At 47.8% G+C, this 56,855-nt stretch carries 66 protein-coding genes, 1 rRNA gene and 2 other annotated features (1 of these 69 running past the window's edge); all 67 genes read left to right on the plus strand.

Annotated features, from left to right (window positions below):
- A 5S ribosomal RNA gene (gene rrf, locus ACTL32_RS17765) occupies nt 1-76 on the plus strand; the annotation flags it as partial.
- A gap of 134 nt (nt 77-210) precedes the next feature.
- A complete protein-coding gene (locus ACTL32_RS17770) occupies nt 211-459 on the plus strand; it encodes a hypothetical protein (protein ID WP_441342718.1) in 249 nt (82 codons plus the stop codon).
- Between the two features lie 156 nt (nt 460-615).
- Nucleotides 616-1,086: a CtsR family transcriptional regulator gene (locus ACTL32_RS17775; RefSeq protein ID WP_204893676.1), complete on the plus strand. Its 471-nt coding sequence runs from the start codon at nt 616-618 to the stop codon at nt 1,084-1,086.
- A gap of 11 nt (nt 1,087-1,097) precedes the next feature.
- Nucleotides 1,098-1,631: a UvrB/UvrC motif-containing protein gene (locus tag ACTL32_RS17780; RefSeq protein WP_441342719.1), complete on the plus strand. Its 534-nt coding sequence runs from the start codon at nt 1,098-1,100 to the stop codon at nt 1,629-1,631.
- Nucleotides 1,621-2,712, plus strand: a complete 1,092-nt coding sequence (locus tag ACTL32_RS17785) for a protein arginine kinase (RefSeq protein WP_441342720.1) — start codon at nt 1,621-1,623, stop codon at nt 2,710-2,712. The genes ACTL32_RS17780 and ACTL32_RS17785 overlap by 11 nt, the downstream gene beginning before the upstream one ends.
- Nucleotides 2,709-5,165, plus strand: coding sequence for an ATP-dependent Clp protease ATP-binding subunit (locus tag ACTL32_RS17790; RefSeq protein WP_441342721.1), 2,457 nt, complete (start codon nt 2,709-2,711; stop codon nt 5,163-5,165). Before ACTL32_RS17785 ends, ACTL32_RS17790 begins: the two co-directional genes overlap by 4 nt.
- Nucleotides 5,166-5,227: 62 nt before the next feature.
- Entirely contained in the window at nt 5,228-6,607 is a 1,380-nt protein-coding gene (gene radA / locus ACTL32_RS17795) for a DNA repair protein RadA (RefSeq protein ID WP_441342722.1), read from the plus strand.
- A 93-nt stretch (nt 6,608-6,700) separates the two neighbouring features.
- Nucleotides 6,701-7,801: a PIN/TRAM domain-containing protein gene (locus ACTL32_RS17800; RefSeq protein WP_441342723.1), complete on the plus strand. Its 1,101-nt coding sequence runs from the start codon at nt 6,701-6,703 to the stop codon at nt 7,799-7,801.
- 13 nt (nt 7,802-7,814) lie between these two features.
- Complete coding sequence (gene ispD / locus ACTL32_RS17805) at nt 7,815-8,504, plus strand: 2-C-methyl-D-erythritol 4-phosphate cytidylyltransferase (RefSeq protein WP_441342724.1); 690 nt, start codon at nt 7,815-7,817, stop codon at nt 8,502-8,504.
- A 2-nt stretch (nt 8,505-8,506) separates the two neighbouring features.
- On the plus strand, nt 8,507-9,007 hold the full coding sequence (gene ispF, locus ACTL32_RS17810) for a 2-C-methyl-D-erythritol 2,4-cyclodiphosphate synthase (protein ID WP_441342725.1): 501 nt from the start codon (nt 8,507-8,509) through the stop codon (nt 9,005-9,007).
- Between the two features lie 39 nt (nt 9,008-9,046).
- Complete coding sequence (gene gltX, locus ACTL32_RS17815; protein WP_441342726.1) at nt 9,047-10,510, plus strand: glutamate--tRNA ligase; 1,464 nt, start codon at nt 9,047-9,049, stop codon at nt 10,508-10,510.
- A 41-nt stretch (nt 10,511-10,551) separates the two neighbouring features.
- Nucleotides 10,552-10,770: a binding site (T-box leader), on the plus strand.
- A gap of 60 nt (nt 10,771-10,830) precedes the next feature.
- Entirely contained in the window at nt 10,831-11,493 is a 663-nt protein-coding gene (gene cysE / locus ACTL32_RS17820) for a serine O-acetyltransferase (RefSeq protein WP_441342727.1), read from the plus strand.
- On the plus strand, nt 11,490-12,890 hold the full coding sequence (gene cysS / locus ACTL32_RS17825) for a cysteine--tRNA ligase (RefSeq protein ID WP_441342728.1): 1,401 nt from the start codon (nt 11,490-11,492) through the stop codon (nt 12,888-12,890). Before cysE ends, cysS begins: the two co-directional genes overlap by 4 nt.
- Before the next feature lie 4 nt (nt 12,891-12,894).
- Nucleotides 12,895-13,314 (plus strand): Mini-ribonuclease 3, encoded by a 420-nt coding sequence (locus tag ACTL32_RS17830; RefSeq protein WP_441342729.1) that lies wholly within the window; start codon nt 12,895-12,897, stop codon nt 13,312-13,314.
- Nucleotides 13,311-14,063, plus strand: a complete 753-nt coding sequence (gene rlmB, locus ACTL32_RS17835; RefSeq protein WP_441342730.1) for a 23S rRNA (guanosine(2251)-2'-O)-methyltransferase RlmB — start codon at nt 13,311-13,313, stop codon at nt 14,061-14,063. Before ACTL32_RS17830 ends, rlmB begins: the two co-directional genes overlap by 4 nt.
- A 4-nt stretch (nt 14,064-14,067) precedes the next feature.
- A complete protein-coding gene (locus ACTL32_RS17840) occupies nt 14,068-14,577 on the plus strand; it encodes an NYN domain-containing protein (protein WP_204893689.1) in 510 nt (169 codons plus the stop codon).
- Nucleotides 14,578-14,645: 68 nt separating this feature from the next.
- A complete protein-coding gene (gene sigH / locus ACTL32_RS17845) occupies nt 14,646-15,296 on the plus strand; it encodes an RNA polymerase sporulation sigma factor SigH (protein WP_204893690.1) in 651 nt (216 codons plus the stop codon).
- A gap of 70 nt (nt 15,297-15,366) precedes the next feature.
- Nucleotides 15,367-15,513 (plus strand): 50S ribosomal protein L33, encoded by a 147-nt coding sequence (gene rpmG / locus ACTL32_RS17850; RefSeq protein WP_204893691.1) that lies wholly within the window; start codon nt 15,367-15,369, stop codon nt 15,511-15,513.
- A gap of 59 nt (nt 15,514-15,572) precedes the next feature.
- Complete coding sequence (secE, locus tag ACTL32_RS17855; protein WP_204893692.1) at nt 15,573-15,758, plus strand: preprotein translocase subunit SecE; 186 nt, start codon at nt 15,573-15,575, stop codon at nt 15,756-15,758.
- 101 nt (nt 15,759-15,859) lie between these two features.
- Nucleotides 15,860-16,393 carry a transcription termination/antitermination protein NusG gene (gene nusG / locus ACTL32_RS17860; protein WP_204893693.1) on the plus strand — a complete coding sequence of 178 codons (534 nt, stop codon included), beginning with the start codon at nt 15,860-15,862 and terminating at the stop codon, nt 16,391-16,393.
- Nucleotides 16,394-16,556: 163 nt separating this feature from the next.
- Complete coding sequence (gene rplK / locus ACTL32_RS17865; protein WP_033542812.1) at nt 16,557-16,982, plus strand: 50S ribosomal protein L11; 426 nt, start codon at nt 16,557-16,559, stop codon at nt 16,980-16,982.
- 105 nt (nt 16,983-17,087) lie between these two features.
- Nucleotides 17,088-17,783, plus strand: coding sequence for a 50S ribosomal protein L1 (gene rplA, locus ACTL32_RS17870; RefSeq protein WP_441342731.1), 696 nt, complete (start codon nt 17,088-17,090; stop codon nt 17,781-17,783).
- Nucleotides 17,784-17,826: 43 nt separating this feature from the next.
- Nucleotides 17,827-17,974, plus strand: a sequence feature (ribosomal protein L10 leader region).
- A gap of 35 nt (nt 17,975-18,009) precedes the next feature.
- Complete coding sequence (gene rplJ / locus ACTL32_RS17875) at nt 18,010-18,510, plus strand: 50S ribosomal protein L10 (protein ID WP_441342732.1); 501 nt, start codon at nt 18,010-18,012, stop codon at nt 18,508-18,510.
- A gap of 55 nt (nt 18,511-18,565) precedes the next feature.
- Nucleotides 18,566-18,925, plus strand: coding sequence for a 50S ribosomal protein L7/L12 (gene rplL, locus ACTL32_RS17880; protein WP_441342733.1), 360 nt, complete (start codon nt 18,566-18,568; stop codon nt 18,923-18,925).
- Nucleotides 18,926-19,053: 128 nt separating this feature from the next.
- Nucleotides 19,054-19,656: a class I SAM-dependent methyltransferase gene (locus tag ACTL32_RS17885; protein ID WP_441342734.1), complete on the plus strand. Its 603-nt coding sequence runs from the start codon at nt 19,054-19,056 to the stop codon at nt 19,654-19,656.
- Between the two features lie 213 nt (nt 19,657-19,869).
- Entirely contained in the window at nt 19,870-23,424 is a 3,555-nt protein-coding gene (gene rpoB, locus ACTL32_RS17890; protein ID WP_441342735.1) for a DNA-directed RNA polymerase subunit beta, read from the plus strand.
- 107 nt (nt 23,425-23,531) lie between these two features.
- Nucleotides 23,532-27,137, plus strand: coding sequence for a DNA-directed RNA polymerase subunit beta' (rpoC, locus tag ACTL32_RS17895; protein ID WP_441342736.1), 3,606 nt, complete (start codon nt 23,532-23,534; stop codon nt 27,135-27,137).
- Between the two features lie 473 nt (nt 27,138-27,610).
- On the plus strand, nt 27,611-28,030 hold the full coding sequence (gene rpsL / locus ACTL32_RS17900; protein WP_204893701.1) for a 30S ribosomal protein S12: 420 nt from the start codon (nt 27,611-27,613) through the stop codon (nt 28,028-28,030).
- A gap of 44 nt (nt 28,031-28,074) precedes the next feature.
- Nucleotides 28,075-28,545 (plus strand): 30S ribosomal protein S7, encoded by a 471-nt coding sequence (gene rpsG / locus ACTL32_RS17905; protein ID WP_008432480.1) that lies wholly within the window; start codon nt 28,075-28,077, stop codon nt 28,543-28,545.
- A 51-nt stretch (nt 28,546-28,596) separates the two neighbouring features.
- Entirely contained in the window at nt 28,597-30,675 is a 2,079-nt protein-coding gene (gene fusA, locus ACTL32_RS17910; RefSeq protein WP_441342737.1) for an elongation factor G, read from the plus strand.
- Nucleotides 30,676-30,790: 115 nt separating this feature from the next.
- On the plus strand, nt 30,791-31,978 hold the full coding sequence (gene tuf, locus ACTL32_RS17915) for an elongation factor Tu (protein WP_441342738.1): 1,188 nt from the start codon (nt 30,791-30,793) through the stop codon (nt 31,976-31,978).
- Nucleotides 31,979-32,312: 334 nt separating this feature from the next.
- The gene (gene ilvE / locus ACTL32_RS17920; RefSeq protein WP_441342739.1) at nt 32,313-33,212 is read left to right on the plus strand and encodes a branched-chain-amino-acid transaminase; all 900 of its coding nucleotides are present in this window, start codon (nt 32,313-32,315) and stop codon (nt 33,210-33,212) included.
- A gap of 341 nt (nt 33,213-33,553) precedes the next feature.
- The gene (gene ilvB, locus ACTL32_RS17925; protein WP_441342740.1) at nt 33,554-35,278 is read left to right on the plus strand and encodes an acetolactate synthase large subunit; all 1,725 of its coding nucleotides are present in this window, start codon (nt 33,554-33,556) and stop codon (nt 35,276-35,278) included.
- Nucleotides 35,275-35,787, plus strand: a complete 513-nt coding sequence (ilvN, locus tag ACTL32_RS17930; protein ID WP_204893706.1) for an acetolactate synthase small subunit — start codon at nt 35,275-35,277, stop codon at nt 35,785-35,787. Before ilvB ends, ilvN begins: the two co-directional genes overlap by 4 nt.
- A gap of 32 nt (nt 35,788-35,819) precedes the next feature.
- The gene (gene ilvC / locus ACTL32_RS17935; protein WP_441342741.1) at nt 35,820-36,854 is read left to right on the plus strand and encodes a ketol-acid reductoisomerase; all 1,035 of its coding nucleotides are present in this window, start codon (nt 35,820-35,822) and stop codon (nt 36,852-36,854) included.
- Nucleotides 36,841-38,382, plus strand: a complete 1,542-nt coding sequence (locus ACTL32_RS17940; protein ID WP_441342742.1) for a 2-isopropylmalate synthase — start codon at nt 36,841-36,843, stop codon at nt 38,380-38,382. The genes ilvC and ACTL32_RS17940 overlap by 14 nt, the downstream gene beginning before the upstream one ends.
- 30 nt (nt 38,383-38,412) lie before the next feature.
- The gene (gene leuB / locus ACTL32_RS17945; protein ID WP_441342743.1) at nt 38,413-39,513 is read left to right on the plus strand and encodes a 3-isopropylmalate dehydrogenase; all 1,101 of its coding nucleotides are present in this window, start codon (nt 38,413-38,415) and stop codon (nt 39,511-39,513) included.
- A 17-nt stretch (nt 39,514-39,530) separates the two neighbouring features.
- Nucleotides 39,531-40,949 carry a 3-isopropylmalate dehydratase large subunit gene (leuC, locus tag ACTL32_RS17950; protein WP_441342744.1) on the plus strand — a complete coding sequence of 473 codons (1,419 nt, stop codon included), beginning with the start codon at nt 39,531-39,533 and terminating at the stop codon, nt 40,947-40,949.
- A gap of 26 nt (nt 40,950-40,975) precedes the next feature.
- Nucleotides 40,976-41,563, plus strand: coding sequence for a 3-isopropylmalate dehydratase small subunit (gene leuD / locus ACTL32_RS17955; protein ID WP_441342745.1), 588 nt, complete (start codon nt 40,976-40,978; stop codon nt 41,561-41,563).
- 486 nt (nt 41,564-42,049) lie between these two features.
- Nucleotides 42,050-42,994 carry a threonine ammonia-lyase gene (locus ACTL32_RS17960; protein WP_441342746.1) on the plus strand — a complete coding sequence of 315 codons (945 nt, stop codon included), beginning with the start codon at nt 42,050-42,052 and terminating at the stop codon, nt 42,992-42,994.
- A 171-nt stretch (nt 42,995-43,165) separates the two neighbouring features.
- On the plus strand, nt 43,166-44,488 hold the full coding sequence (locus ACTL32_RS17965) for a Na+/H+ antiporter family protein (protein WP_441342747.1): 1,323 nt from the start codon (nt 43,166-43,168) through the stop codon (nt 44,486-44,488).
- A 256-nt stretch (nt 44,489-44,744) separates the two neighbouring features.
- A complete protein-coding gene (gene rpsJ / locus ACTL32_RS17970; protein WP_004233624.1) occupies nt 44,745-45,053 on the plus strand; it encodes a 30S ribosomal protein S10 in 309 nt (102 codons plus the stop codon).
- A gap of 49 nt (nt 45,054-45,102) precedes the next feature.
- Nucleotides 45,103-45,732, plus strand: coding sequence for a 50S ribosomal protein L3 (rplC, locus tag ACTL32_RS17975; RefSeq protein ID WP_441342748.1), 630 nt, complete (start codon nt 45,103-45,105; stop codon nt 45,730-45,732).
- Nucleotides 45,733-45,760: 28 nt separating this feature from the next.
- On the plus strand, nt 45,761-46,384 hold the full coding sequence (gene rplD, locus ACTL32_RS17980) for a 50S ribosomal protein L4 (protein ID WP_441342749.1): 624 nt from the start codon (nt 45,761-45,763) through the stop codon (nt 46,382-46,384).
- The gene (rplW, locus tag ACTL32_RS17985) at nt 46,384-46,668 is read left to right on the plus strand and encodes a 50S ribosomal protein L23 (RefSeq protein WP_204893715.1); all 285 of its coding nucleotides are present in this window, start codon (nt 46,384-46,386) and stop codon (nt 46,666-46,668) included. The genes rplD and rplW overlap by 1 nt, the downstream gene beginning before the upstream one ends.
- A 46-nt stretch (nt 46,669-46,714) precedes the next feature.
- Complete coding sequence (gene rplB / locus ACTL32_RS17990) at nt 46,715-47,545, plus strand: 50S ribosomal protein L2 (RefSeq protein WP_441342750.1); 831 nt, start codon at nt 46,715-46,717, stop codon at nt 47,543-47,545.
- Between the two features lie 60 nt (nt 47,546-47,605).
- Nucleotides 47,606-47,884, plus strand: coding sequence for a 30S ribosomal protein S19 (gene rpsS / locus ACTL32_RS17995; protein ID WP_204893717.1), 279 nt, complete (start codon nt 47,606-47,608; stop codon nt 47,882-47,884).
- Between the two features lie 19 nt (nt 47,885-47,903).
- The gene (rplV, locus tag ACTL32_RS18000) at nt 47,904-48,245 is read left to right on the plus strand and encodes a 50S ribosomal protein L22 (RefSeq protein WP_203334933.1); all 342 of its coding nucleotides are present in this window, start codon (nt 47,904-47,906) and stop codon (nt 48,243-48,245) included.
- Between the two features lie 3 nt (nt 48,246-48,248).
- Entirely contained in the window at nt 48,249-48,905 is a 657-nt protein-coding gene (rpsC, locus tag ACTL32_RS18005; protein ID WP_204893718.1) for a 30S ribosomal protein S3, read from the plus strand.
- 1 nt (nt 48,906) lies between these two features.
- Nucleotides 48,907-49,341 carry a 50S ribosomal protein L16 gene (rplP, locus tag ACTL32_RS18010; protein WP_052654124.1) on the plus strand — a complete coding sequence of 145 codons (435 nt, stop codon included), beginning with the start codon at nt 48,907-48,909 and terminating at the stop codon, nt 49,339-49,341.
- Entirely contained in the window at nt 49,331-49,531 is a 201-nt protein-coding gene (gene rpmC / locus ACTL32_RS18015; protein ID WP_204893719.1) for a 50S ribosomal protein L29, read from the plus strand. The genes rplP and rpmC overlap by 11 nt, the downstream gene beginning before the upstream one ends.
- A 24-nt stretch (nt 49,532-49,555) precedes the next feature.
- On the plus strand, nt 49,556-49,819 hold the full coding sequence (rpsQ, locus tag ACTL32_RS18020; RefSeq protein WP_204893720.1) for a 30S ribosomal protein S17: 264 nt from the start codon (nt 49,556-49,558) through the stop codon (nt 49,817-49,819).
- 48 nt (nt 49,820-49,867) lie between these two features.
- Complete coding sequence (gene rplN / locus ACTL32_RS18025; RefSeq protein WP_441342751.1) at nt 49,868-50,236, plus strand: 50S ribosomal protein L14; 369 nt, start codon at nt 49,868-49,870, stop codon at nt 50,234-50,236.
- A 35-nt stretch (nt 50,237-50,271) separates the two neighbouring features.
- Nucleotides 50,272-50,583, plus strand: coding sequence for a 50S ribosomal protein L24 (gene rplX, locus ACTL32_RS18030; RefSeq protein ID WP_204893722.1), 312 nt, complete (start codon nt 50,272-50,274; stop codon nt 50,581-50,583).
- A gap of 27 nt (nt 50,584-50,610) precedes the next feature.
- A complete protein-coding gene (gene rplE / locus ACTL32_RS18035) occupies nt 50,611-51,150 on the plus strand; it encodes a 50S ribosomal protein L5 (RefSeq protein WP_204893723.1) in 540 nt (179 codons plus the stop codon).
- Nucleotides 51,151-51,169: 19 nt separating this feature from the next.
- A complete protein-coding gene (gene rpsN, locus ACTL32_RS18040; RefSeq protein WP_006828941.1) occupies nt 51,170-51,355 on the plus strand; it encodes a 30S ribosomal protein S14 in 186 nt (61 codons plus the stop codon).
- A 29-nt stretch (nt 51,356-51,384) separates the two neighbouring features.
- Nucleotides 51,385-51,783 carry a 30S ribosomal protein S8 gene (gene rpsH / locus ACTL32_RS18045; protein WP_006828942.1) on the plus strand — a complete coding sequence of 133 codons (399 nt, stop codon included), beginning with the start codon at nt 51,385-51,387 and terminating at the stop codon, nt 51,781-51,783.
- Nucleotides 51,784-51,813: 30 nt separating this feature from the next.
- Nucleotides 51,814-52,353 (plus strand): 50S ribosomal protein L6, encoded by a 540-nt coding sequence (gene rplF, locus ACTL32_RS18050; protein ID WP_441342752.1) that lies wholly within the window; start codon nt 51,814-51,816, stop codon nt 52,351-52,353.
- A gap of 33 nt (nt 52,354-52,386) precedes the next feature.
- The gene (rplR, locus tag ACTL32_RS18055; RefSeq protein ID WP_204893725.1) at nt 52,387-52,749 is read left to right on the plus strand and encodes a 50S ribosomal protein L18; all 363 of its coding nucleotides are present in this window, start codon (nt 52,387-52,389) and stop codon (nt 52,747-52,749) included.
- Nucleotides 52,750-52,769: 20 nt separating this feature from the next.
- A complete protein-coding gene (gene rpsE, locus ACTL32_RS18060) occupies nt 52,770-53,270 on the plus strand; it encodes a 30S ribosomal protein S5 (RefSeq protein WP_135500642.1) in 501 nt (166 codons plus the stop codon).
- Between the two features lie 14 nt (nt 53,271-53,284).
- Complete coding sequence (rpmD, locus tag ACTL32_RS18065; protein WP_204893726.1) at nt 53,285-53,467, plus strand: 50S ribosomal protein L30; 183 nt, start codon at nt 53,285-53,287, stop codon at nt 53,465-53,467.
- Between the two features lie 33 nt (nt 53,468-53,500).
- Nucleotides 53,501-53,941, plus strand: a complete 441-nt coding sequence (gene rplO, locus ACTL32_RS18070; protein ID WP_204893727.1) for a 50S ribosomal protein L15 — start codon at nt 53,501-53,503, stop codon at nt 53,939-53,941.
- On the plus strand, nt 53,941-55,236 hold the full coding sequence (secY, locus tag ACTL32_RS18075) for a preprotein translocase subunit SecY (RefSeq protein ID WP_204893728.1): 1,296 nt from the start codon (nt 53,941-53,943) through the stop codon (nt 55,234-55,236). Before rplO ends, secY begins: the two co-directional genes overlap by 1 nt.
- A gap of 60 nt (nt 55,237-55,296) precedes the next feature.
- Complete coding sequence (locus tag ACTL32_RS18080; RefSeq protein WP_441342753.1) at nt 55,297-55,950, plus strand: adenylate kinase; 654 nt, start codon at nt 55,297-55,299, stop codon at nt 55,948-55,950.
- Between the two features lie 399 nt (nt 55,951-56,349).
- Nucleotides 56,350-56,568: a translation initiation factor IF-1 gene (infA, locus tag ACTL32_RS18085; protein ID WP_006828950.1), complete on the plus strand. Its 219-nt coding sequence runs from the start codon at nt 56,350-56,352 to the stop codon at nt 56,566-56,568.
- Nucleotides 56,569-56,605: 37 nt separating this feature from the next.
- Nucleotides 56,606-56,719, plus strand: a complete 114-nt coding sequence (gene rpmJ / locus ACTL32_RS18090) for a 50S ribosomal protein L36 (RefSeq protein WP_006828951.1) — start codon at nt 56,606-56,608, stop codon at nt 56,717-56,719.
- Between the two features lie 24 nt (nt 56,720-56,743).
- Nucleotides 56,744-56,855: the 5' end (the start) of a 30S ribosomal protein S13 gene (gene rpsM, locus ACTL32_RS18095; protein WP_204893730.1), read on the plus strand. 254 nt of this gene lie beyond the right edge of the window; 112 of the gene's 366 nt are visible here — the first part of the coding sequence; its start codon is at nt 56,744-56,746; its stop codon lies beyond the right edge, outside the window.

Here is a 56,855-nt window from a genome sequence, read left to right on the forward strand (position 1 = left end):
CGAACACGGAAGTTAAGCTCTTTTGCGCCGATGGTAGTTGGGGGTTTCCCCCTGTGAGAGTAGGACGCCGCTGGGCATATTGAAGGCCGTTACCTGAAAAGGTAGCGGCTTTTTTGTGGTTTTTTCAAGAGAATATAAAGGAAGAATATATTAAATGGATTTCTATGGTTAAAGCATGCACCGAATGGGAAAACTTAAAGAGAGGTGATAATGATGAAACCAGGTTTATATAAAGTTGAAACTATTGATAAACGTACGGCACTTTTAACGCCTTTGGAAAGCCATTCAGAACAATTCACATTCCCGGTATCAGACTTTTCACATGATGTAAGCCAAGGTGATGTGGTAGAAATTTGGCGTGAAGGAACCAAGTGGAGAACTAAATATAGAGAAGAAGAAACTAAATCTGCTTCAAGCCATACGAAAGATTTTATTAAAAGAATAATGGATCAAGAATAAATTATAAGAGTCTCGGGAGTCAGAAATCTCGGGGCTCTTTTTTGTCATCCACTATGAATCATAGTATTTGATATCTTAAAAAAGGATGGTGTATAATTAAGTCAAATATAGTCAAAGTCAACCTTTGGCTTATTAAGTACCAAAGAGGTGATGGCGGTGCGCAATATTTCAGACGTAATTGAAGGGTATTTAAAAGAGGTTATAGAATTAAGCGAGAGAGAATATATTGAAATTAAGCGAAATGAAATTGCTGAAAAGTTTCAATGTGTCCCTTCTCAAATAAATTACGTCATCAATACCAGGTTTACCGTTGACCGAGGTTATCTAGTAGAGAGCAAAAGAGGCGGCGGTGGATATATCCGGATTAAACGCATCAGATTGCATCAAAAATCGGATGTCCTGTCAGAAGTTATTAATAGGCTCGAGCATGGTGCTCCTCAAAGCATGGCCGAGGATATAGTTTTCCGGCTGCTCGATGAAGAAATCGTTTCGAAGCGGGAGGCAAAGCTTATACTAAGCGCTATAGACCGGTCTACGCTTATGTTGCCGCTTCCAGTGCGCGATGAAGTAAGGGCTCGCATACTCATAGCTATGCTCTTTACTTTAAAACATCAGTCGAACTCTTGAGAGGTGATAAGATGATCTGCGACCAATGCGGAAAAAGACCCGCATCTGTGATAGTTAAACAAATGGCGCAGGGAAACATGACAGAAAGGCATTTATGCCACATTTGCGCAGCTGAGAACCATAACCTGAATGTTGCTTTTGAACAAGATCCTTTAGCCATTCATCAGTTGTTGTCTCATTGGTTCCCTACCCAGCAAAATTCTATCAATCCTGTGAAAAAGGAAGTAGCAGTGTGTCCCGTCTGCGGTTTTACTTTCTCGAAATTTTTGGAACTCGGAAAGTTCGGGTGTGCATCTTGCTATGAAGCATTTGACTCTCAATTGGATGGTATCTTTAAAAGGTTCCACAATGGAAATTCGGTTCATACCGGAAAAATTCCAGCTTCTTATGGCAGCACTCTAAAGATAAAAAAAGAAATTGAAGAATTAAGGAAACAAATACAAATTTCCATAACAGAAGAGAACTTTGAAGAAGCAGCCCGACTAAGGGATGAAATTAAAGAGTTGAACCTTCAGCTTGAAGGAGGTCTGCCAGATGGAAATTGATCGATTCCTTCAACCGAAAGCAAGCAGCTGGATGGAGAATAATGGAGAAAATGCTGATATTGCATTGAGCACAAGAATCCGTTTGGCACGCAATTTAAATGATTTTAAATTTCCATATGCTTATACTGAAGACGAAGCATTAAAGGTGGACAAAGAGATTTCATCGGTTCTGATTGATCGAGGAAAAGAGCTTTCCCATTCCTTTACTCATATTGCTATTTCGGACATTTCAGAGCTGCAACGCGATGTTCTAGTGGAGAAGCATTTAATCAGCCCATATTTGGCAAATGGAACTCATTCGGGCTCAGTTGTAATATCGGAAAATGAAGAACTTAGCATCATGATCAACGAAGAAGACCATTTGAGAATACAAAGCTTGAAATCAGGTTTTCATTTAAAAGAAGCTTATCAGGTGGCCAATCAATTGGACACTCTGCTGGAGAAGCATCTGTCATTTGCTTTCCATGAGAAATACGGCTATTTAACCAGTTGCCCGACTAATACAGGTACTGGAATGAGAGCTTCTGTGATGCTGCATTTACCTGCTCTCACCATGTCTCAACAAATTGCCCGTATTATTCCGGCGATATCACGTTTAGGAATGGTGGTAAGAGGTATTTACGGGGAAGGCAGCGAAGCACTTGGCAATGTCTATCAAATTTCAAATCAGGTGACTTTAGGAAAATCAGAGTATGAGATATTGCATGATCTGGAGAATATGACCAATCAAATCATCGAACAGGAACGGCGAGCCAGAAAAGCGATTCTAAGCAATTCGCCTTTGGCGCTTGAAGACCGGATATACCGCTCATTGGGCGTGTTGACGAATGCGCGCCTGTTGACGACTGAAGAAGCGGCGACTTGTTTGTCAGATGTCCGGCTGGGGATTGACTTGAAAATGATAAAAGAAATGGATATGTCCATATTGAATGAGCTGATGATATTCATGCAGCCTGCGTTTCTTCAGCAGTATTCAGAAAAGCCGCTTCAGCCAAAGGAACGGGATATTGCCCGCGCCAAGCTGTTCCGCGAGCGATTGACCAAAGCAAGTGTAACTAACAAAGGAGAGGATTTTGTATGATGTTAAATCGATTTACACAACGGGCACAAAAGGTTCTTCAGTTAGCACAAGAAGAAGCTATCCGCATGAAACACGAATCCATTGGAACAGAACACATTCTACTAGGTTTGATCCGCGAAGGCGGCGGGATTGCGGCAAAGGCACTTGAAGCCATTGACGTTAATACACAATTGATCGAAGAAGGCGTCAAAGAGCTTGTAGGCGTCGGTGAAAAAGATGTAGGCCCGATCGTCCACTATACGCCAAGAGCGAAAAAAGTAATTGAACTGTCTGTGGACGAGTCGCGTAAATTAGGCCACTCATATATCGGTACAGAGCATTTGCTTCTTGCACTTATTCGTGAAGGCGAAGGCGTGGCAGCCCGTGTTCTTGGAAATGCAGGCGTCAGCTTGAACAAGGCGCGCCAGCAAGTTCTGCAATTATTGGGCAGCAACGAACAGGCTTCCAGCACAGGCAGCAGCCCGAATGCTTCAGCCAACACCCCGACCTTAGATGGTTTGGCGCGTGATTTGACGCAAGTAGCCCGTGAAGGCAGCTTGGATCCGGTAATCGGCCGAAGCAAGGAAATTACGCGTGTCATTGAAGTGCTCAGCCGTAGAACGAAGAATAACCCTGTCTTAATCGGAGAGCCGGGCGTTGGTAAAACGGCTATCGCTGAAGGCTTGGCACAGCAAGTGGTTAATAATGAAGTGCCGGAAACTTTGCGCGACAAACGCGTAATGGTGCTTGATATGGGGACAGTTGTTGCCGGCACGAAATATCGCGGAGAATTTGAAGATCGCTTGAAAAAAGTGATGGATGAAATCCGCCAGGCCGGAAACGTTATTCTGTTCATTGATGAACTTCACACATTGATTGGCGCAGGCGGAGCAGAAGGTGCAATTGATGCATCGAATATCCTGAAGCCTTCATTGGCGCGCGGGGAATTGCAGTGCATCGGCGCAACAACTTTGGATGAATACCGCAAATATATCGAGAAAGATGCAGCGCTTGAACGCCGCTTCCAGCCGATTCAAGTGGACGAGCCGACAGTTGCTGAATCCATTCTGATCATTAAAGGCCTTCGCGACCGTTATGAAGCCCATCACCGTGTGAAAATTACAGATGAAGCGATTGAAGCGGCTGCGGTTATGTCAGACCGTTACATTTCAGACCGCTTCCTGCCGGATAAAGCGATTGACCTGATTGATGAAGCGGGTTCTAAGGTACGGCTCCGCTCGTATACGACTCCGCCGGATCTAAAAGAGCTGGAGGATAAACTGGAAGTGGCACGCAATGAAAAGAACGCTGCTGTCCAGAGCCAGGCTTTCGAGAAAGCTGCAGCATTGCGCGACGCTGAACAGAAGTTAAAAGAGCAGCTGGATAAAACGAAGAAAGAATGGAAAGAAAAACAAGGCAAAGAAGAGTCTGAAGTGACCGTGGAAGATATTGCAGCTGTAGTATCCATGTGGACTGGCGTACCGGTTTCGAAATTGGCACAGACAGAATCTCAGAAGTTGTTGAATTTGGAAGAACTCTTGCATAACCGGGTAATCGGCCAGGAAGAAGCCGTAACGTCAATATCCAAAGCTATCCGCCGTGCACGTGCCGGTTTGAAAGATCCGAAACGCCCAATCGGTTCCTTCATCTTCCTAGGGCCTACGGGTGTCGGTAAAACAGAATTGGCGCGGGCGCTTGCAGAAGCGATGTTCGGTGATGAAGATGCCATGATCCGCATCGATATGTCCGAGTACATGGAAAGACATTCGACTTCACGCCTTGTCGGTTCGCCTCCAGGTTATGTCGGTTATGAAGAAGGCGGCCAGCTGACTGAAAAAGTCCGCAGAAAACCTTATTCTGTTGTCTTGCTTGATGAAATTGAAAAAGCGCATCCGGATGTCTTCAACATCCTCTTGCAAGTGCTTGAAGATGGACGTTTGACAGATTCCAAAGGGCGCAGAGTCGATTTCCGCAATACCGTGATTATCATGACTTCAAACGTAGGGGCAGAAGAGCTGAAATACAATAAATTTGTCGGATTCAATCTGCAAGACGGAAAAACGGGTTACAAAGATATGAAGACGAAAATGCTGGCTGAATTGAAAAAAGCATTCCGTCCTGAATTCTTGAACCGTATCGATGACATGATTGTATTCCACTCGCTCGAACGCGAAGATCTGCGCAAGATCGTTAATTTGATGTCTCAGCAGTTGATCGATCGCTTGAAAGAGCAGCACATTGATCTTGAACTGACAGAGGCGGCGCTTGAAAAAATCGCAAAAGAAGGGTATGATCCGGAATATGGGGCTCGTCCTCTACGCCGCTCCCTTCAGAAGCATGTGGAAGACCGCTTGTCTGAAGAGCTGTTGAAAGGCACAGCGATTGCCGGACAGCACATCGTGTTTGATGTTGAAGAAGATGAATTCGTCATTCGCGTACAAGAAGAACCTAAAAAACAGGAAATCACGGATTAAAAAATCTCATTCCGCTCGCCGGATTTTCGGCGGGCGTTTTTTATATGAAAAGGGAGGCACTTATGGCTAAGAAAAAATCGAAATTCATATGCCAATCGTGCGGTTATGAATCAGCGAAATGGATGGGGAAATGTCCAGGTTGCGGAGAATGGAACCAAATGGTGGAAGAAGTGGAAGTGGCGGTGCCGAAAGGGACGCGCGGTGCTTTCCAGCATTCTGCATCGGTTTCCCAAAAAGCCACTCCGATCAATGCCATCGCAACGCAGGAAGAACCGCGGGTCGAGACGAAGCTCGGTGAACTGAACCGGGTGCTCGGCGGCGGAATCGTGCCGGGCTCGCTGATCTTGATCGGCGGAGACCCGGGAATCGGGAAGTCGACGTTATTGCTTCAAGTTTCAGCAATGCTTGCCAATAGCGGAAGCCGGGTGCTTTATATTTCAGGTGAGGAATCGATCCGCCAGACAAAGCTCCGGGCAGAACGGCTGGATGCGTCTTCTTCTGAATTGTTCATCTACGCAGAAACCAATCTGGAAATGATCCACAATACCATCGAGGAAGTGGCGCCGGACTTTGTCGTTGTCGATTCGATCCAAACGGTCCACCATCCGGAAGTGACCTCAGCACCGGGAAGCGTGACGCAGGTGCGGGAAAGCACTGCAGAATTGATGCGTATTGCGAAAACGAAGAATATTGCCATCTTCCTGGTGGGGCATGTAACGAAGGAAGGGCAGATTGCCGGACCGCGGATATTGGAGCATATGGTGGATACGGTGCTTTACTTTGAAGGGGAGCGCCACCATACGTATCGGATCTTGCGGAGTGTAAAAAACCGCTTCGGTTCAACCAATGAAATTGCGATTTTCGAAATGCTTCAGGATGGCTTGAAGGAAGTGCTGAACCCTTCCGAATTATTCCTTCAAGAACGCTCAAGCGGGGCAGCCGGCTCAACGGTTGTCGCTTCCATGGAAGGAACGCGGCCGATCCTGGTGGAAATCCAGGCATTGGTGACGCAATCGAGCTTCAATTATCCGAAGCGAATGGCGACGGGTATCGACCAGAACCGGGTATCGCTGTTGATGGCAGTGCTCGAGAAGCGGGTCGGCATGCTGCTCCAGGCACAGGACGCCTATATCAAAGTGGCAGGTGGGGTAAAGCTGGACGAGCCGGCAATCGATTTGGCCGTCCTGGCCAGCATCGTCTCAAGCTACCGCGACATTGCGCCGAACGTTTATGATTGCATCATCGGCGAAGTCGGGCTGACCGGCGAAGTCCGCCGGGTGTCACGGATTGAACAGCGCGTTCAGGAAGCGGCCAAGCTCGGGTTCAAGCGGGCGATTGTGCCGGCTTCCAATTTGGGCGGCTGGGATTATCCGGAAGGCATCCGTGTAGTCGGTGTTGAAAGTGTTAATCAGGCATTGAAAGAGATTTTTCCACAACAATAAGGGGGCGCCTGCCTCCTTTTTATTTACATATAAAGGTCTTAAAAGCGTTTCTAATACAAAAAGTGTATAATTATTAAAAAGGAGGTGGAGTCTATGTTAAAAAGAATTATCCAGATTTTATTTTTGCTTATTGGTGCTACCGTCGGAATCATATTTTTGCCTTACGTGTTTGAACTTATTCCTATTCTCGACAATCCTTGGGCCAATAATGCCATTGTTGCGGCCTTGGTTGGCGCAGCTATTTTCTTCCTGCTTTCCCTGCTGTTCGCGGATGTCATCGTCAAGTTCATGAGATGGATGGAAGAAAAACTTCTTCATGCCCCGACTCCGGATCTGCTGTTTGGGACCGTCGGGCTGATCATCGGTTTGGTTGTGGCTTTCCTTATCGGATTTGCGCTGAATACCATCGACATTCCTCTTGTTGCTACAGCGGCCCCGATTATCTTGTCTGTGGTCCTCGGTTATCTCGGCTTCCAGGTCGGCTTCAAGAAACGGGAAGAGATTGTCGGCATGTTGACGCCGCAAAGGCTGGGCAATAGCCAAAAGAAACCGGAGATCGAAGAGCCGGTGGAGAAATTTTCTTATAAATTATTAGATACGAGCGTGATCATCGATGGACGGATTGCGGATATCTCGGCGACGGGATTCATGGAAGGCACATTTGTGGTGCCGCATTTCGTGCTGTCGGAACTTCAGCATATCGCCGATTCTTCGGATACGCTGAAGCGGACACGCGGGCGCCGCGGATTGGATATATTGAAGCGCCTGCAATCGGAGCGCGAAGGCGCCATCATGATCACTGAAGAAAACTTTGACGAAGTCGCGGAAGTCGATATGAAGCTGATGCGCGCTGCCAAGAAAATGGGCGGGCAAGTGGTGACGAACGATTTTAATTTGAATAAAGTCTGCGAACTGCACAATGTACCGGTGCTCAATATTAATGATTTGGCGAATGCAGTGAAGCCGGTCGTCATTCCCGGCGAAGATATGCACGTGGTGGTCATCAAGGACGGCAAAGAACAGAACCAGGGTGTTGCTTATTTGGATGACGGAACGATGATCGTCATTGAAGACGGCAAAGGCTATATTGGCCAAGCCATCGACGTGACGGTCACAAGCGTCCTGCAGACTTCAGCGGGCCGCATGATTTTCGCGAAGCCGCGCGAAGGGCGCCAAGCCTCAATGAATGGATAAAGGATGTCGCAATATGAACTATACAGTCGTGCTTCCTGCTGCAGGCAGCGGGAAGCGGATGAAAGCAGATAAGAATAAATTGCTGTTGGAGCTGTTCGGAAAACCGATTTTCATTTATACGTTGGAAGTGTTCGAACAGGATCCGCAGTGTGAAGCGATTTGGCTTGCCGTCAAAGCGGACGAGCGGGCAACCATTGAACGGTATGTAAACGACTATGGGATCAGCAAAGTAAAAGGCTATGCACAAGGCGGAATGGAGCGGCAGGACAGTGTAAGAGCTTGTCTTGAAGCGGTTCCGCCTTGTGGCGTTGTGCTGGTGCACGATGCTGCGCGGCCTTTCATCGCGCAGCATGTAATCGACGAGCTTGTGAACGAAGCGGAAGCGACGGGCGCAGCAATTGCTGCCGTACCGGTGAAAGACACCATCAAGAAGGCAGCGGGAGGCGTTATCACGGAAACGGTCGACAGGGCACAGCTGTGGATGATCCAGACGCCCCAGGCCTTCCGCTATGAACTGCTGCTGAACGCGGCGCAGGCGGCGCACGAGGAAGGATTCCTCGGCACAGACGAAGCCATGTTGGTGGAACGTATGGGATTGCCTGTACATATTGTCGAAAGTACGTATGAAAATGTAAAAATGACTACTCCGGAAGATCTGATTTATGGAAAAGCCATCTTGGAGAGCCGGAAACAGGAGGAATAATAATGATACGAATAGGTCAAGGTTATGATGTACACCAATTAGCTGAAGGGCGGCCGTTCATTTTGGGCGGTATTGAAATTCCACATGATAGAGGGCTCCTGGGCCACTCGGACGCAGATGTGCTGCTGCACACCATCACAGATGCTGCGCTTGGTGCCATCTGCGGCGGGGACATCGGCAAGCATTTTCCGGATACCGATCCGGAATTCAAGGATGCGGATTCGAAAAAACTGTTGACGCATATTTGGGAATACGTAAAAGAACAGGGCTATGAACTGGGCAATGTCGATTGCACGGTCATTGCACAGAAACCGAAACTGGCTCCTTATATCGAAGCGATGCGGGAGTCGATTGCCGGCTTGCTCGAGGCCGATGTCTCGCAGGTCAATGTCAAGGCGACAACTTCTGAGCATCTGGGATTCACCGGCCGCGAAGAAGGCATTGCTGCGCTCGCTGTGATTTTATTGGTGCAACGCCCGCTTTCGCTGGACGTTCCTGAGTGATAGAATAGAAATACTGTTATCAATTGAGGAGGAAATCTAATGACACAAGAAGTACGCGTACGCTACGCTCCGAGCCCGACAGGCCACTTGCATATCGGCGGAGCTCGCACAGCGCTTTTCAATTACCTATATGCACGGCATAACAACGGCAAGTTCATCGTCCGCATCGAGGACACCGATATTGCCCGGAACATCGAAACCGGTGAATTGTCCCAGCTCGACAACCTGAAATGGCTTGGCATCGAGTATGACGAATCAGTGGACATCGGCGGGGAATACGGTCCTTACCGCCAAATGGAGCGGTTGGATACGTACAAGGAGCATGCCGGTCAAATGTTGGAAAAAGGCATTGCCTACAAATGCTTCTGTACAGCAGAAGAATTGGAAGCGGAGCGGGAAGCCCAGAAAGCTTCTGGGATTGCTGCGCCTCAATACAGCGGGACTTGCCGCAATTTGACGGCTGAAGAAGTGGCTGAGAAAGAAGCGGCGGGCATGCCGTATACATTGCGCATGAAAGTGCCGGCTGACGTAACGTATGAGTTTGAAGATCTGGTCCGCGGGCCGATCGCATTTGAATCAAAAGACGTAGGCGACTGGGTGCTGGTAAAGACAAACGGCATTCCGACATATAATTTCGCAGTAGTCATCGATGACCACTTGATGAAGATTTCACATGTCTTCCGCGGGGAAGAGCATTTATCGAATACACCGAAACAGATGATGATTTTCGATGCCTTCGGTTGGGAGCACCCGGTCTACGGCCATATGACGTTGATCATCAATGAAGAGCGCAAGAAATTATCGAAGCGCGACGAATCGATCCTTCAGTTTATCTCACAATACAAAGACCTGGGCTATATTCCGGAAGCATTGTTCAATTTCTTCGCGCTGCTCGGCTGGTCTCCGGAAGGCGAAGAAGAGATCTTCTCGAAAGAGGAGCTGATCCGCATCTTCGACGTCAACCGTTTGTCAAAATCGCCATCGATGTTCGACAAGCAGAAATTGACGTGGATGAACAACCAGTACATCAAAGCGATGCCGCTTGAAGACGTGGTGAAACTGGCGCTGCCGCATTTGCAGAAAGACGGCAAATTGCCGCAGGACTTGACGGCAGAGCAGACGGAATGGGCAGAAAAGCTGATTGCCTTGTACCATGACCAGTTGAGCTTCGGTGCCGAAATCACGGAATTGACGGAAGTGTTCTTCACGGGCGAGATCGCATTCAAAGAAGATGAAAAAGCGATCCTTGCGGGAGAGCAGGTGCCGGAAGTGATGGCCTCGTTCAAAGAGCAGCTCCAAAACCTGGAAACATTCGAAGCAGCCGACATCAAAGCGGCGATCAAAGCGGTGCAAAAAGCGACCGGCCATAAAGGGAAAAATCTCTTCATGCCGATCCGCGTCGTGACGACAGGCCAGATGCATGGGCCGGAATTGCCGGATGCGATTTCGCTTCTCGGGAAAGAAAAGACGATTGCCCGCGTTGCCCAATTTGCGAGCGCGTAAATTGACTTCTCCTTCAAAAGAGGTACAATAAATTTACTATCAATAAAACGTTGACGAGAAGAAGTACATGCAGCAAGCTCCGAAGAGAGGGTCCTCACCGGCTGAAAGGGATCCGGGCCGCTGCTGCATCGAAATGCCTCTCTGAGTGCTGAGTCGAATCGAGTAGACCAGACGTGTCGCCTGCGTTAAAGGCTTCGAGAGAGAAAGGGTCCAGCACCCTTTCTAATCAGAGTGGAACCGCGCAGAAAAGCGTCTCTGTCATTTAATTGACAGGGGCGTTTTTTATTTTGCCGAGAATGATAAGAAAGGAGTAGGAAAGTATGTGGAAGCGAATGAAAGAAGATATCGAGGTTATTTTTGAACAGGATCCTGCTGCCCGCAACTATTGGGAAGTGGTTTTGACATATGCGGGCCTGCACGCCATATGGGCACATCGCATCGCGCATTATTTTTTCAAGAAAAAATGGTTTTTCCTTGCCCGGCTCATTTCCCAGATCAGCCGCTTTTTCACGGGCATCGAGATCCATCCGGGCGCAGTGATCGGCCGGCGGTTCTTTATTGACCATGGCATGGGGGTCGTGGTCGGAGAAACCTGCATCATCGGCAACGACGTCACCATCTACCAAGGGGTAACGCTTGGAGGGACCGGGAAGGAACGCGGCAAACGACATCCGACATTGGAAGACGGTGTATTGGTGGCGACAGGAGCGAAAGTTCTCGGGTCCATTGTCATCGGCGAGAATTCTAAAGTAGGCGCCGGCTCTGTCGTGCTGAAAGACGTTCCGGCGAATTCCACAGTTGTGGGGATTCCGGGCAAAGTGGTCATGCAAAACGGCGTGAAAGTGAAGCCGGATCTGAACCACCAAAACATGCCGGATCCGGTCATGGACAAATGCGACAGCATGGAAGCGAAAATTGCTGCATTGCAGCTGGAAATAGAACGATTGAAAAATGAGCAGAAGAAAGCAGGGAGATTGCAATGACGATCCAGATTTTTAATTCATTGAGCCGGCAAAAAGAGGATTTTATCCCGCTCGAAGAGGGAAAAGTGAAAATGTATGTGTGCGGTCCGACCGTCTACAACTATATCCATATCGGCAATGCGCGCCCGGTCATCGTCTATGATACGGTCCGCCGCTATTTGGAGTACCGCGGCTATGACGTAACGTATGTTTCCAATTTCACCGATGTCGACGACAAATTGATCAAAGCGGCCAATGAGCTTGGTGTAGAAGTGACGGAAATCGCGGAGCGGTTTATCCAAGCGTACTTCGAAGACACGAAAGCACTTGGTTGCAGCGAAGCGGATGTGCATCCGCGCGTTATGGACCACATGCCGCAGATTATCGAATTTGTCGTAGCGCTGATCGAAAAAGGGTATGCCTATGAATCGCAGGGCGATGTCTATTACCGGACCCGTAAATTCGACGGCTATGGCAAACTGTCCCATCAGTCGGTCGACGAACTGAAAATCGGGGCACGCATTGAAACCGGCGACAAAAAAGAAGACGCCCTCGACTTTGCGCTATGGAAAACAGCGAAACCAGGAGAGATTTCCTGGGACAGCCCATGGGGCAAAGGCCGCCCGGGCTGGCATATCGAATGCTCGGTCATGGCCCGTGAACACTTAGGGGACACGATCGACATCCATGCCGGCGGGCAGGACCTGACATTCCCGCACCACGAAAACGAAATTGCCCAGTCGGAGGCGTTGACCGGCAAACCGTTTGCCCGCTATTGGATGCATAACGGCTACATCAACATCGACAATGAAAAAATGTCCAAGTCGCTGAACAATTTCGTCCTGGTCAATGACATTCTAAAAGAACTTGATCCACAGGTACTGCGCTTTTTCATGCTGTCCGTCCATTACCGCCATCCAATCAACTATTCACAGCAATTGGTGGAAGATGCCATCGCGGCGCTTGAGAGGCTGCGGACTGCCTACGGCAACTTGAAGCACCGGCTGGAAGCGTCCGCCGGCCTCGGCGACCATTCGGATATCTGGCTGTCGAAAATGGAAGCCATCAAAGCCGAGTTCGTCAAAACGATGGATGACGATTTCAATACGGCAAATGCCATTTCCAAGCTTTTCGATTTGTCGAAGCTGTCGAACACCTATTTGGTAGAGAAACAGACGTCCACTGAAGTGCTGCAGGCTTTCATTGACATGTTTGATGAGCTCGCCGGCGTGCTTGGCTTGCCGTTCCAACAAGCGGAAGACTTGCTTGATGAAGAGGTGGAAGCGCTCCTTGCAGAACGTATCGAAGCCCGCAAAAACCGCGATTTCGCACGGGCGGATGAAATCCGTGATTTGTTCAAAGAGAAAAACATCATTTTGGAAGATACAGCGCAGGGCACGCGCTGGAAAAGAGGATAAGGACATGAATGTTTTACGCAATCAGGACGTCGACCAGCTGAACGCGCTGGCACTCGCTTATATGGGGGATGCGGTATACGAGCAGGCAGTGCGGGAGCACCTTCTGCGCTCGGGGCGGGTCAAGCCGAATACGCTTCACCGCCTGTCCACCACATTTGTCTCCGCCAAAGCGCAGGCTGTGGTCTTGAAACGGCTGACGGAAGAGGAGTTTCTATCGGAAGAGGAGCTGGCGGTCATGAGGCGCGGCCGCAACGCCAAGTCCGGCTCGGTGCCGAAAAATACGGACGTCCAAACCTATAATTTCAGTACCGCGTTCGAAGCGGTGCTGGGCTGGCTGTACTTGAAAGAGCGGCAGGAGCGGGTGAATGAGATCGTCCGCTATGCCATCGAGATCATTGAAGAGTTGAGAGGAGTGGTGAAATGAGCGAAGAGCTAACGCCTGAAATCATCGGCGGCAAAAACCCGGTGCTCGAAGCGCTGCGTGCCGACCGCGATGTCAATAAAATCTGGATAGCAGAAGGCGTCCAGAAAAAAGGGATCACCGAATTGCTGCAATTGGCAAAAGAAAAAGGCGTGCTGGTGCAGTTTGTGCCGAAGAAGAAAATCGACAGCTTGACTGATTCCAATCACCAAGGGATTGCGGCGGCTGTGGCAGCCTATAATTACGCAGAGCTTGACGACCTGTTCGAAGCGGCGTCCAGCCGTTCGGAAGATCCGTTCTTTCTGATCCTTGATGAACTGGAAGACCCGCATAATCTCGGTTCGATCATGCGGACGGCGGATGCCATCGGGGTCCACGGCTTGATTATCCCTAAACGGCGGGCAGTCGGGCTGACGGCTGTTGTTGCGAAATCATCGACTGGTGCAATCGAACATGTGCCGGTCGTGCGAGTCAACAATTTGTCCCAGACGGTCGACGAGCTGAAAAAACGCGGCGTTTGGATTGCCGGGACCGATGCAAAAGAGTCGGTCGATTACCGCCGGATGGATGCCAATCTGCCGCTGGCTGTCATCATCGGCAGCGAAGGAAAAGGGATGAGCCGTATTTTGCGGGACAAATGCGACTTCCTGTATCAACTGCCGATGACAGGCCACGTTACTTCGCTGAACGCTTCAGTTGCGGCAAGCCTGCTCATGTACGAAGTCTACCGGAAGCGGAATCCGCTGGGTTGATGCCATGGACATTCTACTGGTTGATGGATATAACATCATAGGGGATTGGCCAGAACTGCAGGAATTGAAAAAAGAGAAGCTTGCCGAAGCCCGGGACCGATTGATCGAGCTGATGGCTGAATACCAAAGCTATAAAGGATGGCGCGTCATCATCATTTTTGACGCCCACCTTGTACCCGGCATCGAAGCGAAAAACCGCCGGCATGATATTGAAGTGATCTACACCCGGGAAAGCGAGACGGCAGACGAGCAGATTGAAAAACTTGCTACAAGCTTGAACAACCGGAGGGACCAGATTTATGTGGCGACTTCCGATATGACCGAACAGCGGGTGATTTTCGGCAAAGGGGCGCTCCGCATATCGGCGCGTGAACTAGAAATTGAAATGATTGAAATCCAAAAAAATATTACAAAAAAAGTAAAAGAAATCCAGGAGCAGCGTGCGTTCTCTAAAATCATGCTGTCGGATGAAGTAGCGGAAATTTTCGAAAAATGGCGCCGAGGCCAGAAATGATAGGTTGACGCTCAATTTTTCCTTCCTGTATACTGAGGGTATCGAGGCTCGCAACCGGAGGGATAGCCGTGCTAAATCAAGAGCAAGTTCAAGCCCAACGATTCACAGAAATGACAGATGAGGAACTTGTTAGCTTAGTCCACAGCGGAAACACTGAGGCCTTGGATTTTTTAATTACGAAGTACCGGCACTTTGTCCGGATGAAAGCACGCTCCTATTTCCTGATCGGAGCGGACAAGGAAGATATTATCCAGGAAGGGATGATCGGCTTGTACAAAGCCATCCGCGACTTCCGCAGTGATAAATTGTCATCTTTCCGCGCCTTTGCTGAGCTGTGCATCATCCGCCAGATCATCACGGCGATCAAGACAGCGACGCGCCAAAAGCATATTCCGCTGAATTCGTATGTGTCGCTCGACAAGCCGATCTATGACGAGGAATCCGACCGGACGCTGATGGATGTCCTGACCGGCAACGGAGCCGATGACCCGGAAGAGCTGATGATCAACAATGAAGAATTCTTGTATATGGAAGCGAAGATGGGGGAAGTTCTGAGCACGCTTGAACGGGAAGTGCTGGCGCTTTACCTGGACGGGCAATCCTATCAGGAAATTTCGGAAAAATTAGAACGCCATGTCAAGTCGATCGACAATGCGCTCCAGCGCGTGAAACGGAAATTGGAAAGGCATCTCCAATTTGACGAGACCCGAACGTCCTGAAGTGCAGTTGACAGCCTAGTGCTAAGGTGATACCCTTGAAAAAGCTGAAAACTCGAATAGGGTGAGAAAAATGGCTAAAAAAATCGTTTTAAGCTGCTCGAAATGTGCATCCCGCAATTACACGGTCCCGGCACGATCGGAACCTGGCACACGTTTGGAACTTAATAAATTCTGTGCTCATTGCAATGGGCATACCGTGCATAAACAAACGATATGAATTTTAAGTGAATGCCGAACGATATAGAGTGATTTTGAAATTCGGAGGTTTTTTAAACAATGGGCAACATTGGCAGTTTCTTGAAGAACGTCGTCACGGAAATGAGAAAAGTAAGCTGGCCGAAACGCAAAGAGTTGACTCGCTACACAGTAGTCGTTCTTTCAACGGTTATTTTCATGGCTCTTTTCTTCGCTTTGATTGATACAGGCATTTCGGAATTATTCCGCTGGTTCTTGGCGCTTTAAGGCGCACACAAAAATAACACGAAAAAATAGCCCGTCAGTAGTCGAGAACGGGTTTTTTCATTTGGAGAAAAAGGAGGGATGGACGCTTAGTCCGAACGAATATGGAGAAAAATTGGTATGTAGTCCACACGTATTCCGGTTACGAAAATAAGGTGAAAGCAAACTTGGAAAAGCGTGTCGAAACGATGGGCATGCAAGACAAGATCTTCCGTGTCATCATCCCGGAAGAACAGGAAACGGATTTCAAAGACGGCAAAAAACGTACGGTCATGCGCAAAACATTCCCGGGCTATGTGCTCGTGGAATTGATCATGACAGATGAGTCTTGGTATGTTGTCAGAAACACGCCAGGCGTCACTGGCTTTATCGGTTCTTCTGGCGGGGGCGCAAAGCCGACACCGCTATTGGATGAAGAAGTTGATTTCATTCTGAAACAGATGGGCATGTCTTCACGCAAAGTGGAAATTGACTTTGCAGTCGGCGATACCGTCGAAGTCATGGAAGGGCCGTTTGCGAACTTCCAAGGGAAAGTGGAAGAAATCGATGAAACAAAAGGCAAAGTCAAAGTTTCCATCGATATCTTCGGCCGGGAAACGAAAATGGAGCTTGATTTCGACCAAGCCCAAAAAATTTAAAAGCTGCTTGCTATTCTGCCCGGGAAGTGTTATCATTTCATAGGTCAGACTGTCATCAGACAATTTGTACAGGATAAACTAATTCTATCAACATAGTTGACAGAGATATTGAGTGGGAGGGGAAACCCTATTACCACATCACGGACTTAAGGAGGTGTGTTTCGTGGCTAAAAAAGTGATTAAAGTTGTAAAATTGCAGATCCCTGCAGCAAAAGCTAATCCAGCGCCACCGGTTGGTCCAGCATTGGGTCAAGCAGGTGTTAACATCATGGGCTTCTGTAAAGAGTTCAACGCGCGTACGGCAGATCAAGCAGGACTGATCATTCCAGTTGAGATTTCGGTATTTGAAGACCGTTCATTTACTTTCATTACGAAAACTCCACCCGCAGCTGTTCTACTTAAAGTAGCAGCCGGTATTGAATCAGGTTCAGGCGAACCGAACCGCAATAAAGTAGCGACTGTGAAACGCGACAAAGTTCGCGAAATCGCAGAAACTAAAATGCCAGATCTAAATGCTGCTTCAGTTGAAGCTGCAATGTTGATGGTTGAAGGTACTGCTCGCAGCATGGGCATTACAATCGAAGACTAATACGGCAGTTGTTTTTGGATGGGTTGCGCGAGTTCAAATTGAACCGCGCAGCCTTTAATCGTGGGAGGTTTAAACCGTTAGACCACAACAAGGAGGACGTTTAAAATGGCTAAAACAGGAAAAAAGCTGCAAGAAGCAGCAAAATTGATCGACCGCACAAAACTTTACGATGCTAAAGAAGCGATCGAACTTGCGAAAAAAGCAAGCACAGTAAACTTCGATGCAACAGTGGAAGTCGCTTTCCGTCTTGGAATCGACACGCGCAAGAACGACCAGCAGATCCGTGGAGCTGTAGTGCTTCCAAACGGTACTGGTAAAACTCAAAGCGTATTGGTTTTCGCTAAAGGCGAAAAACTTAAAGAAGCTGAAGCAGCAGGCGCAGATTTCGTCGGCGACGCTGAATATATTCAAAAAATCCAGCAAGGATGGTTTGACTTCGATGTAATCGTTGCAACTCCGGACATGATGGGTGAAGTTGGTAAACTTGGACGCGTTCTAGGGCCAAAAGGCTTGATGCCAAACCCGAAAACAGGCACAGTTACATTTGACGTAACAAAAGCTGTTCAAGAAATCAAAGCTGGTAAAGTGGAATACCGTGCAGACAAAACGGGTATCATCCACGCACCAATCGGGAAAGTTTCTTTCGAAGACGGCAAACTTGCTGAAAACTTGGAAGCGATCTACGATGTAGTTCTTAAAGCGAAGCCATCGGCTGCTAAAGGCGTCTACATCAAATCTCTAAACGTAACAACTACAATGGGGCCTGCTGTAAAAGTAGATGCTACTACTGTAGGGAAATAAGAGTATTGACAAATCTTTTGCGCTTTGCTAAACTAGCGAAGTTGTAAAAAGTATATTTGTACCGCAGACAGCAGGGGCGCCAGCCGCTTAATTTATCCCTGCCGAGGACATGATGAATTCAGTTGACATCTTTTTGATGCTGATATTATGCCTCTGTGTCTGTAAAGACCAGAGGCTTTTCTTATGGACGGACGGTACGAATGAAAAATCTATAGGAGGTGCCCAAATGACCAAAGCAGTTGAAACGAAAAAAGTAGTTGTGCAAACAATCGCTGACAAATTCAATGCTGCAGCTTCAGTTGTAGTTGTTGATTACCGTGGGTTGAACGTTGCTCAATTGACAGAACTTCGTAAACAGCTTCGTGAAGCAGGCGTTGAGTTCAAAGTCTACAAAAACTCAATGACTCGCCGTGCAACAGAAATGCATGGACTTGAAGCGATCAACGAACACTTTACAGGACCAAATGCAATTGCATTTTCTAACGAAGATGTAGTAGCACCAGCGCGGATCATCAACGATTTCGCTAAAAAGAACGAAGCGCTTGAAATTAAAGCGGGTATCATCGAAGGCACTGTAGCATCTGCAGAAGATGTTAAAGCATTGGCAGAACTTCCATCACGCGAAGGTCTACTTTCTATGCTACTCAGCGTACTTCAAGCACCAGTGCGCAACTTCGCTGCAATCACGAAAGCAGTTGCGGACAGCAAAGAAGAACAAGGCGCTTAATAAGTTAGCCGGATAAGCACGACAAAAAATCAACTTTCCATAGGAGGAAACTATAATGACACAAGAACAAATCTTAGACGCAATCAAAGAAATGACAGTTCTTCAACTTAACGACCTAGTAAAAGCAATCGAAGAAGAGTTCGGCGTAACTGCTGCTGCTCCTGTTGCTGCAGCTGCTGCTGGCGGTGCTGCTGAGGAAGAGCAAACTGAATTCGACGTAATCTTGAACTCTGCTGGAGATCAAAAAATCAAAGTAATCAAAGCGGTACGCGAAGTTACTGGCCTTGGCTTGAAAGAAGCTAAAGCACTAGTTGACGAAGCTCCTAAAGCTCTTAAAGAAGGCGTTTCTAAAGAAGAAGCAGAAGAAATCAAAGCTAAAGTTGAAGAAGTTGGCGCTTCAGTAGAAGTTAAATAATTTCAGCTTTTCATGAAATAAGAAAGAAAGCTCGTCAGTATCTTTACCGACGGGCTTTTTCTTCTTTCTAAATTCGAAAATGCCGGGCAGATTTCGTGATGAGTTGAGAACGGTAAGGAGGACTCCATGTGTCAGAGCATTATTATTCCAAAAATCCTCAAACAAAAAGCAACCCTCGAGAATGGACATATACATTGCGGGGCGAGAAATTCCATTTCCAGACAGATGCAGGCGTATTCAGCAAAGGTGAAATCGATTTCGGTTCCCGGCTGCTGATCGAAGCGTTCGAGGATTCGGAATTGTCAGGGCCGATTTTGGATGTCGGCTGCGGGTACGGGCCGATCGGAATGGCCATCGCCAAAACATTTCCCCATAAAGAAGTTCATATGGTAGACGTGAACACACGCGCCCTTGAACTGGCTAGAAAAAACACCGAAAAAAACGGAGTCGGAAACGTCCGTATCTATGAAAGTGACGGGCTGGGTTCTGTTGAAGAGGAAGGGTTTTCGTCGATTTTGACCAATCCGCCAATCCGCGCAGGAAAAGAGACGATCTTCCGGTTTTATGAAGAAGCATATGCGAAGCTTGAGCAAGGCGGGTCGCTTTGGGTGGTAATCCAGAAAAAACAGGGAGCACCCTCGACGCAGGATAAATTAGAGGAACTTTTCGGGAATTGCCGTACAGCGGATAAGAAGAAGGGGTACTTTATTTTTGAGGCGAGAAAAGTTTGACTTGACAAAACGCCTATGTTATTATAATGAAATGCAAAATTATTATTTTGAGGTCGTTTGCCCTTTTTAGGGCATGGCATGGCGACACGCAACCACAGGTATACAGAAAATGAGCTCTCAGTCAGCTTCGTTTTCTTTTTGTCTTTTCGATATCATACACCATTTGGCGGAAATCGCAAAGACCTATAATCGTTTTATTGAGGGGTGAATAAGTTGGTAGGTCAACTAGTTCAGTACGGGCAACATCGTCAACGTAGAAGCTTTTCGAGAATTAAAGAAGTGCTCGATCTTCCAAACCTGATTGAGATTCAATCAGCGTCTTATGAGTGGTTCCTCGAAGAAGGGCTGCGCGAAATGTTCCGAGATATCTCGCCGATTGAAGATTTCACTGGAAATCTGTCGCTCGAGTTTGTTGACTACAGTCTCGCGGAACCGAAATATCCAGTCTCTGAATCAAAAGAACGTGACGTCACTTATGCGGCACCGCTGCGCGTAAAAGTGCGTCTGCACAACAAAGAAACAGATGAAGTGAAGGAACAGGATGTCTTTATGGGCGATTTCCCATTGATGACCGAAACCGGAACTTTTGTAATCAATGGCGCTGAACGCGTTATCGTTTCCCAGTTGGTGCGTTCACCAAGTGTTTACTTCCACGACAAGACCGATAAAAACGGCAAGAGAGGCTTCGGGGCTACGGTTATCCCTAACCGCGGCGCTTGGCTTGAATATGAAACAGATGCTAAGGATGTTGTATACGTCCGCATCGACCGCACACGCAAATTGCCGGTAACGGTCCTTTTGCGGGCGCTTGGCTTCGGATCCGACCAAGAAATCATCGATTTGCTTGGAGATAACGAATACCTGCAAAACACCCTTGAAAAAGACAACACCGAAAGCACAGAAAAAGCGCTTCTTGAAATCTATGAGCGCCTGCGCCCGGGTGAGCCGCCGACAGTCGAAAGCGCAAAGAGCTTGCTCTACTCGCGTTTCTTCGACCCAAAACGCTATGACCTGGCGAATGTCGGACGCTATAAAATGAACAAAAAGCTTCATATCAAAAACCGTCTTTTCAATCAAACCATTGCTGAAACGCTGGTTGATCCTGAAACAGGCGAAATCCTGGTGGAAGCTGGCACGGTTATCGACCGCCGAGTGTTGGACCGTTTGATCCCTTATCTTGAAGGCGGCGTGAATTTCCACACTGCATCCCAGTCTGGCGGAGTCCTTGAAGGCGACGTTACGCTTCAGTCCATCAAGATCTATGCTCCAAATGATGAAAACCAAAAAGAAATAACAGTCATCGGCAATGCGTACGTGGAAGACAAGATCAAACACGTAACGCCTGCTGACATCATTTCTTCTATCAGTTACTTTTTTAACCTACTTTACGGAGTCGGAAACACAGATGATATCGATCACCTGGGTAACCGCCGCCTTCGTTCAGTCGGGGAATTGCTGCAAAACCAATTCCGCATCGGTTTGTCCCGTATGGAACGGGTTGTGCGCGAGCGTATGTCGATCAATGACACACAAGCGATCGTACCGCAGCAATTGATCAATATCCGTCCGGTTATTGCATCAATCAAAGAATTCTTCGGTAGTTCTCAGCTTTCCCAGTTTATGGACCAAACAAACCCGTTAGGGGAATTAACTCACAAACGCCGTCTATCTGCGCTTGGGCCTGGTGGCTTGACGCGTGAACGAGCCGGCTTTGAAGTACGTGACGTTCACTACTCGCATTATGGCCGTATGTGTCCAATCGAAACGCCTGAGGGTCCGAACATCGGATTGATCAACACGCTTTCGACTTTTGCGAAAGTGAATAAATTCGGTTTCATTGAAACTCCTTACCGCCGCGTAGACCCGGAAACAGGAATCGTAACGCCTCAAATCGACTACTTGACTGCTGACGAAGAAGATAATTACGTAGTGGCCCAGGCTAACTCGCGATTAAATGATGACGGCTCTTTTGTAGAAGAAGAAGTGGTAGCCCGTTTCCGCGGTGAAAACACATTGCTTAAACGCGAACGCATCGATTACATGGACGTTTCGCCGAAACAGGTCGTTTCGGTTGCGACAGCTTGTATTCCGTTCCTTGAAAACGATGACTCCAACCGTGCATTGATGGGAGCGAACATGCAGCGTCAAGCAGTTCCATTGCTTAACCCTGAAGCGCCATTCGTCGGCACGGGGATGGAGCATTTGGCAGCACGGGATTCAGGTGCGGCAGTCATCGCTAAATACGAAGGTATTGTTGAATCGGTGGAAGCACGTGAAATCAAAGTGCGCCGAATCGAAGAAGTGGATGGCAAAGAAGTCAAAGGCGACGTCACTTCTTACAAATTGCAAAAATTCGTCCGTTCAAACCAAGGGACCAGCTATAACCAACGCCCGATCGTCAAAGTCGGCGACCGCGTATCGCCTCGCGATATCCTGGCGGATGGCCCTTCGATGGAACGCGGCGAAATGGCCCTTGGACGCAACGTCCTTGTAGCGTTCATGACATGGGACGGCTTCAACTATGAAGATGCGATCATCATGAGTGAGCGTTTGGTGAAAGACGATGTGTATACATCTGTCCACATCGAAGAATACGAGTCCGATTCACGCGATACAAAACTCGGACCGGAAGAAATCACGCGCGATATTCCGAATGTCGGGGAAGATGCGCTTCGCAACCTGGACGACCGCGGAATCATCCGTGTTGGCGCAGAAGTGAAGGACGGCGACATTTTAGTCGGGAAAGTTACGCCGAAAGGGGTTACGGAACTGACAGCTGAAGAGCGCCTATTGCATGCGATCTTCGGTGAAAAAGCTCGTGAAGTGCGTGATACGTCCCTTCGTGTACCACACGGAGCAGGCGGAATCGTGCTTGACGTTAAAATCTTCAACCGCGAAGATGGCGATGAATTGCCGCCGGGTGTAAACCAGCTGGTGCGTGCATACATCGTTCAGAAACGTAAAATTTCAGTCGGGGATAAAATGGCCGGACGTCACGGAAACAAAGGTGTAATCTCGCGCATCCTTCCTGAGGAAGACATGCCGTTTATGCCGGATGGAACTCCTGTTGACATCATGCTTAACCCGCTTGGGGTACCATCACGGATGAACATCGGACAAGTACTTGAGCTTCACTTGGGTATGGCGTCCCGTTCACTTGGAATTCATATGGCCTCTTCTGTATTTGACGGAGCCAATGAAGAAGACGTATGGGAAACGATGGAAGAAGCTGGAATGCCGCGTGACGGAAAAACCATCCTTTACGATGGCCGTTCAGGTGAAGCATTCGATAACCGTGTATCTGTAGGGATCATGTACATGATCAAACTTGCGCACATGGTCGATGATAAATTGCACGCCCGTTCAACCGGTCCATATTCTCTTGTTACGCAGCAGCCACTTGGCGGTAAAGCCCAGTTCGGCGGACAGCGTTTCGGTGAGATGGAAGTTTGGGCGCTTGAAGCATACGGGGCAGCCCATACGCTTCAGGAAATCCTGACTGTTAAGTCGGATGATGTGGTAGGACGCGTGAAAACGTATGAAGCAATCGTCAAAGGCGAGAGCGTTCCAGAGCCGAGCGTTCCGGAATCGTTCAAAGTTTTGATCAAAGAGCTTCAGAGTTTAGGTATGGACGTTAAAATGCTGACGATTGATGATGAAGAAATCGAGTTGCGCGATTTGGATGAAGAAGAAGATCTTCAACCGGCCGATTCGCTGAACATCCTGCCAATCGCAGATACAGAAGCACCTGTTGGAACAGTTGATTGATAAATCTTGGAATCGGGCGGTCTTAGCCTGCCGCCCGTCTTCCAATCACTTGGTCGCAAACGAGGAAAAGCCGTACAGAAACTCGAGACAAAAGGGAGGTAGGCTCCTTGATAGATGTTAACAATTTTGAGTATATGAAAATCGGATTAGCGTCACCCGATAAAATTCGCTCATGGTCTTATGGAGAAGTCAAAAAGCCAGAAACAATTAACTACCGTACATTAAAACCAGAAAAAGACGGTTTGTTCTGTGAACGTATTTTCGGTCCTACAAAAGACTGGGAATGCCATTGCGGAAAATACAAGCGCGTCCGTTATAAAGGTGTAGTCTGCGACCGTTGTGGCGTTGAAGTCACACGTTCAAAAGTACGCCGTGAGCGCATGGGCCACATCGAGCTTGCAGCTCCTGTATCACATATTTGGTATTTCAAAGGAATTCCGAGCCGCATGGGCCTTATCTTGGATATGTCCCCGCGCTCACTCGAAGAAGTGATTTACTTTGCTTCTTACGTAGTAATCGACCCTGCGGATACACCGCTTGAAAAGAAACAGCTTCTTTCGGAAAAAGAATACCGTGCTTATCGCGATAAGTTCGGCAAAAAATTCCAAGCTGCAATGGGTGCCGAGGCAATCAAACGACTTCTGCAGGAAATCGATCTTGAACGCGAAACGGATTCATTGAAAGAAGAATTGAAAACTGCCCAAGGACAGCGCCGCACACGTGCGATCAAACGCCTTGAAGTAGTGGAATCGTTCCGTAACTCCGGAAACAATCCGGACTGGATGATTCTTGACGTTCTTCCGGTTATCCCGCCGGAACTTCGCCCGATGGTTCAATTGGATGGCGGACGTTTTGCAACTTCCGACCTGAACGATTTGTATCGTCGCGTGATCAACCGGAACAACCGCTTGAAACGCTTGTTGGACCTTGGTGCGCCTAGCATCATCGTCCAAAACGAAAAACGCATGCTTCAGGAAGCTGTTGATGCGTTGATCGATAACGGCCGCCGCGGCCGTCCTGTTACTGGACCGGGTAACCGTCCGTTGAAATCTCTTTCTCACATGCTGAAAGGGAAACAAGGGCGTTTCCGTCAAAACCTTCTTGGTAAACGTGTTGACTATTCAGGACGTTCCGTTATCGTTGTAGGACCGAACTTGAAAATGTACCAATGCGGATTGCCTAAAGGAATGGCAATCGAGCTATTCAAGCCTTTCGTCATGAAAGAACTTGTTGAACGCGGATTGGCCCATAACATCAAGAGCGCGAAACGCAAAATCGAGCGTCTGCATTCAGAAGTTTGGGATGTACTCGAAGACGTGATCAAGGAGCATCCGGTTCTCTTGAACCGTGCACCAACGCTTCACCGACTCGGTATCCAGGCGTTTGAACCAACGCTTGTGGAAGGCAAAGCGATCCGTCTTCATCCGCTAGTATGTACTGCATACAACGCCGATTTCGATGGTGACCAAATGGCCGTCCACGTACCGCTTTCTTCTGAAGCACAAGCTGAAGCGCGCCTTCTTATGCTTGCTGCCCAGAACATCTTGAACCCGAAAGACGGAAAACCGGTTGTAACTCCATCTCAGGATATGGTTCTAGGAAACTATTACTTAACACTTGAGCGCAAAGGAGCTACAGGCGAGGGCGCTACATTCTCAGGTCCGGAAGAAGCGCTTGTCGCTTACCAGACAGGGCATGTGCACCTTCACACAAGAATCGCGATTCTTGCTGGATCTCTGAACAACCCGACGTTTACGGCAGAACAGAACAAAATGCTCCTATTGACTAGTGTCGGTAAGATCATTTTCAACGAAATTCTTCCGAAATCGTTCCCTTATATCAACGAGCCGACCGATTTCAACTTGCAGGTGGAAACGCCGGCGAAGTATTTCGTACCGACTACGACCGATATCCGCAGCTACTTTGCTGAAGCAGAACTCGTGACGCCGTTCAAAAAGAAAATTCTTGGTGAAATCATTGCGGAAGTCTTCAAACGCTTCCACATTACAGAAACTTCAAGAATGCTTGACCGTATGAAGAGCCTTGGCTTTAAATACTCGACTCAAGCCGGTATCACGGTTGGTGTGGCGGATATCGTCGTACTTCCTGATAAAGGTGAAATCCTGATCGAAGCGCAAGCGAACGTGGATAAAGTCATGAAGCAATTCCGCCGTGGTTTGATCACGGAAGAAGAACGCTACTCGCGCGTTATCTCTTATTGGAGCAATGCAAAAGACGTCATCCAGGAAAAACTGATGGCATCTCTTGATAAATTGAATCCGATTTATATGATGAGTGACTCCGGAGCGCGTGGTAATGCTTCCAACTTCACGCAGCTTGCGGGTATGCGCGGACTCATGGCCAACCCGGCCGGCCGCATTATCGAACTCCCGATCAAATCTTCATTCCGTGAAGGTCTGACGGTACTCGAATACTTCATCTCTACTCACGGTGCACGTAAAGGTCTTGCCGATACGGCCCTGAAGACAGCTGACTCCGGTTACTTGACACGCCGTCTCGTAGACGTTGCACAAGATGCAATCGTCCGCGAAAACGATTGTGGCACAGACCGCGGCTTGCTTGTCGGAGCCTTGAAGGAAGGGTCGGAAGTGATCGAAGAGCTGGACGAGCGCATCTTGGGCCGTCATGCGAAGAAAACGATCCGCCACCCTGAAACAAAAGAAGTCATTGTTGAAAAAGACGAATTGATCACGCAAGATTTGACTCGCCTCATTGTGGAAGCGGGAATCAAAGAAGTGACAATTCGCTCGGCGTTTACATGTAATACGAAACATGGCGTTTGTAAGAAATGCTACGGTACGAACTTGGCAACTGGCGACGAAGTTGAAGTGGGCGAAGCAGTGGGTATCATTGCGGCTCAGTCAATCGGAGAACCAGGAACTCAGCTTACAATGCGTACATTCCATACAGGCGGGGTAGCAGGAGACGATATTACACAAGGTCTTCCGCGTATCCAGGAAATCTTCGAATCGCGTAATCCGAAAGGGCAAGCGGTCATTTCTGAAATCAACGGTACAGTTACCGAAGTGGATGAAATCCGTGAAGGCCAGAAGGAAATCACGATCCAAGGTGACGTCGAGACACGCAAATACTTGGCGCCTTACAATGCCCGCCTTAAAGTGCACGTGGATGATGTCATCCGCCGCGGCGAAGTGTTGACGGATGGATCGATCGATCCGAAGCAGTTGCTGCAAGTTAAAGATGTTCAATCTGTCCAAGTGTATTTGTTGAAAGAAGTCCAGAAAGTCTACCGTATGCAAGGGGTTGAAATCGGAGATAAGCACGTTGAAGTTATGGTCCGTCAAATGTTCCGTAAAGTCCGCGTGATCGAAGCTGGCGATACTGATTTGCTTCCAGGTTCACTATTGGATATTCACCAATTCACAGAAGCGAACGAAAAAGCGGTTCTAGAAGGCAACTTGCCTGCTACTAGCCGTCCGGTAATTCTCGGTATTACGAAAGCTTCACTTGAAACAGAATCCTTCCTATCAGCAGCGTCGTTCCAAGAAACGACTCGCGTCCTTACAGATGCAGCGATCAAAGGAAAACGCGATGAATTGCTAGGACTGAAAGAGAACGTCATCATCGGCAAGCTTGTTCCAGCCGGAACAGGAATGCAGCGTTACCGCCAAATCAAAATCGCACAGGCTGAAAAAGCTGTGAAAGAAGAGATTGTCGGCAGCGAATCATAATTGAATTGTATTCCGGAGAGGTCTTTAAAAACTCTCCGGGATTTTTTAGGAATATTGTTGACATGGATTGCTGAGAGTGATAACATGTTGAGGGTTGATGGTTTAGCTGTCTGTTGCTTGGAAAGGCATGCGAATGTCTTGTAAAAGATTCAGGCAAAAGAAGCATCATCGGTATAAAGCAATCAGTAAAAGCATTAGAAAGCGGCATTGTCCAAGATGTAAGAGCGGCAAAGACGCGAACGATCGAATGGCCGAGCAGATTTATCCAACAGCCTTAGAAAAGGTATTCCGATCAGATTTGCAGATTCACGATCCAAGCTTGGCAAAGCAAAGGCAATTATGCCGGCGCAGCTGCTGTGGCGTTTACTGGATACCAGTTTTTGTGTGAAAACACAAAGGCTTTGTTTTTACCCAAAAAATGAACCACCTGGATATGTGGTATTAGAACACCTTTTGAGAGGAGGAAAAAATCGATGCCTACAATTAACCAATTAGTTAACAAGCCTCGTAAACCAAAAAGCACTAAATCAGACTCACCAGCGTTGAACAAAGGGTATAACAGCTTCAAAAAGTCTCAGACTGACGTAAGCTCACCTCAAAAACGTGGAGTTTGTACTCGTGTTGGTACAATGACACCAAAGAAACCGAACTCCGCATTGCGTAAATACGCGCGTGTACGGTTGACAAACCAAATTGAGGTCAATGCATATATCCCTGGAGAAGGACACAACCTTCAAGAGCACAGTGTAGTTCTTCTTCGCGGCGGACGCGTAAAAGATTTACCGGGTGTGCGTTACCACATCGTACGTGGAGCACTTGATACTGCTGGAGTAAACGGCCGTATGCAAGGACGTTCTAAATACGGAACAAAACGACCAAAAGTCAAAAAATAAAAAGTTAAAATAACGAAGTGATTTCGTTGAAAGGAGGAACATACATGCCTCGTAAAGGTCCTGTAGCTAAACGTGACGTGTTGCCAGATCCAATTTATAATTCGAAATTGGTGACACGCTTAATTAATAAAATGATGGTTGACGGAAAAAGAGGTACTTCACAAAAGATCCTATACGGAGCGTTCGAACTAGTTAAAGAACGCAGCGGGAAAGATCCGATTGAAGTATACGAACAAGCATTGACTAACGTTATGCCAGTTCTTGAAGTTCGCGCACGCCGTGTCGGCGGAGCTAACTACCAAGTGCCGGTTGAAGTTCGTCCAGAGCGCCGTACAACTCTAGGCCTTCGCTACCTTGTAAACTATTCACGTCTTCGTGGAGAGAAAACAATGGAAGAGCGTTTGGCTAATGAAATTCTAGATGCTGCAAACAACACTGGAGCAGCGGTTAAGAAACGTGAAGATATCCACAAAATGGCGGAAGCGAACAAAGCGTTTGCTCATTATCGCTGGTAATTTCTTTCAAGATGTAAAAATCTTAATCCGAGACGGAAGGAGAAAGACAACATGGCTAGAGAGTTCTCCTTAGACAAAACACGTAATATCGGAATCATGGCACACATTGATGCCGGTAAAACGACTACTACGGAGCGTATTTTATACTACACAGGCCGTATCCACAAAATCGGCGAAACGCATGAAGGTGCTTCTCAAATGGACTGGATGGAGCAAGAGCAAGAGCGTGGAATCACGATCACTTCTGCTGCAACAACAGCGTCATGGAAAAACCACCGCGTCAACATCATTGATACTCCTGGACACGTAGACTTCACAGTTGAAGTTGAACGTTCATTGCGCGTACTTGATGGTGCAGTTACAGTTCTTGATGCTCAATCAGGTGTTGAGCCCCAAACTGAAACGGTATGGCGTCAAGCGACAACATACGGAGTTCCGCGTATCGTATTCATTAACAAAATGGATAAAATCGGTGCTGACTTCTTATACTCGGTAAGCACATTGCACGATCGCCTGCAGGCAAACGCTCATCCGATTCAATTGCCAATCGGTGCAGAAGACGACTTTTCAGCGATTATCGACCTTGTTGAAATGAACGCGCGCTTCTACGCAAATGATTTGGGAACTGAAATCACAGAAGGGGAAATTCCTGAAGAGTACAAAGAACTTGCTGAAGAATGGCACACTAAACTAGTGGAAGCTGTTGCTGAGCTTGACGAAGACTTGATGGAAAAATACCTGGGTGGGGAAGAGATCACTGTAGAAGAACTTAAAGCCGGAATCCGTAAAGGGACTTTGGATGTTGAGTTTTACCCAGTGGTCTGCGGAACTGCTTTCAAAAACAAAGGTGTTCAATTAATGCTTGATGCAGTAATCGATTACCTGCCATCACCATTGGATGTACCTCCAATGACTGGCGTCCTTCCAGATTCTGATGAGGAAGTTATCCGTAAGCCTAGCGAAGATGAGCCATTCTCAGCGCTAGCGTTTAAGGTAATGACGGATCCATACGTTGGGAAATTGACTTTCTTCCGTGTGTACTCTGGTACTCTTAAATCTGGTTCTTACGTACAAAACTCTTCAAAAGGCAAACGTGAACGCGTAGGACGTATCCTGCAAATGCACGCTAACTCTCGTGAAGAGATCGCTGAAGTTTACTGCGGCGATATCGCTGCGGCAATCGGCCTTAAAGATACCTCTACTGGAGATACTTTGAGCGACGAGAAGCACCAGGTAATCCTTGAGCGTATGGTTTTCCCAGAACCGGTTATCTCCCTTTCTGTGGAACCGAAATCTAAAGCCGACCAAGACAAAATGGGTCAAGCCCTTGCGAAATTGCAAGAAGAGGATCCGACTTTCCGTGCGCACACTGACCAGGAAACTGGCCAGACGATCATCGCAGGTATGGGTGAACTTCACCTTGATATCCTAGTTGACCGTATGCGCCGTGAGTTCAACGTAGAAGCTAACGTGGGTGCACCTCAGGTTTCATACCGTGAGACATTCCGTCAGTCTGCTAAAGTCGAAGGTAAATTTGTACGCCAGTCTGGTGGACGCGGACAGTTCGGACACGTTTGGATCGAATTCGCTCCAAACGAAGAAGGAGCAGGTTTTGAGTTTGAAAATGCGATCGTTGGTGGTGTGGTTCCACGTGAATACATCCCAGCAGTTGAAGCGGGTCTTCGCGACTCTCTAGATAACGGTGTAATTGCCGGTTATCCATTGATCGATATCAAAGCTAAATTGTTCGATGGATCTTACCATGACGTCGACTCGAATGAAATGGCATTTAAAGTTGCTGCTTCTATGGCGCTTAAAAATGCAATCTCTAAAGTTAACCCGGTTCTTCTTGAGCCAATCATGCGCGTCGAGGTTGTTATCCCTGAGGAATACCTTGGAGATATCATGGGTGACATCACGTCACGCCGCGGCCGTGTAGAAGGTATGGACGCACGCGGAAACGCGCAAGTTGTCCGTGCTATGGTACCTCTTGCTGAAATGTTCGGCTATGCGACTTCATTGCGTTCTAACACGCAAGGCCGTGGTGTATTCTCTATGCACTTCGACCACTATGAAGAAGTACCGAAATCAATTTCAGAAGAAATTATCAAAAAAAATAAAGGCCAATAATTGAATTTTGACCTTTAATAAAGTATAAATAGTTTGTATGCCCGGAATAATAGGGCCCTATTATTCTGGCACAGCAAACTACCTACTAACTTACATTCTGAGGAGGATTTTTCTAATGGGAAAAGCTAAATTTGATCGCTCTAAAACACACGCTAATATTGGTACAATCGGTCACGTTGACCATGGTAAAACAACTTTGACTGCAGCTATCGCTACAGTTCTTGCTAAAGCGTCAGGCGGGGAAGCTCGTTCTTACGACCAAATCGATAACGCACCAGAAGAAAAAGAACGCGGTATCACAATCAATACTTCACACGTTGAGTATGAAACAGCTACGCGTCACTATGCACACGTTGACTGCCCAGGACACGCCGACTATGTTAAAAACATGATCACTGGCGCTGCTCAAATGGACGGCGGGATCCTGGTAGTATCTGCTGCTGACGGCCCAATGCCACAAACTCGTGAGCACATCCTTCTTTCACGTCAAGTAGGTGTACCTTACCTAGTTGTATTCATGAACAAATGTGACATGGTTGATGACGAAGAGCTTCTTGAACTAGTTGAAATGGAAGTTCGCGATCTTCTTTCTGAATATGATTTCCCTGGCGATGACATTCCTGTCATCAAAGGTTCTGCTCTTAAAGCTCTTGAAGGAGAAGCTGAGTGGGAAGAAAAAATCATGGAATTGATGAACGCTGTTGATGAGTACATTCCAACACCACCACGTGACACTGACAAGCCATTCATGATGCCTGTTGAGGACGTATTCTCAATCACTGGCCGTGGTACTGTTGCTACTGGACGTGTTGAGCGTGGACAAGTTAAAGTCGGCGATACTGTTGACATCATCGGTCTTACTGAAGAACCAAAATCTACAACTGTAACTGGTGTAGAAATGTTCCGTAAATTGCTTGACTATGCTGAAGCTGGCGACAACATCGGTGCTCTTCTTCGCGGGATCTCTCGCGACGACGTGCAACGTGGACAAGTATTGGCTAAACCAGGCACAATCACTCCACACACTGAATTCACAGCTGAAGTTTATGTTCTATCAAAAGAAGAGGGTGGCCGTCACACGCCATTCTTCACAAACTACCGCCCGCAGTTCTACTTCCGTACAACTGACGTAACTGGCGTTTGCAACCTTCCTGAAGGCGTTGAAATGGTTATGCCTGGAGACAACATCGAAATGACTGTTGCTTTGATCTCTCCAATCGCGCTTGAAGAAGGAACTAAGTTCTCTATCCGTGAGGGTGGACGTACTGTAGGCGCTGGCGTAGTTGCAAAAATCACTAAATAATTTTTGCTAAGGTCCAAACCCCCGGTTTATCATTTGATAAACCGGGGGTTTTTTTGTTTTTAGAAGCAGGCTGATGCCTGCTTTTTCTCGTTATATGAAGTATGTAATATATTGCGTTCAAAAAATTTTCACATTTTTTAAGAGCCGTGGAAACGTTGCTACATCAACAATGAAAACGGATACATTATTTATCAATATTCTAAATAGACTAAAAATTCACGGAAAGTTGATTGACACCCCTTAAAATAGGCGATATGATAGCAACAATTTACATCGAGAAAACAAAAATTAATAAATTCCAGAAACAAAATATCCAAAGAAAGAAGTGGACAGCATGGGCGAACAAATGATTTATATGGATGGCAATTTTGTTAAAAAAGAAGATGCGAAGGTTTCTGTTTACGATCACGGGTTTTTATACGGTGATGGAGTGTTCGAGGGAATTCGATCCTACAATGGAAACGTGTTCCGGTTAGAGGAACATTTAGAACGTCTTTACGATTCCGCTAAATCGGTCATGCTTGAAATTCCACACTCTGTTGAAGAGTTGACGTCAATCGTAGTGGAAACACTCCGGCGCAACGAATTAAAAGATGCGTATATCCGCCTGGTGGTATCGCGGGGGCCGGGAAACTTAGGGCTCGATCCTCTCAGTTGTCCGAGACCAAGCGTTATTGTCATTGCAGAAGCATTGTCGCTCTTTCCGAAAGCCTTATACGAAACGGGCATTGAAATCGTATCAGTAGCCACACGGCGAAGCCGGTCGGATGTGCTGAGCCCGAAAGTCAAATCGCTCAACTACATGAATAATATTCTAGTGAAAATCGAAGCCAACCTGGCGGGCGTTTCCGAAGCGCTCATGCTGAATGATCAAGGCTATGTCGCAGAAGGATCTGCAGACAACATCTTCATCGTCCGGAAGAACAAATTGCTGACACCTCCGGGATATGTCGGAGCGCTTGAAGGCATTACACGAAACGCAATTATGGAAGTGGCGAAAGAAAAAGGCTACGAAATGCAGGAAGCTGTTTTTACAAGACATGATGTATATGTCGCTGATGAAGTCTTCTTGACCGGAACGGCAGCGGAAGTGATCGCTGTAGTGAAAGTCGATGGAAGAACGATCGGAGACGGAAAGCCCGGACCGGTAACAAACGATTTGCTTTGCTCGTTCCGCGAACTGGTACAGCAAGATGGCGTTAAGGTTTATGCAAATCAATTGAATGCAGTATGACAATTGAATAATCCAATTCAATGACGAGGTTAAAGAACATGGAAGATGTATTTACAGAGAGCCGGTACAGGTGGAAGCCGGCAATACTACCATTTTCGACATCCCCTCTGAGTGGAATGCTGAAAGGCTCCGGCCGAATAGGTATTCCCGGTGGCCGCGTAAAGCGGCTCATCGTTAACAGCGGATAAGCCGAGCTTATCCATGAGGCTGCAGTTGTGCAGCGAACTAGGGTGGTACCATGAAGCTTTTTCATCCCTATGCGAAGAACATGTTTCTTTGTGTAGGATGAAAAAGCTTTTTTTTATTCTAACAAAGACACAATTCAAAAGGAGGCGGAAAGATTGGGAGTAAATTTGGAAGTTAGAGAAGCAGTAGAACAGAAATTAAAAGGCAGCGGTGCTGATGTCCTGATTCAATCGTTGAAAGAGCAGGGTGTGGATGTGATTTTCGGTTATCCGGGAGGAGCCGTACTCCCGATCTATGACGCGCTCCATAGAAACCCGATCCGCCATGTGCTGGCACGGCATGAACAAGGTGCCATACACGCTGCCGAAGGATATGCCAGAGTATCCGGAAAAACCGGGGTGGTGATTGCGACATCCGGTCCGGGGGCGACGAACTTAGTGACAGGGATTGCCGATGCAATGCTTGACTCCCTTCCGCTGGTTGTCTTTACCGGACAAGTTGCGAGTAGCGTCATCGGAACGGATGCTTTCCAGGAGGCGGACATCATCGGGATTACGCAGCCGATCACCAAGCACAATTACCAAGTGAAAAACGTGGAAGATTTCCCCCGGATCATCAAGGAAGCATTTTATATTGCTTCAACCGGGCGGCCGGGGCCGGTGGTCGTTGATATCCCGAAGAACATCTCGACAGAGCTGATGCAAAGCTATGAAGACGAAGAAGTGAACCTCCCGGGATACCAGCCGACGACACAGCCGAATTACCTTCAAATACAAAAAGCCGCTAAGGCGTTGTCTAAGGCGAAGAAGCCACTGATTCTAGCAGGAGCCGGCGTCCTGGCAGCAAAGGCGTCAAAAGAGCTTCAGGAATTTGCAGAACGCCATCGATTGCCGATCACGAATACATTGCTGGGGCTTGGCACAATCGGCGGAAGCCATGAACTGTTTCTCGGGATGGCCGGGATGCATGGCACCTATACCGCTAACACAGCCATCTGCGAGTGCGATGTGCTTCTGAATATCGGCGCCCGCTTTGATGACCGGCTGACTGGAAACTTGGCCCACTTCGCACCAAAAGCAAAAGTCATCCACATCGATATCGACCCGGCTGAAATTGGCAAGAACGTGCCGACCGCGATTCCAATAGTGGCCGATGCAAAAGAAGCGCTGCGCGAATTGCTGAACCAGGACTTTGACTCTCCCGATACTGCCGACTGGTTAGAAGAGCTGGCAGCGAATAAAACCGATTATCCGCTTCAATACAAAGCGGACGCAAAAAGAGGCATTCTTCCCCAGCAGGCGATTGAGCTGATCCATCGCCTGACCGGCGGCGACGCGGTGGTGACGACAGATGTCGGACAGCACCAAATGTGGGCAGCCCAGTACTACAAGTTCTCACATCCACATAATTGGGTGACATCCGGAGGGCTTGGCACAATGGGATTCGGTTTCCCCGCAGCCATCGGCGCTCAGCTGGCGCGCCCGACAGAAAAAGTCGTTGCAATTGTCGGTGATGCCGGATTCCAGATGACACTTCAGGAACTTTCGCTGCTCCAGGAACTCCGGCTTCCGGTGAAGGTCGTAATCTTGAACAACCAAAGCCTTGGGATGGTACGGCAGTGGCAAGAAACATTCTACGAAGAACGCTATTCTCAATCATTGATCCATGTGCAGCCGGACTTCGTGAAATTGGCACAAGCATATGACATTGCCGGCTATAAAGTTGAGACGATGGAACAAGCGGAATCGGTGTTCAAAGAAGCGTTTGAGTCGAATGAGCCGGCGCTGATTGATTGCCGGGTAGTACAGATGGAAAACGTCTATCCGATGGTTGCGCCAGGCAAAGGGCTTAACGAAATGATCGGGGTGACAAGCGAATGAAACGAGTGATAACGACTACAGTGATCAATCAAAGCGGCGTCCTGAACCGGGTAACGGGCCTCTTGATGAAACGCCAATTCAATATCGAGAGCATTTCCGTCGGACATACCGAAAAGCCGGGAATGTCGAAAATGACATTTGTCGTCAATGTGGAAGATGAAGGGAAGCTTGAGCAATTGCTCAAGCAGCTGCAGAAACAGATCGATGTCATCAAGGTCAATGACATTACCGATAAGGCGATGGTCATGAGGGAGCTGGCGATTGTAAAAGTAGTATCGCCGCCGGCTGTCCGCAACGAGCTTTATGCAATCGTCGAACCGTTCCGCGCCACAGTGGTGGATATGAGCAAGAACGTCACCACCTTCCAAGTGGCCGGCGATCCGGAGAAAGTCGAGGCATTCATCGACCTAATGAGGCCTTACGGAATTAAAGAAGTAACAAGAACCGGTGTATCCGCATTTGTCCGTGAGACACAAAAGACCCCGGCAGCACAGCTGTCGATTCTTTAATAAAACCCAAACACTCGAGGAGGAAATTAAAAATGGCGAAAATGTATTATAACCAAGACGTAAACGAACAGGTATTAGAAGGAAAGACAATTGCGGTCATTGGCTACGGTTCACAGGGACATGCACATGCCCAGAACTTAAAAGAATCCGGATTTGATGTTGTGGTTGGTGTAAGACCCGGGAAATCATTCAAGCAAGCGCAAGAAGATGGCATGAATGTGACAACAGTGGCGGAAGCGGCGCAGGCAGCGGACATCATCATGATCCTGGTGCCGGATGAGAAGCAGACGAAAATCTACAACGAAGAAATCAAACCGGCATTGACGGCTGGAAAATCACTGGTATTCGCACACGGCTTTAACGTTCATTTCAACCAAATTGTCGCTCCAGAAGATGTGGATGTCTTCTTGGTAGCGCCAAAAGGGCCGGGGCATCTGGTCCGCCGCACATACGAAGCAGGTGCTGGAGTTCCGGCATTGATTGCCATCCACCAGGATGTTTCAGGACAGGCTCAGGAAGTGGCGCTGGCTTATGCGAAAGGGATCGGCGCTGCACGTGCAGGTGTGTTGGAGACGACATTCAAAGAAGAGACGGAAACGGATCTATTCGGAGAACAGGCTGTGCTTTGCGGCGGTGTCACATCACTTGTGAAAGCGGGCTTTGAAACTTTAGTGGAAGCGGGCTATCAGCCGGAAGTCGCTTACTTCGAATGTATGCATGAATTGAAATTGATCGTTGATCTGATGTATGAAGGCGGACTGTCAGGCATGCGCTACTCAATCTCTGACACTGCGCAATGGGGCGATTTCGTCTCAGGGCCGCGTATAGTCGATGCAGCGACAAAAGGCCGCATGAAAGAAGTCTTGACGGATATCCAGACTGGGAAATTCGCCAAAGGCTGGCTGCTTGAGAACCAATTGAACCGTCCGGAATTCACAGCCATCGAAAAAGCGGAAGAAAATCACCAAATCGAACAAGTAGGCAGAGTGCTTCGCGAAATGATGCCATTTGTCAACGAAGGCAAAAAGACAAAAACAAAAGAGGTGGTCGCCAGTGCGCAAAATTGACATCTTTGATACAACGCTACGGGACGGAGAACAGTCGGCTGGGATCAACTTGAATACTGCTGAGAAAATCGAAATCGCCCGCCAGCTTGAACGTTTTGGCGCGACGATCATCGAGTCAGGATTTCCGGCAGCCTCACCGGGAGATTTCGATGCGGTAAAGCGCATCGCAGGGACAGTAAAAAAATCAATCGTGACGGGCTTGGCCCGTTCGGTTGAAAGTGATATTTCTACGGCATGGGAAGCGTTGAAAGGCGCCGAACAGCCGCATGTCCATATCTTCCTGGCAACATCGCCGATCCATATGGAACATAAATTGATGAAAACACCGGAGCAGGTCTTGGAAACGGCAGTCGCTTCTGTGAAATACGCCAAGAAATTCTTTCCGCTTGTCCAGTGGTCGGCGGAAGATGCTTCAAGGTCCGATCCGGACTTCCTGGTACGCATCATCCGTGAAGTCATCAAAGCGGGAGCCACGACGATCAACTTGCCGGATACGGTAGGATATGCGACTCCAGCGGAATACGGCGCAATGTTCAAATACGTAAGCGAAAACGTCATCGGCATCGAAAACGTCAAATTGTCCGCTCATTGCCATAACGATCTTGGGATGGCGACAGCCAATACACTAGCAGCGATTGAAAACGGCGCAACGCAAGTGGAAGGGACCATCAACGGAATCGGCGAACGCGCCGGCAATGTGGCACTTGAAGAAATCGCAGTGGCGCTTCACATCCGAAAGCAGATTTACGAAATCGAAACGGGAATCGAGCTGAAAGAGATCAAGCGCACCAGTCAATTGGTCAGCCAGTTGACGGGCAGCCTGATTCAGCCGAACAAAGCGGTTGTCGGCAAAAACGCTTTTGCCCATGAGTCGGGCATCCATCAGGATGGCATGCTGAAAAATCCGTTGACGTACGAAATCATTACGCCGGAACTGATCGGCGATGCATCAACCGAATTGGTGCTCGGCAAGCATTCCGGCAGGCACGCCTTCAAAGACCGGGCGATCAAGATGGGCTTTGAACTGAGTGATGAGAAATTGAATAAAGCCTTTATCGAATTCAAGAAATTGGCTGACAGCAAAAAAGAGATTGTTGAAGACGATTTGTTCGTCTTGCTGACAGACCAGCAGATCAATGAAAAAGACGTGCCGGTATATGAACTGGAAAGCGTGCAAGTCCATTATGGAACGGCGAACATCCCGACGGCTACGGCATCCGCCCACAGCCCTGACGGCCAGCTGGTCCGGGACTCCGCAACAGGCGCCGGTTCGGTGGAAGCGATATTCAACAGCCTTGAGCGCATCGTCGCCGGCAAAGTGCATATTCTCGATTACCGCGTAACTTCGATCGGCAAAGGGCGCGACGCGTTAGGCGAAGCCGTCATCAACATGACCTATGACGGCGAGACCGTTACAGGCCGGGACGTGGCGCAGGATGTACTGGAAGCGACAGCAAAAGCCTATCTGAATGCAGTGAACCGCCAATTGGTGAAGAAAGGCCAGAAAATCAGCGTTGCCACAGCATAAAACAACATGAGTGAAAGAGGAGGAATTTCAATGGAAAAAACGATAGCGGTATTGCCAGGAGACGGAATCGGACCAGAAGTGACAGATGCAGCGGTAAAGGTACTGCAATCGATTGCCATGCGCTACGGGCATACATTCCATTTGAAGCACGCGGCAATCGGCGGCTGCGCAGTGGATGCGCACGATAATCCGCTGCCAGAAGAAACCGTGGCGGCATGTGAAGCGAGCGATGCCATTCTGCTTGGTGCGGTAGGCGGCACGAAATGGGATCAGCATCCGGCCCATCTCCGTCCGGAAAAAGGCTTGCTGAACATCCGCAAGCGTTTCGGTTTATTCGCGAATATCCGGCCGGTCAAAGCGGTGCCGGCATTGCTCGGTTCCTCCCCATTAAAAGAAGAAGTGGCGAAAGAAGTGGACATGGTCATTGTACGGGAATTGACAGGCGGCCTCTATTTCGCAGAGCCGAAACACCGTACGGAAAAAGCCGGAGTGGATACGCTGGTCTATACCCGTGCGGAGATTGAACGGATTGTTGACAAGGCGTTTGAAGTGGCCCGCGGACGACGCGGCAAGTTGACTTCGGTCGATAAAGCGAATGTGTTGGAAACGAGCAAGCTATGGCGGGAAGTGGTCGAAGAGCGAAAAGCGTTTTATCCGGATGTGGAAGTCGAGCATATGCTGGTGGATTCAGCTGCGATGAAACTGATCACGGATCCGCGTTCGTTCGATGTTGTCGTAACGGAGAACATGTTCGGCGATATCTTAAGCGATGAAGCTTCGGTCATCACAGGATCGCTTGGGATGCTGCCTTCAGCAAGCATCCGTGCAGACGGTTTCGGGCTTTATGAACCGGTCCATGGTTCGGCACCGGACATTGCCGGCCAGAACAAAGCGAACCCGTCGGCTGCCATCTTATCAGCGGCGATGATGCTCCGCCATTCGTTCGGCCTCCATTCGGAAGCGTCGGCAATCGAAGAAGCGGTAATGGGCGTCTTGGAAGACGGCTATTGCACAGGCGATTTGTACACGGCCGGAAAACGGAAGGTTTCAACTGAAGCATTTGTAACGAAAGTGATCGAAGAGCTGGAGCGGGAATTTGTTTCCGAACACATCATGTATTCTTATGTTTAAGTAAAGGAGTGGGCCCTATGGTAAAAACGATCATCGAAAAGATTTGGGAACAGCATATCGTCTTTGAAGAACCCGGGAAGCCGGATCTTTTATATATCGACCTGCATTTATTGCATGAAGTCACTTCGCCTCAAGCCTTTGAGGGGCTGCGGCTGAATGGCCGGAAAGTGCGCCGGCCGGATTTGTGTTTTGCCACCATGGACCACAACGTCCCGACGCGAAACCGCGACCGGATCACGGACCCGATTTCGCGCAAGCAGATTAAGACGCTGCAGGAAAACTGCGAAGAGTTCGGGGTGCCGCTGGCCGGCATCAACCACCCCGACCAAGGCATCGTCCACGTCATCGGACCGGAGCTGGGGCTTACCCAGCCGGGCAAGACGATTGTCTGCGGCGATAGCCACACATCCACACACGGGGCATTCGGTGCGTTGGCATTCGGCATCGGCACCAGCGAAGTCGAACATGTCCTATCGACTCAGACGCTTTGGCAATCAAAACCGAAAACCATGGAAATCCGCATCGACGGCGAATTGGGCTTCGGTGTTTCTTCAAAAGACGTGATTTTGGCCATCATTGCGAAATTCGGCGTCGATATGGGAACCGGCCATATTATCGAGTATACGGGAGACGCCATTCGCCGCATGTCGATGGAAGAGCGCATGACAATCTGCAATATGTCGATCGAAGCAGGGGCGCGTGCGGGCTTGATCAGCCCGGATGAAACCACCGTGGCCTATTTGGAAGGCCGTCGCCATGTGCCTCAAGGAGCCGCCTTTGACGCAGCTGCTGAGCGGTGGCTTGCATTGGCGACTGACGAAGGAGCGGCATACGATGTATCGCTTTCCATCCATGCAGATGAAATCTCGCCGTTTGTCACATGGGGAACAAACCCGTCGATGGGTTCAGGCATTGCAGGGCATGTGCCTTATGCATCTGATTACAAGACCCAGGCGGACCGCGATGCACTGAAACAGGCGCTCGCGTATATGCAACTGGAAGAAGGAGCTCCTTTATCGTCAATCGACATTCAGCATGTCTTTATCGGCTCCTGCACCAATGCCCGAATCGGCGACCTTCGTGCAGCCAGTGCCATTGTTGAAGGACGCAAAGTACATCAGTCTGTTACGGCAATTGTTGTTCCTGGATCAGAGACTGTCAAACGGGCGGCTGAAGCGGAAGGATTGGACCGGATTTTCTTGGAAGCCGGCTTTGAATGGCGGGAGACAGGCTGCAGCATGTGCCTGGCGATGAATGAAGATTCCGTACCGGCAGGGGAGCGCTGTGCTTCGACCTCCAACCGCAACTTTGAAGGGCGCCAAGGAGCAGGTTCCATGACGCATTTGGTCAGCCCGGTAATGGCTGCTGCTGCAGCGATCGAAGGGCATTTGACGGATGTCCGCAAATACATGAAAGAACCTGTGCCCAGCTCATAAACTGACTCATCAAGGAGGCCGCATAAATGAAGCCAATCAACCATATTGAAAGCGTCATGACGCCGCTTGACCGCAAAAACGTAGACACCGACCAAATCATCTCGAAGGAATTTCTGAAGCGCATCGAGCGCACCGGGTTCGGCAAGTATTTGTTCCATCATTGGCGCTTCCGCCCCGATGGCACTCCGGCTGAAGACTTTGTCTTGAATGATCCCCGTTTCAACGGCTCCGAAATCCTGGTTGCACAAGAAAACTTCGGCTGCGGCTCTTCACGCGAGCATGCCCCGTGGGCCATTCAGGACTATGGGTTCAATGTCGTCATCGCGCCCAGCTTTGCAGATATCTTCTATAATAACTGCGTCAAAAACGGCATCTTGCCGATCCGCCTGGCACATGCCGAAGTGGACGAGCTGATCCACAAAGGCCAGCAGCGTCCTTACCGGCTGGAAGTCAATCTGGAAGAGCAGACCGTAACCGGTGAAGACGGCACGCGTTACAGCTTCACTATCGACCCTTATTGGAAAGAGATGCTCTTAAAAGGCTGGGACGAGATCGCGTTGACCTTCCAGTATGAATCGTACATTGCAGCATTTGAAGCAAAGCAGTTCGCATAGTTTCGGGATACGGTGAAATAGTGATCAGTAGTAGACGATATTCCGCAAAACAGCTGCGCTTGCCTGCGGGCGAGCGCCAAGCCTCCTCAGCCGCCTTGCGGCTTGCGGGGTCTCGGCTGTCTCGCTTTCCCGCGGGCGTCTCCGCTGTTTTGCTTCATATCTCAGATTGCACTGCGAAAAAGGTAGAGTTGCTTAACTCTAATGATTTTATCCAGCGCCGGCGCGTCCAAGGGCTAGGCAATAAAATGGCCCAAAAGCAGTTTGGGACATTTTATTTGCGACGAAGCTAGCGCAGCGATGCAGGAGCAGAAGGGTTTTGCAGTGAGACGAGTGGTCTTCTCGGCTCATGGCGGGAGCCATGCCCAAAGCGGCCGAAGCGGCATATAAACTCTCGCTTCATTAATTCACCGTATACCGATTAAAAGAGGAGATGATTTTGTTGGGAATTCGTACGATACGGTAGGCTTATTCAATGCATTCGAGAAATTGGCACCGATTGTCCACCGCACGCCGTGCAAGCAGTCCCATACGCTGAATTGCCTGACAGGCAGCGAAGTTTCACTAAAGTTGGAGAACCTGCAGAAGACCGGCTCGTTCAAAGTACGGGGCGCCTTCAATAAAATCAGCCAGTTGAGCGATGCCGAATGTGCAAGAGGGATTCTTTGCGCTTCTGCAGGCAACCATGCCCAGGGCGTTGCAATGGCTGGAAAGGAAAAAGGGGTGCCGGTGACGGTATTCATGCCTGAAGGGACGCCGGAAGCGAAAGTGCTAGCTACACGCCAGTACGGAGCGACGGTCCGCCTTGTCGGGAAGAGTTTCGACGAAGCCTATGCGGCGGCGAAAAAAGAGCAGTTGATGACAGGGGCTGCGTTTGTTCATCCATTCGACGACTTGGCCATTATCGAAGGCCAGGCGACAGTCGCGATGGAAATGCTTCAGCAATGCCCGGACCTCGATACCATCGTGGTGCCAGCAGGCGGCGGCGGTTTGCTCGCCGGGACGGCCATCGCTGTCAAAGTGATCCGTCCGGAAATCCGGGTGATCGGCGTGCAGGCGAGGGCCGCTTCCGCCATTGCATCGGTATTCCATGGCGCAAACAACTCGGCAGTTCCATTTTTGCCGACGATCGCAGAAGGCATCAAAGTGAAAGAGCCGGGCAAATTGACCACTCAAATCATCCAAGCATACGTGGATGACATCATCACTGTCAGCGAGCAGGAAATCGCCTCGTCGATCCTGTTCATGCTTGAACGGGAAAAGATGCTTGTGGAAGGAGCGGGAGCGGCTGCTGTAGCGGCAGTGCTCCATCATCACCTGCCTTTTCATTCCGCCCGCACCGGCATTATCGTCAGCGGCGGCAATTTTGATATCGGCAAACTCGAGACATGCAGAAAAATCGCTACTGATATGGGTACGGCCAGTTCTTATTGATAGTGGGACCCCTTCGTCTAAACGGAGGGGTTTTTTGTGTTCGAAAAAGCATATTGTCGGACTTTTTCCACTTTGGCAGAAACCGGTTCAAGCGGTTGACATCTATTTATCAATTTGTTAATTTAAATGAGTACTTTAACGCTTTAGCAAACTAAAGGAGTAGAGATAGATATGAATGCAGTTGTACTTGCCGTTATCATCATGCTGGTATTAAGCCTGCTGCGGGTCAATGTGGTTTTCGCCTTGCTGATCGGCGCATTGGCAGGAGGGCTTGCCGGCGGTTTATCGTTTACAGACACCGTCACTGCCTATACGGAAGGTTTAGGGGCAGGGGCGACCATTGCGCTGAGCTATGCTATGCTCGGCGGGTTCGCTGTCGCCATTTCACGGACCGGGATTCCGGAATTGCTCGTTGCGGGCGTTCTGAAACTGGTCAATAAAGAAGGGGAAGCGACACGGGAAGGATTGGCGAAAGCGCTGATCGTTTTTGCCCTATTGGTCATGGCGATCTTCTCGCAGAACTTGATCCCGATTCACATCGCGTTCATCCCGCTGCTGGTGCCGCCGATTTTGCACATCCTTAACGAGCTGCGCATCGACCGCCGCTTGATCGCATCGGTTCTGACATTCGGGCTGACAGCTCCGTATATTTTATTGCCATACGGATTCGGGTTGATTTTCCATGAGATCGTCGCGACCCAGATGGAGCTCGCCGGCTTGCCGATCGATATGGCGGATATCCCGAGAGCAATGGCGATTCCTGTCGGCGGCATGGCCATCGGATTGGCCGTGGCGGTGTTCATCTCATACCGCAAACCGCGGACTTATCAAACGTTCGCTAATACTATAGAAGAAACTCAAACAAAAACCGCTTCGAAGAAAGATATCATCGTGACCATCGTCGCCTTGGCTGCTGCGCTGTACGGGCAGATCCAGACAGATTCGATGATCATCGGAGCGCTTGCCGGCATCCTGGTGCTCTATGTATTCGGAGCGATGAAATGGCGGGATGCGGACGACGTGCTTACTGCCGGGATGCGCATGATGGCGTTCATCGGCTTTGTGATGATCTCGGCGAACGGTTTCGCTTCCGTCATCCAGGCAACGGGCGCAATCGAACCGCTCGTCTCAAGCGCATCGGATTTGTTCAACGGCAATAAAGGCGCCGCTGCCTTGGTCATGCTGATCATCGGCTTGGTCGTGACGATGGGCATCGGTTCATCATTTGCCACGATTCCGATCATCGCCGCCATTTTCGTTCCGCTCAGCATGGAGTTCGGCTTCTCAACAATTGCCATCATTGCATTGATCGGCACAGCGGGCGCGCTTGGAGATGCCGGCTCGCCGGCGTCCGATTCGACGCTCGGCCCGACAGCAGGGTTGGCCGTTGACGGACAGCATAACCACATCTGGGATACGTGCGTGCCGACGTTCATCCACTACAACATTCCGCTCGTTGTGTTCGGCTGGATTGCAGTGATGCTGCTCGGTTAAAGAAGAATGTTCGGACTATTAGCGTATGGGTTGCTTAACCGTTGAATCCTGCTATAATAAAAAAAGCGAATAAAAGAAAGAATTTCGTTGAAAGCCTTGCGGAATTCTTTTTTCTTTTGTATAATGGTGAATGTTGGTCTTTGACTGCGATGAAGCGAGAGGTTACCGATACACCCGGCCGCTTTGCCATGGCGAGTGATTGGAAAATTTTCGTGGAGAATGTCTATCCAAAATAGGCGAAAAGGGAGGGAAAATAATGGCAAAACAAAAAATTCGTATCCGTTTAAAAGCATATGATCATAGAATCCTAGATCAGTCTGCTGAGAAAATTGTTGAAACTGCAAAACGTTCAGGTGCAAGCGTATCGGGTCCGATACCGTTGCCGACGGAAAAATCAGTTTACACAATCTTGCGTGCTGTCCATAAGTACAAAGATTCTCGTGAGCAATTTGAAATGCGCACACATAAACGCTTAATCGATATCGTTAACCCAACACCACAAACTGTGGATGCGTTAATGAAACTGGATTTACCATCCGGCGTTGATATTGAAATCAAACTTTAATCGGTAAACGAAATAGAAAAAACACAAAAATTGCAGGAGGTGTGACAACATGACCAAAGGAATCTTAGGTAGAAAAATCGGTATGACGCAAGTTTTTGCTGAGAACGGTGATTTAATCCCTGTAACTGTAGTTGAGGCTGCTCCAAACGTAGTGCTTCAAAAGAAAACAGTTGAGGTTGACGGCTACGAAGCAATCCAATTAGGTTTTGAAGACAAGCGCGAAAAGCTTTCAAACAAACCTTCTAAAGGACACGTAGCAAAAGCGAACACTGCTCCTAAGCGCTTCATTCGCGAACTTCGCAATGTAAACTTAGCTGATTACGAGATTGGTCAGGAAGTCAAAGTTGATGTATTCGCAGAAGGCGATGTAGTAGATGTCACAGGAACAACAAAAGGTAAAGGTTTCCAAGGTGTTATCAAGCGCCACGGACAATCACGCGGGCCAATGGCTCACGGATCACGTTACCACCGTCGTCCTGGTTCAATGGGGCCTGTTGCTCCAAACCGTGTATTCAAACAGAAGAAATTGCCTGGTCAAATGGGTGGAACAACAATTACAATCCAGAACCTTGAAATCGTTAAGGTTGATGTGGAACGTAACTTGCTTCTAATCAAAGGTAATGTCCCTGGTTCACGTAAAGCAATGCTTCGCGTTAAATCAGCGATCAAATCGAAATAATAGTTTTTAGAGGAAGGAGGAAACACGAATGCCTAAAGTAGCTTTATTAAATCAAACAGGTTCACAAGTTGGCGACATCGAATTGAACGACTATGTATTCGGTATCGAACCAAATGAAGCTGTATTATTTGACGCAGTAGTGATGCAGCGCGCTTCACTTCGCCAAGGTAATCATAAAGTAAAAAACCGTTCTGAAGTAGCCGGCGGTGGTAAAAAACCATGGCGCCAAAAAGGAACTGGACGTGCCCGTCAAGGTTCGATCCGTTCACCACAATGGCGCGGAGGCGGAGTCGTCTTCGGACCGACACCACGCAGCTACAGCTATAAATTGCCTAAGAAAGTACGTCGCTTAGCTCTTCGCTCTGCTCTTTCTTCAACAATAATCGGAGAAAAATTGATGGTACTTGAAGGATTGACATTTGACGCACCAAAAACAAAGTCATTTACACAATTGATCGGCGACCTTTCAATCGGTAAAAAAGCTTTGTTCGTAACTGCTGACCTTGATGAAAACGTAGCATTGTCTGCGCGTAACATCCAAGGCATGACAGTGGTGTCGGCAACTGGCATCAACGTATTGGACTTGCTTGGACATGACAAAGTTGTCATGACAAAAGCAGCGATTGAGAAAATTGAGGAGGTGCTTAGTTAATGGAAGCACGTGATATTCTAAAGCGTCCGGTCATTACTGAGCGTTCTTCTGAAGTAATGGCAGATAAGAAGTACACTTTTGAAGTGGACACTCGCGCTAACAAAACACAAGTTAAACATGCAGTTCAGGAAATCTTCGGAGTTCAAGTTGAGAAAGTCAACATCATGAACTACAAAGGGAAATTCAAACGCATGGGCAAACACGCAGGTTACACAAACAAACGCCGTAAAGCGATTGTTAAGTTGACTGCTGACTCAAAAGACATCGAATTGTTCGAAATTTAATTTTTCATAAGTTCTTAAGGAACTACTAACGAAGGAGGGAAACAACATGGCGATTAAAAAATATAAACCTACCTCCAACGGTCGTCGTAACATGACGAGTTCTGATTTCGCTGAAATCACAACGAACAAGCCTGAAAAATCGCTTTTACAGCCAGTAAAGCGCAAAGGCGGCCGTAACAACCAAGGTAAGTTAACTGTACGCCACCACGGCGGCGGACATAAACGCCAATACCGTGTCATCGATTTCAAACGTAACAAAGATGGCATTCCAGGACGCGTTGCTACAATCGAGTACGATCCAAACCGTTCTGCGAACATCGCATTGATTCATTACGCTGACGGAGAAAAACGTTACATCTTGGCTCCTAAAGGAATCACGGTTGGAACGCAAATCATGTCAGGCGTTGAAGCTGATATCAAACCAGGTAACGCACTTCCGTTATCAAACATCCCAATGGGTTCTACAATCCACAACATTGAATTGAAGCCAGGCGGCGGCGGACAACTTGTACGCTCTGCAGGAACTTCAGCTCAGGTATTGGGTAAAGAAGGCAAATACGTAACTGTTCGTTTGCAGTCAGGCGAAGTTCGCATGATCCTTGCAACTTGCAAAGCTACAATCGGTTCTGTAGGTAACGAACAACACGAATTGATCAACATCGGTAAAGCAGGCCGTAACCGCTGGTTAGGCAAACGCCCAACTGTCCGCGGATCTGTAATGAACCCGAACGATCACCCACACGGTGGTGGTGAAGGACGTTCGCCAATCGGACGTAAGTCACCAATGTCTCCATGGGGCAAACCAACTCTTGGGTACAAAACACGCAAGAAAACGAACAAGTCAGACAAGTTCATCGTGCGTCGTCGTAAAAAATAATTTGATTCCGCTACGGTTCGTGATAAGAACCGTGGTGCAATCACGAAGGGAGGATCCCAAATGGGCCGCAGCTTGAAAAAAGGACCTTTTGCTGATGATCATCTTTTGAAGAAAGTTGATGCACAAAAGGACTCTGAGAAAAAACAAGTGATTAAAACTTGGTCTCGCCGTTCTACAATTTTCCCGACATTCATCGGACAGACAATTGCAGTATACGATGGTCAAAAACACATCCCTGTATATGTAACTGAAGATATGGTCGGCCATAAACTAGGTGAATTTGCTCCAACACGCAAATACGCTAGTCATGGCGCAGACGACAAGAAAACAAGACGTTAATTGAGAGGAGGATTTCCCCATGCAAGCAAAAGCTGTCGCTAGAACAGTACGTATTGCTCCTCGTAAAGTCCGTTTAGTAGTAGATTTAATCCGAGGCAAGCAAATCGGCGAAGCTGTTGCGATTTTGAACCACACTCCGAAAGCAGCATCTATTGTTGTTGAGAAGTTATTGAAATCTGCAGCTGCTAACGCTGAACACAACTACGAAATGGATCTGAACAACTTGGTTGTCAGTGAAGTATTCGTTGACGAAGGTCCAACACTGAAACGTTTCCGTCCACGTGCAATGGGACGCGCGAGCGCAATCAATAAACGTACAAGCCACATCACACTAGTGGTATCTGAGAAGAAGGAGGGATAATTCGTGGGACAAAAAATACATCCAATCGGGATGCGTATCGGCATCATTCGTGACTGGGAGTCAAAATGGTACGCTGAAAAGGACTATGCGACACTTCTTCACGAAGATATTAAAATCCGTGAATACATCGAAGCACGTTTGAAAGAAGCTTCAGTTTCTAAAATCGAAATTGAGCGCGCTGCAAACCGTGTAAACGTAACGATTCACACTGCGAAACCAGGGATGGTAATCGGTAAAGGTGGTTCTGAAGTAGAAGTACTTCGCACTCAACTGAACAACATGACTGGCAAGCGTGTACACATCAACATCATTGAAATCAAGAGAGCTGACCTTGATGCGAAACTAGTTGCTGAAAGTGTTGCACGTCAATTGGAAAACCGCGTGTCTTTCCGCCGTGCACAAAAACAAGCAATCCAGCGCACTATGCGTTCTGGCGCTAAAGGGATCAAAACTCAAGTATCTGGACGTCTAGGCGGCGCTGACATTGCGCGTGCTGAACACTACAGTGAAGGTACTGTTCCGCTCCATACGCTTCGTGCTGATATCGACTATGCGCACGCTGAAGCTGACACTACTTACGGCAAACTTGGCGTAAAAGTATGGATCTACCGCGGTGAAGTCCTTCCAACTAAGAAGAAATCTGAGGAAGGAGGCAAATAATATGTTAATGCCTAAACGCGTTAAATATCGTCGTGAGCACCGCGGAAAGATGCGCGGAGAAGCTAAAGGCGGCAAAGAAATCGCATTCGGTGAATTTGGTCTCCAGGCTTTGGAATCATCTTGGATCACTAACCGCCAAATCGAAGCTGCACGTATTTCCATGACTCGCTACATGAAACGTGGCGGTAAAGTATGGATTAAAATTTTCCCGCATAAACCTTATACGAAAAAGCCTCTTGAGGTACGTATGGGATCCGGTAAAGGTTCGCCTGAAGGCTGGGTAGCGGTTGTTAAAACAGGTAAAATCATGTTTGAACTTGCAGGAGTATCTGAAGAAGTGGCACGCGAAGCATTGCGCCTTGCATCTCACAAACTTCCGATCAAAACGAAGTTCGTAAAACGCGAAGAAATTGGTGGTGAATCGAATGAAAGCTAAAGAAATCCGTGACTTAACCACTGCTGAAATCGAACAAAAAGTGAAATCACTGAAAGAAGAGCTTTTCAACCTTCGCTTCCAATTGGCTACTGGTCAATTAGAAAATACTGCTCGCATCCGCGAAGTACGTAAAGCGATTGCCCGTATGAAAACTGTGATTCATGAAAGAGAAATCAGTGGAAACAACTGATAATTCGAGAGGAGGTTTGCAAGTATGACTGAGCGTAACCAACGCAAAGTATACACAGGCCGTGTTGTGTCTGACAAAATGGACAAAACCGTTACAGTAATGGTTGAAACTCAAAAGAAGCACGCACTTTATGGCAAACGTGTAAAATACTCTAAGAAATTCAAAGCTCATGACGAGCAAAACGAAGCTAAAATGGGCGACATCGTTCGCATCATGGAAACTCGTCCGCTATCAGCTACAAAACGTTTCCGTTTGGTGGAAGTTGTAGAAAAAGCGGTTATTATCTAATTTAAATTAATTTCGGAACGTAAGAAATTCCGGAGGGAGGTAACCTAAGTGATCCAACAGGAAACTCGTTTAAAAGTTGCAGACAACTCGGGTGCTCGTGAAGTACTAACGATTAAAGTACTTGGTGGTTCTGGTCGCAAGACTGCAAACATCGGTGACGTAATCGTTTGTACCGTGAAAAAAGCAACACCAGGTGGCGTTGTTAAGAAGGGTGAAGTCGTCAAGGCTGTCATCGTTCGCACGAAAAGCGGAGCTCGCCGCAAAGATGGTACTTATATCAAGTTTGATGAAAATGCATGTGTTATCATTCGTGACGATAAAGGTCCACGTGGAACACGTATCTTCGGACCAGTTGCACGCGAACTTCGCGACAACAACTTCATGAAAATCGTTTCACTTGCTCCTGAAGTTCTTTAATAAATCAATGTGCGATACCAAGGAGGTGCGACAGAATGCATGTTAAAAAAGGTGATACAGTTAAGGTAATCTCAGGCAAAGACAAAGGCAAAACAGGTGTTGTTTTGACTGCTCTTCCTAAGAAAGACCGTGTGCTTGTTGAAGGTGTCAACATCATCAAAAAGCATACAAAACCGAACCAGGCAAACCCACAAGGTGGAATTGTCAGCCAAGAAGCAGCTATTCACGTTTCTAACGTAATGTTGATCGACCCTAAATCCGGCGAGCCGACTCGTGTAGGATACAAGGTAGTAGATGGTAAAAAAGTTCGTGTTGCAAAAAAATCCGGTGAACAGATAGATAAATAAAATTCCTGAATGAAGGGAGGTACACACATGAACCGCCTAAAAGAAAAATATGTGAATGAAATCACTCCTGCTCTAGTGAGCAAGTTTGAATATAAATCAGTAATGCAAGTGCCTAAAGTCGACAAGATCGTCATCAACATGGGTGTAGGCGAAGCTGTTCAAAACACTAAGTCCCTGGACTCAGCTGTTGAAGAATTAACTACGATCGCTGGCCAAAAACCAGTTATTACTAAAGCTAAAAAATCTATTGCTGGCTTCCGTCTTCGTGAAGGTATGCCAATCGGCGCTAAAGTAACACTACGCGGAGAGCGTATGTATGACTTCCTGGATAAATTGATTGCTATCTCACTTCCACGTGTGCGTGACTTCCGTGGCGTATCGAAAAAATCTTTCGACGGACGCGGCAACTACACATTAGGTGTGAAAGAACAATTGATCTTCCCTGAAATAGATTATGATAAAGTTTCCAAAGTACGCGGTATGGACATCGTAATTGTAACAACTGCGAACTCTGATGAAGAAGCTCGTGAGTTACTAACACAATTCGGAATGCCGTTCCAAAAGTAAACGTGAGGGAGGCGTAAACGTGGCTAAAAAATCTATGATCGCAAAACAAAAACGCACGCCAAAGTTTAAAGTACAAGAGTACACACGCTGTGAACGATGCGGACGTCCGCATTCAGTATTACGCAAATTTAAACTTTGCCGTATTTGTTTCCGTGAACTTGCATATGTGGGACAAATTCCTGGCGTCAAAAAAGCCAGCTGGTAATCCCCTAATTTGGGAAGGAGGTAAATGTAATGACAATGACAGATCCGATTGCAGATATGCTGACACGCATTCGTAATGCAAACATGGTTCGTCACGAGAAATTAGAGCTTCCGGCTTCTAATGTGAAAAAAGACATCGCTGAAATTTTGAAGCGTGAAGGTTTCGTCCGTGACGTAGAATATGTAGAAGATGACAAGCAAGGCATGATCCGGATTTTCTTGAAATACGGAGCAAACAACGAACGCGTTATTACTGGCTTGAAACGTATTTCAAAACCAGGACTACGTGTTTACGCTAAAACTAATGAGGTGCCTCGTGTACTAAACGGTCTTGGAATCGCTTTGGTATCGACATCACAAGGTTTGGTAACTGATAAAGAAGCCCGCGCGAAACAAATCGGCGGAGAAATCATAGCATACGTTTGGTAATAAGCAACAAACGAATGGAGGTGCAAAGAAATGTCACGTGTAGGTAAAAAACCAATCGAGGTGCCTGCTGACGTTACTGTAACTGTCGCTGACGGCAACGTAGTAACTGTTAAAGGCCCTAAAGGCGAGATGACTCGCACATTTAACAAAGATATCAACATCGCTCTTGAAGATAACGTGCTAACATTAACACGTCCTTCTGAGTCGAAAGAACACCGCACAATCCACGGTACTACTCGTGCTTTGCTTGCGAACATGGTACTTGGAACTTCACAAGGATTCGAGCGCGTGCTTGAATTGGTCGGGGTTGGATACCGTGCTCAGCTTCAAGGCAACAAATTGGTTCTTAACGTAGGCTACTCTCACCCGGTGGAATTCACTCCGGAAGAAGGACTTACAGTTGAAGTTCCAGCCAACACACGAGTAATCGTTAAAGGGATCGACAAAGAACGCGTTGGAGCTCTAGCTTCTAACATTCGCCAAGTGCGTCCGCCAGAGCCGTATAAAGGCAAAGGTATCCGCTATGAAGGTGAAAAAGTTCGCCGCAAAGAAGGTAAAACAGGTAAATAATGCTGCTTAGGCAGGATGAAAGGAGTGACCTCAGTGATTACGAAACTCGACAAAAACGCATCTCGTAAAAAGCGCCATGCTCGTGTACGTTCTAAAATCACGGGTACAGCAACTCGCCCGCGTTTAAACGTATTCCGTTCAAATAAATATATTTACGCTCAATTGATCGACGATACAAACGGCGTAACACTCGCTAGTGCATCATCAATGGATAAGGATTTCGAAGGAAGTTCTAAAGGAAATCTTGAAGCTGCGGCAAAAGTTGGCGAAACTATCGCTAAGCGCGCTGTAGAACAAGGATTGACATCGATTGTTTTTGACCGCGGTGGTTATTTGTATCACGGACGTGTCAAAGCTTTAGCAGAAGCAGCACGTGAAAATGGTTTACAATTTTAAAAGAAGGAGGGACACATTTCATGCGTCGTATTGATCCAAACAAACTTGAACTTGAAGAACGCGTAGTTACGATTAACCGCGTAGCGAAAGTTGTAAAAGGTGGACGTCGTTTCCGTTTCTCCGCATTAGTTGTTGTAGGCGACAAAAATGGTAATGTCGGTTTTGGTACTGGGAAAGCTCAAGAAGTTCCAGATGCTATCCGTAAAGCTATTGAAGATGCGAAGAAAAACTTGATCGAAGTGCCAATGGTTAAAGGCACAACTCCACACTTAGTAATCGGCCGCTTCGGTGCTGGCCAAATTCTTATCAAACCGGCTTCTCCGGGTACTGGTGTTATTGCCGGCGGACCTGTGCGTGCGGTACTTGAACTTGCAGGGGTACAAGACATCTTGTCTAAATCTCTAGGTTCAAACACACCAATCAACATGGTTCGTGCAACTATCAACGGTTTAACTCAACTGAAGAGCGCTGACCAAGTTGCAAAACTTCGCGGCAAAACTACAGAAGAGCTATTAGGATAAGGAGGGAAAATTACATGGCTACTAAACTAGAAATTACCCTCACAAAATCAGTGATCGGCGCTAAGCCGGCACAACGTAAAACTGTACAAGCCCTAGGCTTGCGCAAAATGCATCAGACAGTAGCGCACCAAGACAATGCAGCCGTTCGCGGTATGATTGACAAAGTCGCTCACTTAGTAACTATCAAAGAAGTTTAATCCCTGATTTCTATAGAAGGAGGTGCCAACCACATGAAACTTCATGAATTAAAACCAGCAGAAGGTTCACGCAGTTCTAGAAAGCGTATCGGACGCGGTATCGGTTCAGGTACTGGTAAAACAGCAGGTAAAGGCCACAAAGGTCAAAACGCACGTTCAGGCGGCGGAGTTCGTCCTGGATTCGAGGGTGGACAAAACCCATTGTTCCGTCGTTTGCCGAAACGTGGATTTACGAACATTAACCGTAAAGACTACGCTATTGTGAACCTTGACGTATTGAACCGTTTCGACGAAGGCACAGAAATTACACCTGCATTGCTTATCGAATCAGGTGTTGTGAGCAACGAACGTTCTGGAATCAAGATTCTAGGCAACGGTAACTTAGAGAAAAAATTGACAGTTAAAGCTCACAAATTCTCTGGAACAGCTAAAGAAGCAATCGAAGCTGCCGGCGGACAAACTGAGGTGCTTTAATGTTTCAGACAATCTCCAATTTTATGCGCGTGACTGATATTCGAAATAAAATCATCTTTACATTACTGATGCTCATCATTTTCCGTATCGGAACTTTCATTCCGGTACCGAATGTTGATGCGGATGTACTGCAAGCTACCGATCAGGCTGGCTTGATCGGATTCTTAAATACTTTCGGTGGAGGCGCCCTAGCTAACTTCTCGATCTTAGCGATGGGAATCATGCCATACATTACAGCGTCGATCATCGTGCAATTATTGCAGATGGATGTTGTACCGAAATTTGCAGAGTGGGCGAAACAAGGGGAAGTCGGAAGACGGAAACTTGCGCAATTCACTCGCTACTTCACAATTGTACTTGCCTTTATCCAAGCGATTGGTATGTCTTACGGATTCAACCAGATTTATGGCGGATCTTTGATTCAGAACAACTCGATTTCAACGTATGTTGTCATCGCGATCGTCTTGACCGGGGGTACAGCATTTCTACTGTGGCTTGGTGAGCAGATTACGGCAAAAGGTGTGGGGAACGGTATTTCGATTATCATCTTCGCTGGGATTGTCGCTGCAATACCTGGAGCTGTCAACCAATTGTATGCTCAGCAGATCGAAGGAGCTGGAGATCAGCTCGCGATCAACATTGCCTTAATGGCTTTGCTGGCATTAGCAGTCGTTGCTGTTACTGTATTGGTCATCTATGTTCAGCAAGCGCTGCGCAAGATTCCGATCCAGTATGCAAAACGGGTTGCTGGCCGCGGCCAGACAACAAGTGCACAACAAACGCATTTACCTTTGAAAGTGAACGCGGCCGGAGTTATCCCGGTAATCTTTGCAGTGGCGTTCATCATTACGCCGCAAACCATTGCTTCTTTCTTCGGAGCGAACGCTGTTACAGATGCAATCCAGAATACGTTTGATTACACGCGCCCTGTCGGTATGATCATTTATATCGCTTTGATCGTGGCATTCACGTACTTCTATGCATTCATTCAGGTCAACCCTGAAAACATGTCGGACAACCTGAAGAAGCAAGGTGCTTATATTCCAGGAATCCGTCCGGGTAAAAATACGCAAGATTATTTAACAAGTGTTCTGTACCGTTTGACGTTTGTCGGTGCAATCTTCCTATCTGTTATTTCGGTAATGCCAATTTTCTTCACCAACTTGATGGGCTTGCCACAATCGGCCCAAATCGGCGGTACAAGTTTATTGATCGTGGTAGGGGTAGCATTGGAGACGATGAAACAGTTGGAATCCCAGCTTGTTAAACGTCATTACAAAGGCTTTATGAAATAATCAAGGGCTCCAGGGAGCGTTTTGGCGTTCCTTGTCCGCTTGTCTGAGGGGGCAAACCGTATGAATATCGTATTAATGGGTCTGCCGGGTGCCGGAAAAGGCACTCAAGCAGATAAAATTGTTGAGAAGTACGACATCCCTCATATTTCTACAGGTGATATGTTCCGGGCAGCCATCAAAGGTGGAACGGAACTAGGCTTGAAAGCAAAATCGTTCATGGATCAAGGGGCACTCGTGCCTGATGAAGTGACTATCGGTATCGTCCGTGAGCGTCTTAGCGCTGCGGATTGTGAAGAAGGCTTCCTATTGGACGGCTTTCCACGCACAGTCCCACAAGCTGAAGCGCTGGAATCTCTTCTTGCCGATCTCGGCAAAAGAATCGAGCATGTCGTAAACATCCAAGTTGAACAAGACGAACTTGTTAAGCGATTATCAGGCCGTCGGATTTGCAAAGTGTGTGGCACTGCATACCATCTTGTGTTCAATCCGCCTCAAGTTGAAGGCGTGTGCGACAAAGACGGTGGCGAGCTCTACATGCGCGAAGACGATAACCCTGAAACCGTCACAAACCGTTTAGAAGTAAACATTAAGCAAACACAGCCGCTTCTTGATTTCTATGAAAACAAAGGCGTGCTGCAGAATATAGATGGACAGCAGGATATTCAAAAAGTATTTGCTGACATTGATGCTCTTCTAAAGGGCGACCGAGGTTAAGTCCCGGCGCCGGGCGCAGTTAGTTGCCTCCATGTGGCTTTAAGGAGCACCGGAGATATGAATTTTCGAGAGCTGCAAAAGCAAACAAGGCTTGTTATATGAAGTCCGGTGCAGGGTTCGCAATGTGCAATTGTGCACTGGAAATAGTATAATGGGTTTCGTGGAAGCATCTGTGTAACGGGTTTGGAACTCATCCAAGGCAGTCCGGACGGTCGAGGAAACATGAGTCAGACTGTATTAACCGGATTACCCCCTCTCCGCAATTTGCGGGCAGTGGAACTCGGAGACTGTCTTTCGAATGTCACTCATGCATTCCTGGTGAATGAATTGAATTATTCAATCAGCAAATACTGTTTGAAGATGGGAACCTGATTTGTATACAGAAGGGAGACTGGGTCGATGGCGAAAGACGATGTAATTGAAATCGAAGGAACAGTCGTTGAGACTTTGCCTAACGCGATGTTTAAAGTGGAACTGGAGAACGGCCATACGATTCTTGCGCATGTATCCGGCAAGATCCGCATGCACTTCATCCGCATTCTGCCGGGGGATAAAGTAACAGTGGAACTTTCTCCTTACGATTTAACACGCGGTCGTATCACATACCGTTTTAAATAATCTTTTGCACTCCGGACTACTAAGGAGGTTGGGTTAGATGAAAGTGAGACCATCTGTGAAACCGATCTGCGAAAAATGTAAAGTTATTCGCAGAAACGGTAAAGTAATGGTAATCTGTGAAAATCCGAAACACAAACAAAGACAAGGCTAATAAAGAAGGAGGTGCATCACACACATGGCACGTATTGCTGGTGTTGACATTCCGCGCGACAAACGCGTTGTTATTTCATTAACATACATTTTCGGTGTTGGTAAAACTACTGCTCAGAAAGTTCTTGCTTCTGCTG

The sequence above is a fragment of the Planococcus sp. FY231025 genome (assembly GCF_052078085.1).
In the GTDB taxonomy this organism is placed as follows: domain Bacteria; phylum Bacillota; class Bacilli; order Bacillales_A; family Planococcaceae; genus Planococcus.

Coding starts and splice junctions, on each gene's coding strand:
- ACTL32_RS17770 (WP_441342718.1), top strand. CDS start 211: ATGATGAAACCAGGTTTATATAAAGTTGAAACTATTGATAAACGTACG.
- ACTL32_RS17780 (WP_441342719.1), top strand. CDS start 1,098: ATGATCTGCGACCAATGCGGAAAAAGACCCGCATCTGTGATAGTTAAA.
- ACTL32_RS17785 (WP_441342720.1), top strand. CDS start 1,621: ATGGAAATTGATCGATTCCTTCAACCGAAAGCAAGCAGCTGGATGGAG.
- ACTL32_RS17790 (WP_441342721.1), top strand. CDS start 2,709: ATGATGTTAAATCGATTTACACAACGGGCACAAAAGGTTCTTCAGTTA.
- radA (WP_441342722.1), top strand. CDS start 5,228: ATGGCTAAGAAAAAATCGAAATTCATATGCCAATCGTGCGGTTATGAA.
- ACTL32_RS17800 (WP_441342723.1), top strand. CDS start 6,701: ATGTTAAAAAGAATTATCCAGATTTTATTTTTGCTTATTGGTGCTACC.
- ispD (WP_441342724.1), top strand. CDS start 7,815: ATGAACTATACAGTCGTGCTTCCTGCTGCAGGCAGCGGGAAGCGGATG.
- ispF (WP_441342725.1), top strand. CDS start 8,507: ATGATACGAATAGGTCAAGGTTATGATGTACACCAATTAGCTGAAGGG.
- gltX (WP_441342726.1), top strand. CDS start 9,047: ATGACACAAGAAGTACGCGTACGCTACGCTCCGAGCCCGACAGGCCAC.
- cysE (WP_441342727.1), top strand. CDS start 10,831: ATGTGGAAGCGAATGAAAGAAGATATCGAGGTTATTTTTGAACAGGAT.
- cysS (WP_441342728.1), top strand. CDS start 11,490: ATGACGATCCAGATTTTTAATTCATTGAGCCGGCAAAAAGAGGATTTT.
- ACTL32_RS17830 (WP_441342729.1), top strand. CDS start 12,895: ATGAATGTTTTACGCAATCAGGACGTCGACCAGCTGAACGCGCTGGCA.
- rlmB (WP_441342730.1), top strand. CDS start 13,311: ATGAGCGAAGAGCTAACGCCTGAAATCATCGGCGGCAAAAACCCGGTG.
- ACTL32_RS17840 (WP_204893689.1), top strand. CDS start 14,068: ATGGACATTCTACTGGTTGATGGATATAACATCATAGGGGATTGGCCA.
- rpmG (WP_204893691.1), top strand. CDS start 15,367: ATGGCTAAAAAAATCGTTTTAAGCTGCTCGAAATGTGCATCCCGCAAT.
- secE (WP_204893692.1), top strand. CDS start 15,573: ATGGGCAACATTGGCAGTTTCTTGAAGAACGTCGTCACGGAAATGAGA.
- nusG (WP_204893693.1), top strand. CDS start 15,860: ATGGAGAAAAATTGGTATGTAGTCCACACGTATTCCGGTTACGAAAAT.
- rplA (WP_441342731.1), top strand. CDS start 17,088: ATGGCTAAAACAGGAAAAAAGCTGCAAGAAGCAGCAAAATTGATCGAC.
- rplJ (WP_441342732.1), top strand. CDS start 18,010: ATGACCAAAGCAGTTGAAACGAAAAAAGTAGTTGTGCAAACAATCGCT.
- rplL (WP_441342733.1), top strand. CDS start 18,566: ATGACACAAGAACAAATCTTAGACGCAATCAAAGAAATGACAGTTCTT.
- rpsL (WP_204893701.1), top strand. CDS start 27,611: ATGCCTACAATTAACCAATTAGTTAACAAGCCTCGTAAACCAAAAAGC.
- rpsG (WP_008432480.1), top strand. CDS start 28,075: ATGCCTCGTAAAGGTCCTGTAGCTAAACGTGACGTGTTGCCAGATCCA.
- fusA (WP_441342737.1), top strand. CDS start 28,597: ATGGCTAGAGAGTTCTCCTTAGACAAAACACGTAATATCGGAATCATG.
- tuf (WP_441342738.1), top strand. CDS start 30,791: ATGGGAAAAGCTAAATTTGATCGCTCTAAAACACACGCTAATATTGGT.
- ilvE (WP_441342739.1), top strand. CDS start 32,313: ATGGGCGAACAAATGATTTATATGGATGGCAATTTTGTTAAAAAAGAA.
- ilvN (WP_204893706.1), top strand. CDS start 35,275: ATGAAACGAGTGATAACGACTACAGTGATCAATCAAAGCGGCGTCCTG.
- ilvC (WP_441342741.1), top strand. CDS start 35,820: ATGGCGAAAATGTATTATAACCAAGACGTAAACGAACAGGTATTAGAA.
- leuB (WP_441342743.1), top strand. CDS start 38,413: ATGGAAAAAACGATAGCGGTATTGCCAGGAGACGGAATCGGACCAGAA.
- leuC (WP_441342744.1), top strand. CDS start 39,531: ATGGTAAAAACGATCATCGAAAAGATTTGGGAACAGCATATCGTCTTT.
- leuD (WP_441342745.1), top strand. CDS start 40,976: ATGAAGCCAATCAACCATATTGAAAGCGTCATGACGCCGCTTGACCGC.
- ACTL32_RS17965 (WP_441342747.1), top strand. CDS start 43,166: ATGAATGCAGTTGTACTTGCCGTTATCATCATGCTGGTATTAAGCCTG.
- rpsJ (WP_004233624.1), top strand. CDS start 44,745: ATGGCAAAACAAAAAATTCGTATCCGTTTAAAAGCATATGATCATAGA.
- rplC (WP_441342748.1), top strand. CDS start 45,103: ATGACCAAAGGAATCTTAGGTAGAAAAATCGGTATGACGCAAGTTTTT.
- rplD (WP_441342749.1), top strand. CDS start 45,761: ATGCCTAAAGTAGCTTTATTAAATCAAACAGGTTCACAAGTTGGCGAC.
- rplW (WP_204893715.1), top strand. CDS start 46,384: ATGGAAGCACGTGATATTCTAAAGCGTCCGGTCATTACTGAGCGTTCT.
- rplB (WP_441342750.1), top strand. CDS start 46,715: ATGGCGATTAAAAAATATAAACCTACCTCCAACGGTCGTCGTAACATG.
- rpsS (WP_204893717.1), top strand. CDS start 47,606: ATGGGCCGCAGCTTGAAAAAAGGACCTTTTGCTGATGATCATCTTTTG.
- rplV (WP_203334933.1), top strand. CDS start 47,904: ATGCAAGCAAAAGCTGTCGCTAGAACAGTACGTATTGCTCCTCGTAAA.
- rplP (WP_052654124.1), top strand. CDS start 48,907: ATGTTAATGCCTAAACGCGTTAAATATCGTCGTGAGCACCGCGGAAAG.
- rpmC (WP_204893719.1), top strand. CDS start 49,331: ATGAAAGCTAAAGAAATCCGTGACTTAACCACTGCTGAAATCGAACAA.
- rpsQ (WP_204893720.1), top strand. CDS start 49,556: ATGACTGAGCGTAACCAACGCAAAGTATACACAGGCCGTGTTGTGTCT.
- rplX (WP_204893722.1), top strand. CDS start 50,272: ATGCATGTTAAAAAAGGTGATACAGTTAAGGTAATCTCAGGCAAAGAC.
- rplE (WP_204893723.1), top strand. CDS start 50,611: ATGAACCGCCTAAAAGAAAAATATGTGAATGAAATCACTCCTGCTCTA.
- rpsH (WP_006828942.1), top strand. CDS start 51,385: ATGACAATGACAGATCCGATTGCAGATATGCTGACACGCATTCGTAAT.
- rplF (WP_441342752.1), top strand. CDS start 51,814: ATGTCACGTGTAGGTAAAAAACCAATCGAGGTGCCTGCTGACGTTACT.
- rpsE (WP_135500642.1), top strand. CDS start 52,770: ATGCGTCGTATTGATCCAAACAAACTTGAACTTGAAGAACGCGTAGTT.
- rpmD (WP_204893726.1), top strand. CDS start 53,285: ATGGCTACTAAACTAGAAATTACCCTCACAAAATCAGTGATCGGCGCT.
- rplO (WP_204893727.1), top strand. CDS start 53,501: ATGAAACTTCATGAATTAAAACCAGCAGAAGGTTCACGCAGTTCTAGA.
- secY (WP_204893728.1), top strand. CDS start 53,941: ATGTTTCAGACAATCTCCAATTTTATGCGCGTGACTGATATTCGAAAT.
- ACTL32_RS18080 (WP_441342753.1), top strand. CDS start 55,297: ATGAATATCGTATTAATGGGTCTGCCGGGTGCCGGAAAAGGCACTCAA.
- infA (WP_006828950.1), top strand. CDS start 56,350: ATGGCGAAAGACGATGTAATTGAAATCGAAGGAACAGTCGTTGAGACT.
- rpmJ (WP_006828951.1), top strand. CDS start 56,606: ATGAAAGTGAGACCATCTGTGAAACCGATCTGCGAAAAATGTAAAGTT.